62 protein-coding genes (1 of these 62 cut by a window edge) are annotated in these 53,974 nt (G+C 70.7%); 24 read left to right on the plus strand and 38 right to left on the minus strand.

The features are described 5' to 3' along the window. Nucleotides 1–388 precede the first annotated feature (388 nt). Entirely contained in the window at nt 389–1,030 is a 642-nt protein-coding gene (locus tag AB0D53_RS10415; protein ID WP_362443021.1) for a DNA-3-methyladenine glycosylase, read from the minus strand. Between the two features lie 73 nt (nt 1,031–1,103). Here AB0D53_RS10415 and AB0D53_RS10420 point away from each other — a divergent pair, with 73 nt between their 5' ends. The 3 genes from AB0D53_RS10420 to AB0D53_RS10430 all read left to right on the plus strand — a co-directional run bounded on the left by AB0D53_RS10420 (nt 1,104) and on the right by AB0D53_RS10430 (nt 3,144). After that, on the plus strand, nt 1,104–1,886 hold the full coding sequence (locus AB0D53_RS10420; protein ID WP_362443024.1) for a sporulation protein: 783 nt from the start codon (nt 1,104–1,106) through the stop codon (nt 1,884–1,886). A gap of 52 nt (nt 1,887–1,938) precedes the next feature. After that, nucleotides 1,939–2,469 carry a YbhB/YbcL family Raf kinase inhibitor-like protein gene (locus AB0D53_RS10425; RefSeq protein ID WP_362443027.1) on the plus strand — a complete coding sequence of 177 codons (531 nt, stop codon included), beginning with the start codon at nt 1,939–1,941 and terminating at the stop codon, nt 2,467–2,469. 168 nt (nt 2,470–2,637) lie between these two features. After that, entirely contained in the window at nt 2,638–3,144 is a 507-nt protein-coding gene (locus AB0D53_RS10430) for an HNH endonuclease (protein WP_362443030.1), read from the plus strand. 60 nt (nt 3,145–3,204) lie between these two features. Here AB0D53_RS10430 and AB0D53_RS10435 read toward each other — a convergent pair whose 3' ends face one another. From AB0D53_RS10435 to AB0D53_RS10450, 4 genes are all read right to left on the minus strand, one after another. Next, on the minus strand, nt 3,205–3,972 hold the full coding sequence (locus AB0D53_RS10435; protein WP_362443033.1) for a sulfite exporter TauE/SafE family protein: 768 nt from the start codon (nt 3,970–3,972) through the stop codon (nt 3,205–3,207). 61 nt (nt 3,973–4,033) lie between these two features. Next, nucleotides 4,034–4,963: an SPFH domain-containing protein gene (locus AB0D53_RS10440; RefSeq protein WP_072482952.1), complete on the minus strand. Its 930-nt coding sequence runs from the start codon at nt 4,961–4,963 to the stop codon at nt 4,034–4,036. Between the two features lie 146 nt (nt 4,964–5,109). Further along, complete coding sequence (locus AB0D53_RS10445) at nt 5,110–5,538, minus strand: NfeD family protein (RefSeq protein WP_362443037.1); 429 nt, start codon at nt 5,536–5,538, stop codon at nt 5,110–5,112. Between the two features lie 100 nt (nt 5,539–5,638). Next, nucleotides 5,639–6,436, minus strand: a complete 798-nt coding sequence (locus AB0D53_RS10450; protein ID WP_362443040.1) for an ABC transporter ATP-binding protein — start codon at nt 6,434–6,436, stop codon at nt 5,639–5,641. 142 nt (nt 6,437–6,578) lie between these two features. Between AB0D53_RS10450 and AB0D53_RS10455 the strand changes: the two genes are divergently transcribed. Continuing rightward, nucleotides 6,579–7,364 (plus strand): hypothetical protein, encoded by a 786-nt coding sequence (locus tag AB0D53_RS10455; protein ID WP_362443043.1) that lies wholly within the window; start codon nt 6,579–6,581, stop codon nt 7,362–7,364. A gap of 200 nt (nt 7,365–7,564) precedes the next feature. On the opposite strand, the gene AB0D53_RS10460 is transcribed toward AB0D53_RS10455, so the two are convergent. From AB0D53_RS10460 to AB0D53_RS10470, 3 genes are all read right to left on the minus strand, one after another. Beyond that, complete coding sequence (locus tag AB0D53_RS10460; RefSeq protein ID WP_362443046.1) at nt 7,565–7,717, minus strand: chaplin family protein; 153 nt, start codon at nt 7,715–7,717, stop codon at nt 7,565–7,567. 179 nt (nt 7,718–7,896) lie between these two features. Further along, nucleotides 7,897–8,541 carry a response regulator transcription factor gene (locus AB0D53_RS10465; RefSeq protein WP_329816739.1) on the minus strand — a complete coding sequence of 215 codons (645 nt, stop codon included), beginning with the start codon at nt 8,539–8,541 and terminating at the stop codon, nt 7,897–7,899. Next, complete coding sequence (locus AB0D53_RS10470; RefSeq protein ID WP_362443050.1) at nt 8,534–9,679, minus strand: GAF domain-containing sensor histidine kinase; 1,146 nt, start codon at nt 9,677–9,679, stop codon at nt 8,534–8,536. The genes AB0D53_RS10465 and AB0D53_RS10470 overlap by 8 nt, the downstream gene beginning before the upstream one ends. Nucleotides 9,680–10,122: 443 nt before the next feature. On the opposite strand from AB0D53_RS10470, the gene AB0D53_RS10475 reads away from it, so the two are divergent. Continuing rightward, entirely contained in the window at nt 10,123–10,887 is a 765-nt protein-coding gene (locus AB0D53_RS10475) for a transglycosylase SLT domain-containing protein (protein ID WP_362443053.1), read from the plus strand. Nucleotides 10,888–10,983: 96 nt separating this feature from the next. Here the strand turns inward: AB0D53_RS10475 and AB0D53_RS10480 are convergent, their stop codons facing one another. Further along, a complete protein-coding gene (locus tag AB0D53_RS10480; RefSeq protein WP_362443056.1) occupies nt 10,984–13,548 on the minus strand; it encodes an FHA domain-containing protein in 2,565 nt (854 codons plus the stop codon). 400 nt (nt 13,549–13,948) lie between these two features. Between AB0D53_RS10480 and serB the strand changes: the two genes are divergently transcribed. Beyond that, nucleotides 13,949–15,214, plus strand: a complete 1,266-nt coding sequence (gene serB / locus AB0D53_RS10485; RefSeq protein WP_362443059.1) for a phosphoserine phosphatase SerB — start codon at nt 13,949–13,951, stop codon at nt 15,212–15,214. Between the two features lie 108 nt (nt 15,215–15,322). Here the strand turns inward: serB and AB0D53_RS10490 are convergent, their stop codons facing one another. The 4 genes from AB0D53_RS10490 to AB0D53_RS10505 all read right to left on the minus strand — a co-directional run bounded on the left by AB0D53_RS10490 (nt 15,323) and on the right by AB0D53_RS10505 (nt 17,718). Next, entirely contained in the window at nt 15,323–15,841 is a 519-nt protein-coding gene (locus AB0D53_RS10490) for a histidine phosphatase family protein (RefSeq protein ID WP_266421185.1), read from the minus strand. A gap of 68 nt (nt 15,842–15,909) precedes the next feature. Further along, nucleotides 15,910–16,122 carry a hypothetical protein gene (locus AB0D53_RS10495; RefSeq protein WP_362443062.1) on the minus strand — a complete coding sequence of 71 codons (213 nt, stop codon included), beginning with the start codon at nt 16,120–16,122 and terminating at the stop codon, nt 15,910–15,912. Nucleotides 16,123–16,267: 145 nt separating this feature from the next. Beyond that, the gene (locus AB0D53_RS10500) at nt 16,268–16,378 is read right to left on the minus strand and encodes an SGM_5486 family transporter-associated protein (protein WP_256259565.1); all 111 of its coding nucleotides are present in this window, start codon (nt 16,376–16,378) and stop codon (nt 16,268–16,270) included. Nucleotides 16,379–16,404: 26 nt separating this feature from the next. After that, nucleotides 16,405–17,718, minus strand: coding sequence for an MFS transporter (locus AB0D53_RS10505; protein ID WP_362443065.1), 1,314 nt, complete (start codon nt 17,716–17,718; stop codon nt 16,405–16,407). 137 nt (nt 17,719–17,855) lie between these two features. Here AB0D53_RS10505 and AB0D53_RS10510 point away from each other — a divergent pair, with 137 nt between their 5' ends. After that, nucleotides 17,856–18,530: a FadR/GntR family transcriptional regulator gene (locus tag AB0D53_RS10510; RefSeq protein WP_362443068.1), complete on the plus strand. Its 675-nt coding sequence runs from the start codon at nt 17,856–17,858 to the stop codon at nt 18,528–18,530. A gap of 9 nt (nt 18,531–18,539) precedes the next feature. Here AB0D53_RS10510 and AB0D53_RS10515 read toward each other — a convergent pair whose 3' ends face one another. The 6 genes from AB0D53_RS10515 to AB0D53_RS10540 all read right to left on the minus strand — a co-directional run bounded on the left by AB0D53_RS10515 (nt 18,540) and on the right by AB0D53_RS10540 (nt 22,012). Further along, nucleotides 18,540–18,926: a hypothetical protein gene (locus AB0D53_RS10515; protein ID WP_362443071.1), complete on the minus strand. Its 387-nt coding sequence runs from the start codon at nt 18,924–18,926 to the stop codon at nt 18,540–18,542. Nucleotides 18,927–19,092: 166 nt separating this feature from the next. Then, nucleotides 19,093–19,860 (minus strand): enoyl-ACP reductase FabI, encoded by a 768-nt coding sequence (gene fabI, locus AB0D53_RS10520; protein WP_329816748.1) that lies wholly within the window; start codon nt 19,858–19,860, stop codon nt 19,093–19,095. A gap of 5 nt (nt 19,861–19,865) precedes the next feature. Beyond that, nucleotides 19,866–20,585 (minus strand): 3-oxoacyl-[acyl-carrier-protein] reductase, encoded by a 720-nt coding sequence (fabG, locus tag AB0D53_RS10525; protein WP_362443074.1) that lies wholly within the window; start codon nt 20,583–20,585, stop codon nt 19,866–19,868. Between the two features lie 154 nt (nt 20,586–20,739). Next, entirely contained in the window at nt 20,740–21,123 is a 384-nt protein-coding gene (locus AB0D53_RS10530; protein WP_362443918.1) for a PIN domain-containing protein, read from the minus strand. A gap of 5 nt (nt 21,124–21,128) precedes the next feature. Beyond that, nucleotides 21,129–21,413 carry a type II toxin-antitoxin system Phd/YefM family antitoxin gene (locus AB0D53_RS10535; protein ID WP_266362518.1) on the minus strand — a complete coding sequence of 95 codons (285 nt, stop codon included), beginning with the start codon at nt 21,411–21,413 and terminating at the stop codon, nt 21,129–21,131. A 131-nt stretch (nt 21,414–21,544) separates the two neighbouring features. Continuing rightward, nucleotides 21,545–22,012 (minus strand): ATP-binding protein, encoded by a 468-nt coding sequence (locus AB0D53_RS10540; RefSeq protein WP_362443078.1) that lies wholly within the window; start codon nt 22,010–22,012, stop codon nt 21,545–21,547. Nucleotides 22,013–22,210: 198 nt separating this feature from the next. On the opposite strand from AB0D53_RS10540, the gene AB0D53_RS10545 reads away from it, so the two are divergent. The 5 genes from AB0D53_RS10545 (at nt 22,211) to tyrS (ending at nt 27,693) form a co-directional block, all read left to right on the plus strand. Next, entirely contained in the window at nt 22,211–23,080 is an 870-nt protein-coding gene (locus AB0D53_RS10545) for a helix-turn-helix transcriptional regulator (protein ID WP_362443921.1), read from the plus strand. Beyond that, on the plus strand, nt 23,077–23,301 hold the full coding sequence (locus AB0D53_RS10550) for a DUF397 domain-containing protein (RefSeq protein WP_362443081.1): 225 nt from the start codon (nt 23,077–23,079) through the stop codon (nt 23,299–23,301). The genes AB0D53_RS10545 and AB0D53_RS10550 overlap by 4 nt, the downstream gene beginning before the upstream one ends. A 152-nt stretch (nt 23,302–23,453) precedes the next feature. Further along, a complete protein-coding gene (locus AB0D53_RS10555; RefSeq protein ID WP_362443084.1) occupies nt 23,454–24,977 on the plus strand; it encodes a TldD/PmbA family protein in 1,524 nt (507 codons plus the stop codon). After that, nucleotides 24,974–26,368, plus strand: coding sequence for a metallopeptidase TldD-related protein (locus tag AB0D53_RS10560; RefSeq protein WP_362443087.1), 1,395 nt, complete (start codon nt 24,974–24,976; stop codon nt 26,366–26,368). The genes AB0D53_RS10555 and AB0D53_RS10560 overlap by 4 nt, the downstream gene beginning before the upstream one ends. 59 nt (nt 26,369–26,427) lie before the next feature. Continuing rightward, nucleotides 26,428–27,693 carry a tyrosine--tRNA ligase gene (tyrS, locus tag AB0D53_RS10565; protein ID WP_362443090.1) on the plus strand — a complete coding sequence of 422 codons (1,266 nt, stop codon included), beginning with the start codon at nt 26,428–26,430 and terminating at the stop codon, nt 27,691–27,693. A gap of 73 nt (nt 27,694–27,766) precedes the next feature. On the opposite strand, the gene AB0D53_RS10570 is transcribed toward tyrS, so the two are convergent. Then, nucleotides 27,767–28,042 (minus strand): GlsB/YeaQ/YmgE family stress response membrane protein, encoded by a 276-nt coding sequence (locus tag AB0D53_RS10570; protein WP_329816755.1) that lies wholly within the window; start codon nt 28,040–28,042, stop codon nt 27,767–27,769. A gap of 234 nt (nt 28,043–28,276) precedes the next feature. Between AB0D53_RS10570 and AB0D53_RS10575 the strand changes: the two genes are divergently transcribed. The 3 genes from AB0D53_RS10575 (at nt 28,277) to AB0D53_RS10585 (ending at nt 29,414) form a co-directional block, all read left to right on the plus strand. Then, nucleotides 28,277–28,642, plus strand: a complete 366-nt coding sequence (locus AB0D53_RS10575; RefSeq protein ID WP_362443094.1) for a DUF3099 domain-containing protein — start codon at nt 28,277–28,279, stop codon at nt 28,640–28,642. A 237-nt stretch (nt 28,643–28,879) separates the two neighbouring features. Continuing rightward, nucleotides 28,880–29,125 carry a hypothetical protein gene (locus AB0D53_RS10580; protein ID WP_362443097.1) on the plus strand — a complete coding sequence of 82 codons (246 nt, stop codon included), beginning with the start codon at nt 28,880–28,882 and terminating at the stop codon, nt 29,123–29,125. Between the two features lie 160 nt (nt 29,126–29,285). Further along, complete coding sequence (locus AB0D53_RS10585; RefSeq protein ID WP_362443100.1) at nt 29,286–29,414, plus strand: hypothetical protein; 129 nt, start codon at nt 29,286–29,288, stop codon at nt 29,412–29,414. Nucleotides 29,415–29,727: 313 nt separating this feature from the next. Here the strand turns inward: AB0D53_RS10585 and moaA are convergent, their stop codons facing one another. The 3 genes from moaA to AB0D53_RS10600 all read right to left on the minus strand — a co-directional run bounded on the left by moaA (nt 29,728) and on the right by AB0D53_RS10600 (nt 32,909). Next, entirely contained in the window at nt 29,728–30,717 is a 990-nt protein-coding gene (gene moaA / locus AB0D53_RS10590; RefSeq protein WP_362443103.1) for a GTP 3',8-cyclase MoaA, read from the minus strand. 186 nt (nt 30,718–30,903) lie between these two features. Further along, nucleotides 30,904–32,544 (minus strand): cation acetate symporter, encoded by a 1,641-nt coding sequence (locus AB0D53_RS10595; protein WP_329816760.1) that lies wholly within the window; start codon nt 32,542–32,544, stop codon nt 30,904–30,906. Next, entirely contained in the window at nt 32,541–32,909 is a 369-nt protein-coding gene (locus AB0D53_RS10600; RefSeq protein ID WP_362443108.1) for a DUF485 domain-containing protein, read from the minus strand. Before AB0D53_RS10600 ends, AB0D53_RS10595 begins: the two co-directional genes overlap by 4 nt. Before the next feature lie 289 nt (nt 32,910–33,198). On the opposite strand from AB0D53_RS10600, the gene AB0D53_RS10605 reads away from it, so the two are divergent. Continuing rightward, entirely contained in the window at nt 33,199–34,734 is a 1,536-nt protein-coding gene (locus tag AB0D53_RS10605; RefSeq protein WP_362443111.1) for a S8 family serine peptidase, read from the plus strand. Between the two features lie 81 nt (nt 34,735–34,815). Further along, on the plus strand, nt 34,816–36,237 hold the full coding sequence (locus AB0D53_RS10610; RefSeq protein WP_362443114.1) for a CoA transferase: 1,422 nt from the start codon (nt 34,816–34,818) through the stop codon (nt 36,235–36,237). Here AB0D53_RS10610 and AB0D53_RS10615 read toward each other — a convergent pair. The 8 genes from AB0D53_RS10615 to AB0D53_RS10650 all read right to left on the minus strand — a co-directional run bounded on the left by AB0D53_RS10615 (nt 36,227) and on the right by AB0D53_RS10650 (nt 43,903). Continuing rightward, nucleotides 36,227–37,270 carry a zinc-dependent alcohol dehydrogenase family protein gene (locus tag AB0D53_RS10615; RefSeq protein ID WP_362443117.1) on the minus strand — a complete coding sequence of 348 codons (1,044 nt, stop codon included), beginning with the start codon at nt 37,268–37,270 and terminating at the stop codon, nt 36,227–36,229. The genes AB0D53_RS10610 and AB0D53_RS10615 overlap by 11 nt on opposite strands. A 21-nt stretch (nt 37,271–37,291) precedes the next feature. Next, nucleotides 37,292–37,981 (minus strand): lysoplasmalogenase, encoded by a 690-nt coding sequence (locus AB0D53_RS10620; protein WP_362443120.1) that lies wholly within the window; start codon nt 37,979–37,981, stop codon nt 37,292–37,294. Next, nucleotides 37,978–38,850 carry a sterol desaturase family protein gene (locus AB0D53_RS10625; RefSeq protein ID WP_362443123.1) on the minus strand — a complete coding sequence of 291 codons (873 nt, stop codon included), beginning with the start codon at nt 38,848–38,850 and terminating at the stop codon, nt 37,978–37,980. The genes AB0D53_RS10620 and AB0D53_RS10625 overlap by 4 nt, the downstream gene beginning before the upstream one ends. A gap of 115 nt (nt 38,851–38,965) precedes the next feature. After that, complete coding sequence (locus AB0D53_RS10630) at nt 38,966–39,679, minus strand: VIT family protein (RefSeq protein WP_362443126.1); 714 nt, start codon at nt 39,677–39,679, stop codon at nt 38,966–38,968. A gap of 25 nt (nt 39,680–39,704) precedes the next feature. After that, entirely contained in the window at nt 39,705–40,934 is a 1,230-nt protein-coding gene (locus tag AB0D53_RS10635) for an amidohydrolase family protein (protein ID WP_362443129.1), read from the minus strand. After that, nucleotides 40,934–42,211 (minus strand): amidohydrolase family protein, encoded by a 1,278-nt coding sequence (locus AB0D53_RS10640; RefSeq protein WP_362443132.1) that lies wholly within the window; start codon nt 42,209–42,211, stop codon nt 40,934–40,936. Before AB0D53_RS10640 ends, AB0D53_RS10635 begins: the two co-directional genes overlap by 1 nt. Nucleotides 42,212–42,221: 10 nt before the next feature. After that, nucleotides 42,222–43,106: an SDR family NAD(P)-dependent oxidoreductase gene (locus tag AB0D53_RS10645; protein ID WP_362443135.1), complete on the minus strand. Its 885-nt coding sequence runs from the start codon at nt 43,104–43,106 to the stop codon at nt 42,222–42,224. Further along, the gene (locus AB0D53_RS10650) at nt 43,103–43,903 is read right to left on the minus strand and encodes an acetoacetate decarboxylase family protein (RefSeq protein ID WP_362443138.1); all 801 of its coding nucleotides are present in this window, start codon (nt 43,901–43,903) and stop codon (nt 43,103–43,105) included. The genes AB0D53_RS10645 and AB0D53_RS10650 overlap by 4 nt, the downstream gene beginning before the upstream one ends. Before the next feature lie 142 nt (nt 43,904–44,045). Between AB0D53_RS10650 and AB0D53_RS10655 the strand changes: the two genes are divergently transcribed. The 6 genes from AB0D53_RS10655 (at nt 44,046) to AB0D53_RS10680 (ending at nt 49,608) form a co-directional block, all read left to right on the plus strand. After that, the gene (locus AB0D53_RS10655; RefSeq protein ID WP_362443141.1) at nt 44,046–44,720 is read left to right on the plus strand and encodes a TetR family transcriptional regulator; all 675 of its coding nucleotides are present in this window, start codon (nt 44,046–44,048) and stop codon (nt 44,718–44,720) included. A gap of 29 nt (nt 44,721–44,749) precedes the next feature. Continuing rightward, nucleotides 44,750–45,748, plus strand: coding sequence for a DEDDh family exonuclease (locus tag AB0D53_RS10660; protein WP_362443144.1), 999 nt, complete (start codon nt 44,750–44,752; stop codon nt 45,746–45,748). Between the two features lie 63 nt (nt 45,749–45,811). Beyond that, complete coding sequence (locus tag AB0D53_RS10665) at nt 45,812–46,045, plus strand: hypothetical protein (protein WP_072482991.1); 234 nt, start codon at nt 45,812–45,814, stop codon at nt 46,043–46,045. A gap of 72 nt (nt 46,046–46,117) precedes the next feature. Beyond that, nucleotides 46,118–46,951: an SURF1 family protein gene (locus AB0D53_RS10670; RefSeq protein WP_362443148.1), complete on the plus strand. Its 834-nt coding sequence runs from the start codon at nt 46,118–46,120 to the stop codon at nt 46,949–46,951. 96 nt (nt 46,952–47,047) lie between these two features. After that, nucleotides 47,048–48,847, plus strand: coding sequence for a glycoside hydrolase family 15 protein (locus AB0D53_RS10675; RefSeq protein ID WP_362443151.1), 1,800 nt, complete (start codon nt 47,048–47,050; stop codon nt 48,845–48,847). Nucleotides 48,848–48,852: 5 nt separating this feature from the next. After that, nucleotides 48,853–49,608, plus strand: a complete 756-nt coding sequence (locus AB0D53_RS10680) for an SDR family oxidoreductase (protein ID WP_329816776.1) — start codon at nt 48,853–48,855, stop codon at nt 49,606–49,608. A gap of 48 nt (nt 49,609–49,656) precedes the next feature. Here AB0D53_RS10680 and amaP read toward each other — a convergent pair whose 3' ends face one another. The 5 genes from amaP to AB0D53_RS10705 are packed head-to-tail and all read right to left on the minus strand — an operon-like array spanning nt 49,657 to nt 52,010. Further along, a complete protein-coding gene (gene amaP / locus AB0D53_RS10685; RefSeq protein ID WP_362443155.1) occupies nt 49,657–50,244 on the minus strand; it encodes an alkaline shock response membrane anchor protein AmaP in 588 nt (195 codons plus the stop codon). Then, complete coding sequence (locus AB0D53_RS10690; protein WP_362443158.1) at nt 50,241–50,957, minus strand: DUF6286 domain-containing protein; 717 nt, start codon at nt 50,955–50,957, stop codon at nt 50,241–50,243. Before AB0D53_RS10690 ends, amaP begins: the two co-directional genes overlap by 4 nt. Then, nucleotides 50,954–51,307: a hypothetical protein gene (locus tag AB0D53_RS10695; protein ID WP_362443161.1), complete on the minus strand. Its 354-nt coding sequence runs from the start codon at nt 51,305–51,307 to the stop codon at nt 50,954–50,956. The genes AB0D53_RS10690 and AB0D53_RS10695 overlap by 4 nt, the downstream gene beginning before the upstream one ends. Before the next feature lie 5 nt (nt 51,308–51,312). After that, nucleotides 51,313–51,504 (minus strand): hypothetical protein, encoded by a 192-nt coding sequence (locus AB0D53_RS10700; RefSeq protein WP_329816780.1) that lies wholly within the window; start codon nt 51,502–51,504, stop codon nt 51,313–51,315. A gap of 32 nt (nt 51,505–51,536) precedes the next feature. Continuing rightward, on the minus strand, nt 51,537–52,010 hold the full coding sequence (locus tag AB0D53_RS10705) for an Asp23/Gls24 family envelope stress response protein (RefSeq protein WP_362443165.1): 474 nt from the start codon (nt 52,008–52,010) through the stop codon (nt 51,537–51,539). A 92-nt stretch (nt 52,011–52,102) separates the two neighbouring features. Between AB0D53_RS10705 and AB0D53_RS10710 the strand changes: the two genes are divergently transcribed. Next, nucleotides 52,103–52,798: a hypothetical protein gene (locus AB0D53_RS10710; protein ID WP_362443168.1), complete on the plus strand. Its 696-nt coding sequence runs from the start codon at nt 52,103–52,105 to the stop codon at nt 52,796–52,798. 49 nt (nt 52,799–52,847) lie between these two features. On the opposite strand, the gene AB0D53_RS10715 is transcribed toward AB0D53_RS10710, so the two are convergent. Both AB0D53_RS10715 and AB0D53_RS10720 read right to left on the minus strand, forming a co-directional pair. Beyond that, nucleotides 52,848–53,639 carry an enoyl-CoA hydratase/isomerase family protein gene (locus tag AB0D53_RS10715; RefSeq protein ID WP_362443171.1) on the minus strand — a complete coding sequence of 264 codons (792 nt, stop codon included), beginning with the start codon at nt 53,637–53,639 and terminating at the stop codon, nt 52,848–52,850. Between the two features lie 148 nt (nt 53,640–53,787). Further along, on the minus strand, nt 53,788–53,974 hold the 3' portion of the coding sequence (locus AB0D53_RS10720) for a helix-turn-helix domain-containing protein (protein WP_018518904.1). The gene runs 35 nt beyond the window's last position; the window shows 187 of its 222 coding nt (coding positions 36–222); its start codon lies off the right edge, out of view; its stop codon occupies nt 53,788–53,790.

Consider the following 53,974-nt stretch of genomic DNA (forward strand, 5'->3'; position numbering starts at 1 on the left):
GCGTTTCCGACTCTATCAGACTCTTTCGTGTCCGATTCCCGGTCGAAGCGGGTTGTGCTTTCCAGTTCTTCGCTTTCGCGTTTCCCTTTCCGGCGGTTCCAACCTTACCAGACTCTTTTTCGTTCCGTTTCCGGTCCGAATTTGAATTCCGGTGGCCTTTGGATTGGCCTTGCCTTTCGGCGTGTCCACTACGTTAGCCGATTTCCTTGGCGACTCATAATCGAGTCAAGGGGATTGAATTACGGCATGCCGAATTCGCACCCGCCAGGGTGATTCGTAGGTAGTGGTTGGTCGCTCCGGGATGCTCGGATGCGGTCCGATGGACCGTACCGACAGCAGTGCCCGTCTCAAGCGGCTCGGACTACATTAGGCGGCCCTCAACGGCGAGTCAAGTTGCGCGGCGGCGTGGAACATGGGCCCTGTAGGGGCTCACCGTGGGGTCTCCGTCGATCCAGAAGCGCCAGGGGTGCGCGGCTCCGTCGCCGCCCACTCCGGTGCGCGGGCCATTGCGTACCTGGTCGCGTGGTGGCGGGGTGCCGTGCAGCACGGACAACGGGGCGCCGGGGTGGGCGATGGCGTCGGTGCCGTTCAGTGCTCGGTCGACATCGAGGGCGGTGGCCAGGCGGGCCGGGCCTTTGGCCAGTTCCTTGTCGTTGCGGGCCGAGTTTCGACGTTCGCGCGTGAGTTCGGCACCGACCTGGATGCGGCCGGCGCGGAGCAGGACCCCGGAGGCCGTGCCCTCGGGGCCGCACACCAGGTTGAGGCAGTGCCACATCCCGTAGGTGAAGTACACGTACGCGTGGCCGGGCGGTCCGAACATGACGCTGTTGCGCGCGGTGCGGCCTCTGAACGCGTGCGATCCGGGATCGATCTCACCGGCGTACGCCTCCACCTCGGTGAGACGGAGCTCGATGGGCCCGTCCGGTGTGGCGCGTACCAGGGTCCGGCCCAGGAGGTCGGGTGCCACGTCCAGTACGGGGCGGTCGAAGAAGTCGCGTGTCAGCGGCGTACGGTCCAGGCCCTCGATCATGGCGGTCGAGGTTACCGGGAACCGACTACGGTCGTGGCGCGTATGTAGGGGTCAGGACCAAGGAGGAGTAAACATGGGCTTCAAGCGGCTGCTCGCGAGCCTGGGCGCCGGCGGCGCCTCGGTGGAGACCGAGCTCTCCGAGCTCAACGTCGTACCGGGCGGGGTCGTCCAGGGTGAGGTGCGGATCCAGGGCGGGTCCGTGGATCAGCAGATCGAGGGACTCTCCGTGGGGCTGCAGGCCCGGGTCGAGGTCGAGGGCCAGGACACGGAGACCAAGCAGGACATCGAGTTCACCAAGCTGCGGCTCGGTGGCGCGTTCGAGGTGCGGGCCGGTGCCGTGCATGTCGTTCCCTTCGGGCTCGAAATTCCGTGGGAGACGCCGATAACGATGTTCGCCGGTCAGCACCTGCACGGCATGAACATCGGCGTGACCACGGAGCTGGAGATCGCGCGGGCGCTGGACTCGGGCGACCTGGACCCCATCAATGTGCACCCGCTGCCGGCGCAGCAGGCCATCCTGGACGCCTTCGGGCAGCTCGGCTTCGGCTTCCGCAGCGCGGACATGGAGCGCGGTCACATCCGCGGTACGCGTCAGCGGCTGCCGTTCTACCAGGAGATCGAGTTCTTCCCGCCTCAGCAGTACCGCGGTCTCAACCAGGTGGAGCTGTCGTTCGTCGCGGACGACCGTGAGATGGACGTCGTCCTGGAGATGGACAAGAAGGCCGGGCTCTTCAGCGAGGGCAGCGACTCGTACCGCGCCTTCAAGGTCGGGCTGAACGACTTCCAGGGGACCGACTGGGCGGCGTACCTCAATCAGTGGCTGGCCCAGGTCGGCGGTCAGCGCAACTGGCTCTAGGGTCGGTGGCAGACCTGCCCAGTGCAGTACAGCGATCAGGAGAGGTGCTGACGTGACCGAGCCGAAGAGGGCGCCGCTGCCGCACGACTTCCATCCGGAAGTGCCGTCGTTCGCGGTGGAGAGCGACGATCTCGCTCCCGGCGCCGTGCTGGCGGACGCTCAGGTGTTCGCTGCCGGGAACACCTCGCCGCAGCTGCGGTGGACAGGCTTTCCGGCGCAGACCAAGAGTTTCGCGGTGACCTGCTTCGACCCCGATGCCCCCACCGGCAGCGGATTCTGGCACTGGGTGGTCTTCGACATCCCGGCGTCGGTCACGGAGCTGCCGGCCGGTGCGGGCAGCGGGAGGTTCGAAGGGCTGCCCGCCGGTGCCGTACAGGTCCGTAACGACTACGGGTCCAAGGAGTTCGGCGGTGCCGCACCGCCGGCCGGGGAGAACCACCGCTATGTGTTCACCGTGTACGCGGTGGACACCGAGAAGCTGGGGGCCGACAGTGACGCGTCGCCGGCGGTCGTGGGGTTCAATCTGCGGTTCCACACACTGGGCCGTGCTCAGCTGATCGGCGAGTACACGGGCCCCGCCTGAGCCTGTCCGGGGATCCGGCCGAGCCGAGAGTTCCCCCGTTGTTTGCCCTGCCCTGGTCCTGGAGAGACCAGGGCAGGGCATTTTTTATTGCGTTGTCCATCACGGCCCGCCCGGCCAGAGTTGATCCGGGCCTGCCAGGGGGCGGGCGGCACACGGGAGGTGGGCGAGATGCGGGACACGCTGGTACTGAACGCAAGCTTCGAGCCGCTGTCGACGGTGACGCTGAATCGTGCGGTGGTGCTGATCCTGCAGGACAAGGCCGTCGTCGAGCAGTCGCATCCCGATCTCCGCATGCGTGGCGCCGCCGTGGACATTCCGGTGCCCCGGGTGATCAGACTCTGCCGGTACGTACGGGTGCCGTTCCGAAGACATGCCCCCTGGTCCCGCAGGGGTGTGCTGATACGGGACCAGCACCGGTGCGCGTACTGCGGGCGGCGGGCGAGCACCGTCGACCATGTCGTGCCGCGCGCCCAGGGGGGTCAGGACACCTGGCTCAACACGGTGGCGTCCTGTGCCGAGGACAATCACCGCAAGGCGGCCCGGACGCCGGAGCAGGCGGGGATGCCGCTGCTGCGTCAGCCGTTCGTGCCGTCTCCCGCGCAGGCGATGCTGCTGGCCCTGGGGGCCGGTGAGCGTTCGGAGCTGCCGGAGTGGCTGGAGGGTGCCGCAGCGTAGTCGGCCTACGCATTTCGTCGTGCGGGAAGCCCGTCCCCGGGGGAGACGGGCTTCCGTGTGTCAGCGGAGCACCAGCTGGACGATGGCGGCCGTGCCGACCGCGACGATGAGGACCCGCAGGACCACGGGGCTGAGGCGGCGGCCGATCCTGGCGCCTATCTGGCCGCCCAGTGCGGAGCCGACCGCGATGAGCACGACGGCCGTCCAGTCGAAGTCCGCGACGAAGAGGAAGAAGAGCGCGGCGACGCTGTTGACGACGGCGGCCAGCACGTTCTTGACGGCGTTGAGGCGCTGCATGGTGTCGTCGAGCAGCATGCCCATCAGGGAGAGGTAGATGATTCCCTGGGCGGCGGTGAAGTAGCCGCCGTAGACGCTGGCGAGCATCAGTCCGACGAACAGCAGCGGACCGCCGTCGGAGCGGGTGGGGGTGCCGCTGTGTTCGCGCCGGCGCTGGACCGCTTTGCTGATGCGTGGTTGCAGGATGACCAGGACGAGGGCCAGGGCCACCAGGATCGGCACGATGGTCTCGAAGGCCGTGGAGGGCAGGGCCAGCAGGAGGGTGGCGCCGGTGAGGCCGCCGATGAGGGCGCCGACGGAGAGCTTGAGGACGCGGCGGCCCTGTCCTTCGAGTTCCTTGCGGTAGCCGATGGCGCCGCTGACCGAGCCGGGGATCAGGCCGAGGCCGTTGGAGACGGTGGCCGTGACCGGGGGCAGGCCGGTGGCGAGGAGCACGGGAAAGGTGATCAGCGTCCCCGAGCCGACGATCGTGTTGATCGTGCCGGCGCTGATGCCCGCTGCGAAGACGGCGAGCATCTCCCAGATGTCCATGGCGAATCCCCCGTGCGTGATCGGTGCTTGGTGCACCGATCATGCACGGGGCGTGTACGCGTCATTCGACCGGGGGCTGCTCCCGGCGTTCCTTGCCCGTGTCGAAGCCCGGGGCGCCGTTGCCGAGGTTGCCGAAGGCACCACTGAGGCCCTTGAGGGCGTCGCCGATCTCGCTGGGCACGATCCAGAGCTTGTTGGCGTCGCCCTCGGCGATCTTCGGAAGCATCTGGAGGTACTGGTACGAGAGGAGCTTCTGGTCCGGGTCTCCGGCGTGGATGGACTCGAAGACCGTACGGATCGCCTGGGCCTCGCCCTCGGCGCGCAGGGCCGATGCCTTCGCCTCACCCTCGGCGCGCAGGATCGCGGACTGCTTCTCGCCCTCCGCGGTGAGGATCGCGGACTGGCGCGTTCCTTCGGCCTGGAGGATCGCGGCGCGCTTGTCACGGTCGGCGCGCATCTGCTTCTCCATCGAGTCCTGGATGGAGGTGGGCGGCTCGATCGCCTTGAGCTCGACGCGGTTGACGCGGATGCCCCACTTGCCGGTGGCCTCGTCGAGAACGCCGCGCAGGGCCGCGTTGATCTCCTCGCGGGAGGTCAGGGTCCGCTCCAGGTCCATGCCACCGATGATGTTGCGGAGGGTGGTGACGGTGAGCTGCTCGATCGCCTGGATGTAGCTGGCGACTTCGTAGGTCGCGGCCCTGGCGTCGGTCACCTGGTAGTAGATGACGGTGTCGATGTTGACGACCAGGTTGTCCTGGGTGATCACCGGCTGGGGCGGGAACGGCACGACCTGTTCACGGAGGTCGATGCGGTTGCGGATGGAGTCGATGAATGGAACGACGATGTTCAGGCCCGCGTTGAGCGTGCGGGTGTAGCGGCCGAAGCGCTCCACGATGGCGGCGCTGGCCTGCGGGATGACCTGGATCGTCTTGATCAGGGCGATGAAGACGAGCACCACCAGAATGATCAGGACGATGATGATCGGTTGCATCGTGTTCCTCGTTGCCCTTCGGTTGCCGACGGATCGCGATGATCGAGGTCGAGTTCGCGGAAGGAGCCGGATACTGCACCGGCCCCGATCTCATGATGATCGACATCGAGTCTGACAGAACGCGCGCTGCCTTGTGGGTGGTTCGGTCACATGACGACTGCCGTAGCTCCGTCGATGTCGACGACATCGACCTGTTGGCCCGGGTCGAAGCTCTGGCCCTCGTCCAGTGCGCGGGCGGACCAGACCTCCCCGGCCAGCTTGATCCGGCCACCGCTGCCGTCCACCCGTTCCAGGACGACGGCCTGACGGCCCTTCAGCGCATCGATGCCGGTGGCGAGTTGGGGACGGTCGGTGCGGTGTCTGGCGGCGATCGGGCGGACCACGGCGATGAGCGCCACGGAGACCACGACGAATACCAGCACCTGGGCCACGATGCCGCCGCCGAGTGCCGCGACCACTGCCGCGGCGACCGCTCCGACGGCGAACATGCCGAACTCGGGCATCGCGGTCATGACGAGGGGGATGCCCAGTCCCACCGCGCCGATCAGCCACCACACCCACGCGTCGATGTCCACGTGGTCATGGTAGAACCGCGAACACCTTCGCGGACAGGGTGCAAGTGCGCCACTGCGCCCGTTGGGCCCTCCGGGCCCGGAGGCCGTCGCCGGCCGTGCGCTAGGAGAGCGGCAGTCCGTGGGCCGTGTAGCGGTCGCCGGCGTGCTCGACGACGAGCGGCAGCCCGAAGCAGAGGGAGAGGTTGCGGGAGGTGAGTTCGGTCTCCATGGGACCGGCGGCGAGCACCTTGCCCTGGCGGATCATCAGGACGTGGGTGAAACCGGGGGCGATCTCCTCGACGTGGTGGGTGACCATGATCATGGAGGGGGCGTAGGGGTCGCGGGCCAGCCGGCCGAGGCGGCGGACCAGGTCCTCGCGGCCGCCGAGGTCGAGTCCCGCGGCCGGCTCGTCGAGGAGCAGCAGTTCGGGGTCGGTCATCATGGCGCGGGCGATCAGGGTGCGCTTGCGCTCGCCCTCGGACAGGGTGCCGAACTTGCGGTCGAGGTACTCGGTCATGCCGAGCCGGTCGAGGAAGGCGCGGGCGCGCTCCTCGTCGACGGCCTCGTAGTTCTCGTGCCAGGTGGCGGTCATGCCGTACGCGGCGGTGAGCACCGTCTGCAGCACGGTCTGGCGCCTGGGAAGCTTCTCGGCCATGGCGACGCCCGCGATGCCGATACGGGGGCGGAGCTCGAAGACATCGGTGCCGACGCCGCCGAGCTGCTCACCGAGGACCTTGGCTGTGCCGGTGCTCGGGAAGAGGTAGCTGGACGCGATGTTGAGGAGGGTGGTCTTGCCGGCGCCGTTCGGTCCGAGGATGACCCAGCGCTCCCCCTCCTTGACCGACCAGGAGACGTCGTCCACCAGAGCGCGTCCGTCGCGGACCACGGATACGTCCACCAGCTCCAGTACATCGCTCATGGCGCGTTGTCTCCCCATGCAGTGTCGAGATCGTCGGTGCCTGTGGGCACAGCTCCCAGGAAAATCTACGCCACCGTACGAGTGCTCCCGGCGCTGGGCCCGCGTGACGACGGGCCCCCGGCCGGTTCCCTAGGCTGTTCCCATGCTTTCGGAACCACGCTCAGGGCTGTTGGCCGCTTGGGGAAACGCGCTTCTGGCGGGACTGGTGTCGCCGGACGAGGCGGCGCTCGCCATTGTCGGGGAGGACGCGGTGCACCGCGTCGAGGGATTGCCGGGCGAGGCGGGGCCGGTCGGGCTCACGCTGGCGCTCGGGCGGTTGCGGGGTCTGGGGGTGACTGGTTTCCGGGTGGCGCTGCCGGCTCCCGGGCATCCGCTGGGGCTGAGCGGTCCGCCGGAGTTCAACGCGCGGGCGATGGAGGCCGAGGAGGCGGTGGTGGCCTCCGGCGCGCCGTACGGGCTGGTTCCCGAGGTGCGTGAGGCGGGGCCGGAGGGGGATCTGCACGTCGAGGTGGTGTGGCGTTGTCTGCCGGTACGGGAGGCGCCGCCGGCCGATGTGCCGTCGCTGAGCGAGGCCGAGCGGGAGCTCGCCGAGGGGTTGCGGGACGCGACGGCGCTGCTGTCGCGGTTGGACGTGGCCGGCTCGGGGCCGGTGGCCGAGGCGGCGGTGGACGCGTACCGGGCACGGGCGGAGCGGGGGCGCGAGGTGCTGGCTCCGGGGTATCCGCCGCGGGCGGTGCGGGTCCTGGAGCTGGCGCAACGGGTGGGACTGCTGATCTCGGTCGCGTACGAGAACGGGCACGGCGGCGCGGTCAGCGCTTCGGAGATCGCGGCCCGGGGCGAGGCGCTGCGCCCGGTGGAGCGGGTGGCCCGGCGGGCGCAGGTCGCCGCGTACAACGCGTATGTGGAGGAGCGCGAGCGGGAGCGGTAGGGCCTGCCCTGCGGATCGGGGGCGGACAGGACCTGATCCGCCGGCCGGGCGGGCCCGGAGGGCGCCGCACAGGCGGGCCCCGAGGTCGCCGGACAGGCGGGGCTCGCCTCGTCCGGCGACGTATGACCGTGGGTCCGGTCAGCGGTCGTGGGGTCGGCCGGCCGGCCCGAAGCTGCCGAAGGCCAGGTTGAGCAGGACGGTCACGTCGGCCGTGTGCCGTCCGCGTTCACCGGGACGTTCACCGGGACCTGGATGTCATTGCCGCCGGCCACGCCCGGGGAGTGGGCCGCGGGACGGTGGGCGCCCGCGCCGTGTCCGGTGGCGGAGGCGGCGCCCGTGCCGCCGGCGATCACGGTGACGGCAGTGGCCTTCTTCGGGTTCCTCGCTTCAGGGTCCTCCTGGCGTGACCGCGGCCGGTCGCCACAGCACCCCGGAGAACGCCCCGGGGCCGAACGGGGTTGCGCCGTTCGGGTGACATGCACCTGGCGGCTCGCACCTCCTTCCGGAGGAAGGAGGTCCGCTTCCTTGCGGGTCAGCTCGCCGCCCCGTGCCGGACGGCCCAGAGTGCCGCCTGGGTCCGGTCCGAGAGATCCAGCTTCATCAGGATGTTCGAGACGTGTGTCTTGACGGTCTTCTCGGAGAGGACCAGTGCCCGCGCGATCTCGCGGTTGGAACGGCCGTCGGCGATCAGGCCCAGCACCTCCCGCTCCCGTTCGGTGAGGGTGCTCCCCCGGCCCGTGCCGCCGCCCTGGTCCTCCTGGGCCAGCAGGGCTCCCGCCACCTCCGGCTGGAGCAGGACGTGGCCCGCGTACACCGAACGGATGGCACCGGCCAGGGCGTCCGGGTCGACGTCCTTGTACACGTAGCCGGAGGCCCCGGCGCGCAGGGCGGGAACCACGGTGCGCTGCTCGGTGAAGCTGGTGACGATGAGGACCTTGGCGGGGTTCTCCAGCTCGCGGAGCCTGCGCAGGGCCTCGATGCCGTCGGTGCCGGGCATCTTGATGTCCATCAGGACGACGTCGGGGCGGAGCTCCTCGGTCCTGGCCACCCCCTCGGCACCGTCGGCCGCCTCGCCGACCACCTCTATGTCGTCCTGGACCTCCAGGAACGTACGCAGACCGCGGCGGACCACCTGGTGGTCGTCGACCAGCAGCACCCTGATGATCCTGTCAGCCACCGGGTACCTCCATCTCGATCGTGGTGCCCTTGCCGGGCGCCGATTCAACGGTGAGCCTGCCGCCGACGCCGTTCGCCCGGTCCCGCATCGAGACCAGGCCCAGATGCCGGCCGGCCTGCCGGGTCGCCGCGGGTTCGAAGCCGCTGCCGTCGTCGGTGATCCGCAGCAGTGTGCCGCCGCCGTGCCGGGCCAGCGTGACGCCGACGTGCTCCGCCCCGGAGTGGCGCAGTGCGTTGTGCAGGGCCTCCTGGGAGACCCGGAGCAGTGCCTCCTCCTGAGCGGCGGGCAGGGCCCGGATGCCGAGGCTCTCGAAGGTGACCCGGGCCGTGTGGGCCCGGTCCAGGACCTGGATCTGGGTGCGGAGGGTGGCGATGAGCCCGTCCTCGTCGAGCGCCGCGGGGCGCAGCTCGACGACGGCGGCGCGCAGTTCGTCCACGGCCTCCGCGGCGAGCGCGGCGACCTGCTGGAGCTCGCCCTTGGCGCGGGCCGGGTCGCGGTCCACCAGGGCGGTGGCGGCCTGGGCCGTCAGCCGCAGCGAGAAGAGCTTCTGGCTGACCGCGTCGTGCAGCTCGTGGGCGAGCCGGGAGCGCTCCTCGGCGATGGTGAGTTCCCGGCTCCGTTCGTAGAGGCGGGCGTTGGTGAGGGCGATCGCCGCGTGCTGGGCCAGGATGGCCAGCAGTTCCTCGTCCTCGGCGGTGAATCCGCAGCTGCCCTCGGGTTTGGGGCAGCGCTTGTTGGCGAGGAAGAGCGCGCCGATGATCTCCTCGCCGTCCCTGATCGGCAGGCCCAGGAAGTCGGACATGTCGGGGTGGGCGGCGGGCCAGCCCTCGAAGCGGGGGTCCTTGCGGACATCGGCGAGGCGCTCGGGCCTGGCCTCGTGGAGCATCGCGGCGAGGATGCCGTGCTGTCTGGGCAGCGGGCCGATGGCCTTCCACTGTTCGTCGCTGACTCCGTCGACGACGAACTGGGCGAAGCCTCCGTGATCGTCGGGGACGCCCAGGGCGGCGTACTCGGCGTCCAGCAGTTCGCGGGCCGAGGCGACGATCGTCTTCAGGACGTCGCGTACTTCGAGATGCCGGCTCATGGCGAGCAGCGCGGCGCTCACGGCTGCGAGACCCGACGGTGGGCGATGGCTCATGACCTCACCGTACCGGCGGGGTTCGAACGCCGTATCGGCCTGTGGACGGCTGCGGATTAGGGCGCAGGGACTAGGCCCGACTGCCGTGCGCGGACAGGGGCGGAGACCGGGCCATGGCCCCCACTTGGACGGAATCTAACACTCCGAATTGCTGAAGCAACGGTTGGTCAGATCGTTACCCGCCCGATGTGAGGCCGCGCATAGGACCCACGTCACTTACGAAGCCCACTAGTGGACACATAAGCACCACATCAATGGTTATGAGCGCGGTCCGACCCGTTCGGGCGGGGCCCGGATCCACTACCCGGGTTCGTACGTCACACCTTTGCCACCGGATTTTGCTGACGCTAAGAATTGCACTCGTCCCCGACGGAGATGCGAGAACGACGCTTCCCGTCTTCGTCCTCCGTGAGGACTCCCGCGATTCGAAGAGGTATGCCTGCATGTCCATGTCCAGCATCCCCGGCCGTCGTCGTCGTCTGAACAAGACCCAGAAGCTCTCCGTCGCGGGCATCTCCGCCATGGCTGTCGCCGCACTCTCGTTCTCGCTCGTCCCCGCCAACGCCGACCCCAAGCCCGAGGCCGCGACCCCCGCGTCCGCCGAGCCCGTGGTCTTCACGTCGGTCGCCGGAACTCCGCAGGCCAAGGCCCTTCAGGCCAGCATCATCGAGCAGCACTCCACCGCCGAGAAGCTGGTGAAGGCCGCAGACCTCGCCAGGGCCGAGAAGGCCGCCGCCGCGAAGGCCAAGACCGACGAGGCCGCCAGGATCAAGGCCGAGGCCGAGGCGAAGGCCAAGGCCGCCGCCCGGGCGAAGGCCGAGGCCGCCGCAGCGAAGCGCACCGAGACGCAGGCAGCCAGCCGCTCCGAGGCCCGTACGCCGGTCTACGCCAACAACCTGGACGGCTGGATCAACCAGGCCCTGGACATCATGCGGGCGCACGGCATCCCCGGCTCGTACGACGGTCTGCACCGCAACATCATGCGCGAGTCGACCGGCAACCCGAACGCGGTCAACGGCTGGGACATCAACGCCCAGAACGGCACCCCGTCCTGTGGCCTGCTCCAGGTCATCCAGCCGACGTTCAACGCCTACCACGTCCCCGGCACCTCGTGGAACATCTACGACCCGGTCGCCAACATCACGGCGGCCGCCAACTACGCGGCCGACAAGTACGGCTCGATGGACAACGTCAACAGCGCGTACTGACCGGCGCCGCGGTTCGCCGGACGGTATCCGCACACGCCGAAGGGCGGCACCCCGCGCGGGGTGCCGCCCTTCGGCGTGTGGTGCCGGTGTCCGCGCCTACTTGCGCATGACCTCCGGCTCGTGGCGGCGCAGCAGCCGCGATACCACGATGCCGCAGATGATGCCGAGCAGCAGCAGTACCGTGATGTTGATCCCCCACTGACCGGCCGAGTGCTCCCACAGCGGGTCCAGATCGGTCGGGTTCTTCGGGTCCCAGGGCGCCATGAGGTGCGAGAGGTCCAGCGTCGTGCCCGCGCCGGCGATGGCCCAGCGGGACGGCATCAGCCAGGCGAACTGCTCCAGGCCGGGCGATCCGTACACCTGGAAGAGGATGCCGGTGAAGACGACCTGGACGATCGCGAACATGACCAGCAGCGGCATGGTCTTCTCGGCGGTCTTCACCAGCGAGGAGATCACCAGGCCGAACATCATCGAGGTGAAGCCGAGCGCGATGATCGTCAGACAGATCTCGACGGCCGGCGGCATGATCAGGCCCTCGGCCGGCAGCTCGCGGGTGGCGAAGCCGATGCCGCAGATGATGACGCCCTGGATGGCGGTGATCACGCCGAGGACGATCACCTTGGACATCAGATAGGCGGAGCGGGACAGACCGGTGGCCCGTTCCCGTTCGTAGATGACGCGTTCCTTGATCAGTTCTCGTACGGAGTTGGCCGCGCCGGAGAAGCACATGCCGACCGCGAGGATCAGCATGATCGTTCCCGCGGCGCTGTTGAACCGGGACGGCGGGTCCGGCGGGGCCAGGCCGAACTTGGCCGGGATGACCACGCTGACGATGCCGAGCACGGCGGGCAGGATCACCATCAGGCCCATGAAGCCCTTGTCGGACGCGATCACCGAGACGTAGCGGCGCATCAGCGTCCACAGCTGGGCCGACCAGCTCTGCGGCTTCGGCGGGCGCATCTGCTGCGGGGGCGGCATGTGTACGGACTGCGCGGCGACGGCGTCGATGTCCGCGGCGTACATCTGGTAGTGCTGCGAACCGCGCCAGCGGCCCGCCCAGTCGTAGTCGCGGTAGTTCTCGAACGCGGAGAAGACGTCGGCCCAGGTGGTGTAGCCGAAGAAGTTGAGCGCCTCCTCCGGCGGGCCGAAGTAGGCGACGGAACCGCCCGGCGCCATGACGAGCAGCTTGTCGCAGATCGCCAGCTCGGCGACCGAGTGCGTGACGACCAGGACGGTGCGGCCGTCGTCGGCCAGTCCGCGCAGCAGCTGCATGACATCGCGGTCCATGCCCGGGTCGAGGCCGGAGGTCGGCTCGTCCAGGAAGATCAGCGACGGCTTGGTGAGCAGCTCCAGGGCGACGGAGACGCGCTTGCGCTGACCGCCGGAGAGCGAGGTGACCTTCTTGTCCTTGTGGATGTCGAGCTTGAGCTCGGCGAGGACTTCGAGGATCCGGGCCTGGCGCTCGGCCTCGGTGGTGTCCGCGGGGAAGCGGAGCTTGGCCGCGTACTTGAGCGCCTTGGTGACGGTGAGTTCCTTGTGCAGGATGTCGTCCTGCGGGACCAGACCGATGCGCTGGCGCAGCTCGGCGAACTGCTTGTACAGGTTCCGGTTGTCGTAGAGGACATCGCCCTGGTTGGCGGGGCGGTAGCCGGTGAGCGCCTTGAGCAGGGTGGACTTGCCGGACCCCGACGGGCCGATGACCGCGACGAGCGACTTCTCCGGGACGCCGAAGGAGACGTCCTTGAGGATCTGCTTCCCGCCGTCGACCGTCACCGTGAGGTGACGGGCCGAGAAGGAGACCTCACCGGTGTCGACGAACTCTTCCAGCCGGTCGCCGACCAGGCGGAACGTCGAGTGACCGACGCCGACGATGTCGTTCGGGCCGATGAGCGCGGAACCGGACTTCGAGAGCGGCTGACCGTTGACGTAGGTGCCGTTGTGGGATCCGAGGTCACGGATCTCGAAACGGCCGTCGGGGGTCGCGTGGAACTCGGCGTGGTGGCGCGAGACCTGGAGGTCGGAGACGACCAGTTCGTTCTCCAGCGCACGACCGATGCGCATGACACGGTCGAGGGTGAACTGGTGGAACGTGGTCGGGCTGCGGTCGCCGTAGACCGGCGGGGCCCCCGCGGCCCCGCCGGGACCGCCCGCGCCGGGAGTCCTCGCCATGCCCTGCTGCTGCGGGACCTGTGGCTGTACGGGCTGCTGCTGCGGCGGGCCCTGGGGCGCCTGCTGCGGCCAGCCCTGCTGCGGCTGCTGCTGAGCGGGACCCTGCCCGCCGGGCCAGCCCTGCTGGGGCTGTGGGGCGGGGGCCTGCTGGGCACCCGCGCCCTGCCCGCTGTACACACCGGCACCCGCCGCGGCGGTGAGACTCAGCCGCGGGCCGTCGGTGGCATTGCCCAGGTGCACGACGGAGCCGGGGCCGATCTCCAGCCGCTGGATCCGGCTGCCCTGCATATAGGTTCCGTTGGTGCTGCCGTGGTCCTCGATGGACCAACTCCGGCCATCCCAGCTGATCGTGGCATGACGCCACGACACCCTGGCGTCATCGATCGTCAGGTCGCCCTGCGGATCGCGCCCGAGGGTGTACGGCCTGGACGGATCGAGCGTCCAGGTCCTTCCATTCAATTCCAGTACGAGTTCCGGCACTCCGCGCCCCACTAGTTGTCCCCCGAATCGCCCCCGTCGCAGGGGGCCTAGGGATGCTGAACATCGTGAGGAACTATTCCAGGACCAGTCCCGGATACGAAAGTCGGGCGGGGTGAAGAGCCCGCCGAGACCTGCATCGTTACGGTGCCGACACGAATAAAGGGAGCAGTGCGCGGTAAGCACCCCGAGTCCGCGCCAATCATCAGCAAAAGGAATATCCGGGATGTTCCAGGCCCACCCGGATTTCCGTCCGCGGCCCGCCGGATTTCCGTCCGCGGCCACCCGGCGGATACGGACGCACGCGGTCCGTCACCGGCCGTGCGCTCCGGGCGGGGCACCGGGCCGACGCGCTGTCCGGTCCTCGGGACGGGCCTCCGGTGCCGCGCGGCGGACCGATACGGTGGGAGGCACCATGAGCGCATCTCAGCCACCTCGGTCCTCCTCGTCTCCTGAGTCCTCTGAGCCCCCCGAGTCCCGTCGGGGCACCGACACCCCCACCCTTCTCGTGAAGATCTTCGGGAAGGACCGCCCCGGCATCACCGCCGGGCTCTTCGACACCCTCGCCGCCTACTCGGTCGATGTCGTCGACATCGAGCAGGTCGTCACCCGTGGCCGCATCGTCCTGTGCGCGCTGGTCACCACGCCCACCGCGGGCGGCACCACCGAGGGTGATCTGCGGGCGACCGTGCACAGCTGGGCCGAGTCGCTGAAGCTCCAGGCCGAGATCATCTCCGGCACGGGTGACAACCGGCCGCGTGGCGACGGGCGTTCCCATGTGACGGTGCTCGGGCACCCGCTGACCGCGGAGTCGACCGCCGCCATAGCGGCCACGATCACCTCGACGGGCGGCAATATCGACCGCATCTTCCGGCTCGCGAAGTACCCGGTCACGGCAGTCGAATTCGCGGTGTCCGGCACCGGGACCGAGGAGCTGCGGACCGCGCTGGCCACGGAGGCCGCCGGAATCGGCGTCGATGTGGCGGTGGTGTCGGCCGGGCTGAGCCGGCGGGCCCAGCGGCTGGTCGTCATGGACGTCGACTCGACGCTCATCCAGGACGAGGTCATCGAGCTGTTCGCCGCTCACGCGGGCTGCGAGGACAAGGTCGCCGAGGTGACCGAGCAGGCGATGCGCGGCGAGCTCGACTTCGAGCAGTCGCTGCACGCCCGGGTGGCGCTGCTGGCCGGGCTCGATGTGTCGGTGGTGGACAAGGTCCGGGCCGAGGTGCGGCTGACGCCGGGCGCGCGCACCCTGATCCGTACGCTGAAGCGGCTCGGCTACCAAGTGGGTGTGGTCTCGGGAGGGTTCACCCAGGTCACCGACGATCTGAAGGAACGGCTCGGGCTCGACTTCGCCTCTGCCAACACCCTGGAAGTGGTCGACGGAAAGCTCACGGGCCGGGTCGTCGGCGACATCGTCGACCGGGCCGGCAAGGCGCGGCTGCTGCGCAGTTTCGCCGCGCAGGCCGGGGTGCCGCTGGCACAGACCGTCGCGATCGGTGACGGGGCGAACGACCTGGACATGCTGAACACCGCCGGGCTCGGGGTGGCCTTCAACGCCAAGCCGGTCGTCCGCGAGGCCGCGCACACCGCGGTGAACGTGCCGTTCCTGGACACCGTGCTGTATCTGCTCGGCATCACCCGCGAGGAGGTCGAGGCCGCCGACGGTCTCGTCGACTGACGCGTTCGCGCGCGAGCGCCGGCGCAGGCGGGCGCCGGTGCGTTCGCGCGTACGCAGCAGGGCCCCGGCGCGGGAAACGCCGGGGCCCTGCTCCGTACGACGGCGGGGTCAGTCGTTGGGCGTCCAGTACTCGACCAGCCTGCCCACTCCGTGCTCCACGCCCTTCCAGGAGCCGGTGAACTCGACGACGGCGAACGCCGCGGTGGGGAAGCCGCCCCGGGTCATCCGGGTCAGGGCGTCGCCCTCGGCCGACTCCGAGAGGGCGTCGGCGACCGCGTGCATGCCGGGGTTGTGGCCGATGACCAGGAGGTCGTGCACATCGTCGGGGGTCTCGTTGATCAGGGCGATGAGCTCCCCGAGGGACGCCTCGTAGAGCCGCTCCTCGTACACGGTCCTGGGGCGGTGCGGCATCTCGTGGACGGCCAGCTTCCACGTCTCGCGCGTCCTGGCGGCGGTGGAGCAGAGGGCCAGATCGAGGTCGATCCCGGAGTCGACGAGTTTGCGGCCTGCGACCGGGGCATCCTTGCGGCCCCGCTCCGCGAGTGGCCGCTCGTGGTCGGAGTCCTGCGACCATTCCGCCTTTGCATGCCTGAGAAGGACGATCCTGCGAGGTGTATCGACGCTCATACACCTCAGCTTCGCATGAAATGTGCCACCCGGCGCAGGGTGTTGACGGGCTTGTGCGGGGCGCTTGGTCACTGTCGGCCGGTCACCAGGGCCGCGATTCGCGCGAGCAACCGGGTGACCGCCGGGTCGGTGGTCACGGCGTGCGCCTCACCGGTTCCCACGATCAGCAGCAGCAACGCGGCGAACGCGAGCGCGGGCAGCGCGACGGCCCACCACGGCAGCCGCACCTCGACACCGCCCGTGGCCGGGTGGGTGGTCGGGGTGTGCGTTCGGGCCGGCATGTCCGCCTCCGTGGGTCATCGGTACTGATACCGAGAATCTACGGATCCGGGCCCGGGGTTCCCATCCGGCGGCCCACCCACTTCACCCTGAACCTGGCACCCTAGGGGACGCGGGGGTTAACCCCACCATCGGCGGCCGAGCGGCTCAGGGGGACGCGATCGAGGCGATCACCGCGACGATCACGGTGATCAGCAGCATCGCCCCGAGTACGAGGAGGAGCTTCTTCTGACCGTTCTGGGGATTCGGGTCGAGCACAGGAGACATGGGGTCAGTCTCGCATCTCAGCATTCGTCCTCGATCGTCCGGGGCCGCCCGGCCAGGATCCCGACCGCCATCTGCGGCACCATGAGGCCCGCCATCAGTGCGATGGGCAGCTCCCAGCCGCCGCTGTGCTGGTAGAGCACACCGATCAGCAGCGGTCCCGGGATCGAGATCAGATAGCCCACGGACTGGGCGAACGCGGACAGCCTGACCACCCCCGCGCCGGTGCGCGAGCGCATGCCGATCATGGTCAGGGCGAGCGGGAAGGAGCAGTTCGAGATGCCCAGGAGCACCGCCCAGGCCCAGGCTCCGCCGGCCGGGGCGAGGTAGAGGCCCGCGTAGCCGATGAGGCCGCAGCTGCCGAGGAAGACGACGATCGGGCCCTGGTTCTTCATCCGGGCCGCGGCCCTCGGGATGACGAAGGCGAGCGGCACGCCCATCGCCATGGTCACGGCGAGCAGCACACCTGCCGCACCTGCCGAGACCCCGGCGTCGCGGAAGATCTGCGGCATCCATCCCATGGTGATGTACGCGGCGGTGGCCTGGAGGCCGAAGAAGCAGGCGAGGGCCCAGGCGGTACGACTACGGGTGATCTTGAGGACCGGGGTGCCGGCGTGCTGGGGGGCGGGCTGCCCCGGGGCGCCGGTCCGGTCCCGTACCACCGGGATCCAGGGCAGGATCGCCACGGCGGAGAGCGCGGCCCAGACGCCGAGCCCCAGACGCCAGCTGCCGCCCATCGCGCTGGTCATCGGCACGGTCACCGCGGCGGCGAGCGAGGTGCCGAGGGCCAGGGCCATCGAGTAGAGCCCGGTCATGGAGCCGACCCGGTCCGGGAACCAGCGCTTGACGATCACCGGCATCAGGACGTTGCTGACGGCGATGCCCATGAGGGCGAGGGCGCTCGCGGCGAGGAAGCCGGCCGTCCCGCCGACGAGCGGCCGGATCACCAGACCGGCGGTGATGGCGGTCATACCGGCGCAGACGACCGCGCCCGGGCCGAAGCGGCGGGCCAGGCGCGGCGCCATGATGCCGAAGACCGCGAAGCAGAGCGGCGGTACGGAGGTGAGGACACCGGCCACGCTGCCGCTCATGTGCAGCCCGTCCCGTACCTCTTCGAGGAGGGCGCCGAGGCTGGTGATGGCGGGGCGGAGGTTGAGCGCGGTGAGGACCAGCCCGACGACGACCAGCCGGAGCACCCAGGGAGAGGGCCCGCCGGCGGCCTGCGCCGTCTGCGGGTCCTGCCGGGTCGGCGAGGACGTGGGTTCCGTGGGCGCGTCCATCGTGGTGGCGGGGCTCGGGTTCCGGGTCTGGGGCCGGGTCTCGTCTTCGGGCATGAGGCACATCATAGAATCATGGGATGATTGATTGTCCAATCAGCCCGGAGTCTCTCTGAGACCATTCGCTCCGGGCACGGCAACCACAGCGACTCCCGTCCCTCCTCATCACCCCAGCAACCCCACCAAGGAGCACCATGGCGCTGACGTCTCCGCGGCGTTCGGCACTCGCCGACCAGGTGATTGCCCAGCTCAGAAATCAGATCACCTCGGGCGAGTGGCCCGTGGGCTCACGCATTCCCACCGAGCCCGAACTGGTGGAGCAGCTGGGGGTGGCCCGCAACACCGTCCGGGAGGCCGTGCGCGCCCTCGCGCACAACGGGCTGCTGGACATCCGGCAGGGTTCGGGCACCTATGTCGTCGCCACCAGCGAGCTGGCCGGGGTGATGCACCGCCGTTTCGCCTCCGCCGATCCGCGCCATGTCGCCGAGCTGCGCTCCACCCTGGAGTCGTCGGCCGCGCGGCTGGCCGCCGCACGGCGCACCGAGCGGGATCTGAAGCAGATGGACGCGCTCATGGCGCGCCGGGAGGAGACCTGGGCCGCGGGTGAGGCCGAGGCGTTCGTCGCGGCGGACGCGACGCTGCATCTGGCCGTGGTCGCGGCCTCGCACAACGATGTGCTGACCGGGCTCTACGCCGACCTGGGCGATCTGCTGCGCGACTACCTCAGGGGCGATGTCGGCCCCGAGCTGGGGCCGGAAAGCCTCATGGACCACGGCCGGCTGGTGGAGGCGATCCGAGCGGGGGACGCGGAGACGGCGGCGGCCGAGGCCGCGAGCCACTCGCTGAGCTGTCTGGTGGATCGGGCCTGAGGCGGCCCGTCAGCCCTGGACCGCGTCCTGCACCCGCCGGTGCGTGACCCAGGCGGAGCCGACTTCCTTCCAGCAGCGGTCGTCGAGCCGCACGGTCCGCCCGGGCCCCACGTCGACCGGGGCGGCGTCGGCGTCTATGTCCCACCAGCGGCGGCATTCGGTGTGCAGTTGTACGCGGTCGGTGGAGGGGTACGGATTGTGGCAGTAGGCGACGACCCGGGAGCCCCGGACCGACGTACGGCATTCGGCTCCGGCGGGATCCGGGGTGGGGGCGTCGGGGGCGGATGCCCCGGCCCTCACCCGGCCCGCCGCGGATATCCCCACCGGGGCGGCGAGCGCGGCGACGGCCACGGCGGCCGCCAGCAGTATTCCGGTCCGGCGACGTGTGGAGCGCATGGCGACCTCCTCCCGTAGCCCGACCCGAAGTCCGGTTCACCACATTCTGCGGTGGATCGACCATCTTTTCGACTCGAGCGAGCCGGAGCCGGGTGCGAACGCGAAACAGCCGCGTTCCGCCTGCTCGGAGGCGGAACGCGGCTGTCTCGTGGTACGTCGTGAGGGGTCAGGCACCCATCATGTGCACGCCACCATCGACGTGGATGATCTCGCCCGTGGTCTTCGGGAAGAAGTCCGAGAGCAGCGCGACGATGCCGCGGCCGGCCGGCTCCGGGTCCGCCATGTCCCAGGCCAGCGGGGAGCGGGTGTCCCACACCTTGGCGAGGTCGGTGAAGCCCGGGATGGACTTCGCGGCCATCGAGCCGAGCGGTCCGGCCGAGACCAGGTTGCAGCGGATGTCGTCCTTGCCCAGGTCACGGGCGAGGTAGCGGGAGGTGGCCTCCAGCGCGGCCTTGGCCGGGCCCATCCAGTCGTACTGCGGCCAGGCGAACTGCGCGTCGAAGGTGAGGCCGACGATCGAGCCGCCGTCGTTCATCAGCGGCTTGCAGGCCATGGCCAGCGACTTCAGCGAGAACGCCGAGACGTGCATCGCCGTGGCGACGGACTCGAACGGGGTGTTGAGGAAGTTGCCGCCGAGCGCGTCCTGCGGCGCGAAGCCGATGGAGTGGACGACGCCGTCGAGCGAACCGAGCTCGTCCCGGACCAGGCCTTCGAGCCGGTCCAGGTGCTCGGTGTTGGTCACGTCCAGCTCGATGACCTTGGCCGGCTTCGGCAGCTTCTTGGCGATGCGCTCGGTCAGCGTGGGCCGGGGGAACGCGGTCAGGATGACTTCGGCGCCCTGCTCCTGGGCCACCTTCGCGGCATGGAAAGCGATGGACGACTCCATCAGCACACCTGTGATGAGGATGCGCTTGCCGTCGAGAATTCCGCTCATGGTGATCAGTGACCCATGCCCAATCCGCCGTCAACGGGGATGACGGCTCCAGTGATGTACGACGCGCCGTCGGAGGCGAGGAAGCGCACCGCGGCGGCGATCTCCTCGGGCTGCGCGTAGCGGCCGAGCGGCACCTGGGACACGATGCCCTTGCGCTGCTCCTCGGTGAGCACCTGCGTCATGTCGGTGTCGACGAAACCGGGTGCGACGACGTTGAAAGTGATGTTCCGGGAACCGAGCTCACGGGCCAGCGACCGGGCGAAGCCGACCAGACCCGCCTTGGACGCGGCGTAGTTCGCCTGCCCGGCCGAGCCGAGGAGCCCGACGACGGAGGAGATGAGTACGACACGGCCCTTCTTGGCACGCAGCATGCCGCGGTTGGCGCGCTTGACGACCCGGAAGGTGCCGGTGAGGTTGGTGTCGACGACGGACGTGAAGTCCTCCTCGGACATCCGCATCAGCAACTGGTCCTTGGTGATACCGGCGTTGGCGACCAGCACCTCCACGGGACCGTGCTTCTCCTCGATCTCCTTGTAGGCCTGCTCCACCTGCTCGGCGTCGGTGATGTCGCAACGGACCGCGAGAACACCGGCCTCGGTGAGCACCACGGGCGGCTCTCCGGAGCGATAGGTGATCGCGACCTTGTCGCCGTTGTCGGCGAAGGCGCGGGCGATGGCGAGGCCGATGCCCCGGTTTCCTCCGGTGACGAGAACCGAGCGGCTCAACGGATCACCCTTTCCCTAGCGGTCTGGTACGTCGAAAACCTATCGGTACCAGGCGCTCCGCGAGCAATCGCCCCCTGACAGCGCCTCCCCCCGGGCACTGTGGGGTTCCTACAGTGCCCGCTCCGAGCGAACGCTCCCTGCGCCGACGAGTGCGTCAGCGAAAGCCCGGCGCCTCGACAGAAAGGCCGACGCTCTCGGCGACTTCCAGCATCCGTTTGTCGTAACTGATGAGCACGTCGAGCGACGCTCCCAGCACCTGCGCGCTGGCCACGTGAATCGCGTCGAGAGTCCTCACTCTGCCCGACAGGGCAGCAGCCGCGTCCCGCACTTCGTCGGTCAGCAGGATCTCGGTGAATTCCCTGGTCAGATCCCCCATGAGATGGGGGAAGCTACCGACCTGGTCCAAGGTCCGAACCGTCTCTACGAAGCCGAGACTGCTGGTTGCCAGAGGTGCCACGGCTCGCCCCGCGAGATGAGCTCGCAGCGCGCGAGCATGATCGCGACCACTCAGCAGGGTGACGATCGCCGAGCTGTCCATGTAGATCAACGCGGATCGTCCTCACGGTCGGCGAGCAGAATATCCAGGGGAGAGACATCTTCCGGCGGCTCACAGACCGGCAGCCGGTCGAGATCGGCCGTCGTGGCCGGCTTCAGCCTGATCTGCCCCTGCGCGACGAGCGGGGCATAGCGCTCCGAGGCCCCGGTACCGGGAAGCAGTATGGCGATGACGTTGCCGTGTCTTGTCACCTGAATCGCCTCTCCCTTCTCCACGCGAGCAAAGACGGCACTCGGGTTGTACGAGAACTCGCGGACGGAGATCGTGCTCATCGGGGCTCCCTTCGGCGACCACCGCAGAATGTACCTATATTTTTGAATCGTACCTACAACGGGGAACATCGGCACAGGTCCGGGCAACCCCGCCAGGCGACGCCCCTTGCCCCCCACCGCCCCGACGAGGCTCACCCGGCCGGACAGGGGACCCGGCACCGGATCTGCTTGCCGATCGACGACCGGACCACGTGCCAGCCCGGCGCGAGCAGATCCAGCAGGGCGAGGCCACGGCCGGCCTCGGCCTCCGCGTCGTCCAGCGCGATGCCGCGGCGCCGCGGAACGGTGCGGGGGTCCGGGTCATGGACATTGACCGCGACCCCGAAGGCGGCGGCGTACACCTCCACCACCACGGGCACGTGATCCCCGCAGGCCCGGACGGCGTTCCCGACGAGCTCCGAGACGACGAGCTGCGCGGCGTCGGCCACGTCGCCCTGCACGCCCAGTTCGGCCAGGGCCTTGGCGGTGAGTTCACGCACGGAACGGAGGTTCGGGCCGGAGGCGTTGATGTGCGCCGCGAAGCCGCGGCTCCGGTAGCGCACGTAGTGCCCGACGGCGGGCGGCGGGGACTGCGGGTCGTGGTCTTCCTCGTCGGCCATGCCGAACATGACGCCTCCAGCCTGCGGCTCGGGGCCGCGCTCAACTTCTCGCCCTGGGCTTCAACTCATGCCCTGTGGGGACAACTTGACTGCACAGATCACAAACTACGCAAGCAGATCGCAAGTTTGTCACCTGAATTGATTGCTCAGCGGCCTGCTGCGTCGACTTGCATGCGGGCGCGCTGCCAGACTCCTGGAATGCCAAACGCGCGACCAGTTCCCACAGTCCGCCGACGTCGGCTCGGTGAGGCCCTCCGCCGATATCGGAACGCAGCCGGCCTCACCCTCGACTCGGCAGCCGAAGCGTTGGGGTGGCTGGGTCCCAAGCTGTCCCGCATCGAGACCGCCAACGGCCATGTCCGGCCGACCGAAGTGGCCGAACTGCTCAAGGTGTACGGAGTTGATGACCAAGAGGTGGTCGCAGCCCTGGAGGGGCTCGCCAAGGACGCCCGCAAGCAGGGCTGGTGGCAGACCTACAGCGGCATCGTCTCGCCCACGTACGCGGACTACATCTCACTCGAATCCGATGCCGCGAGCGTGCGCGAGTTCGCACCGCTGCTCATCCCCGGCCTCCTTCAGACCGCCGCCTACGCACGGGAGACCATCGCTGCCAACGCGATCACGCGCACGCCGGAGGAGGTCGCCGCGCTCGCAGAGGTCCGCCAGGCCCGTCAGGCCGTACTCACCCGCCCCTCCGGACCGCTGAAGCTCTGGGCGATCATCCATGAAGCCGTACTGCACCAGAGGTTCGCCACACGACCGACAACCATGCGCGAGCAGTTGCGCAGACTGCTGGACGTTTCGGAGATGCCACACGTGACACTCCAGGTGATGCCACTCAACGGCACACCCCACCCGGGGAGCGTCGGTGGCTTCAGCCTCGTCGGCTTTCCCGGGCCCATGCCGGACGTGGTTCTGCTGGAGAATCTCATCGGGTCGTCCTACGTTGAGGGCATCGGTGAAGTGGGGACTTTCGCCGACGCGTTCGAGCGAATCGTTGCGGCAGCACTGCCGACGGACGACTCACTGAGGCTGATTTCCCAGATGGAAGAGAGACACCGTAAGTGAACGAGGATCGCAAAGCGGAACTGCACACATATGACATCTCCGCAGTGGCCTGGCACAAAGCCACCGCTAGCGGCGGGGAGGGCAACTGCGTAGAAGTCGCCCAGCTCCCCGGAGGGGCAACGGCCGTACGCGACTCGAAGGACCTCTCACGCACCCCCCTGCGGTTCGGCGCCCCGGGGTGGGCCGCGTTCAGGGCGGGCGTGATCGACGGCTCCCTCTGACCGGCCGGGGCGGCTTGCCCGGGCGAGCGTCTCGTGGCCCGCGCCGAACCGGGTGACGGGCCCGGCGCGCCCGAGCGGGAAACCTGTGGCCGGCTGCCCTCGTCCCACGACATGGTTCACTGCGGACACATGCCGAAAAGACGGAGTACTACATGCCTCATGAGGTAGATCAGTCGTTCCTGGCCCTGCCGCTACGGGCCCTCGCCGACGCGGCGCTCGCCCGCGCGCGGGCGCTGGGCGCCGTCCATGCCGACTTCCGGCTGGAGCGGGTGCGCAGCGCGTCCTGGCGGCTGCGGGACGCCCGGCCCGCCGGGTCCTCGGACACCACCGATCTCGGCTACGCGGTGCGGGTGGTGCACGGCGGGGCGTGGGGCTTCGCGTCCGGGGTGGACCTGACGATGGACGCCGCGGCGAAGGTGGCCTCGCAGGCCGTCGCCATGGCGAAGCTCTCGGCCAAGGTGATCGCGGCGGCCGGCTCGGACGAGCGGGTCGAGCTGGCGGACGAGCCGGTGCACGGCGAGCGGACCTGGGTCTCGGCGTACGACATCGACCCCTTCGACGTACCGGCCGCGGAGAAGGCGGGGCTGCTCGCCGAGTGGAGCGGCCGGCTCCTGCGCGCCGAGGGCGTCGCGCATGTGGACGCCTCGCTGACGACCGTCCACGAGAACAAGTTCTACGCGGACACGGCCGGCACCGTGACCACCCAGCAACGGGTGCGGCTGCACCCGCAGTTGACCGCAGTCGCCGTGGACGGGTCCACCGGTGAGTTCGACTCGATGCGGACGATCGCCCCGCCGGCGGGCCGCGGCTGGGAGTACCTGACCGGGACCGGCTGGGACTGGGACGACGAGCTGGAGCGGATTCCCGGGCTGCTGGCCGAGAAGATGCGGGCGCCGAGCGTCGAGGCGGGAACGTACGACCTGGTCGTCGACCCGTCCAACCTCTGGCTGACCATCCACGAGTCGATCGGCCACGCCACCGAGCTGGACCGGGCGCTGGGCTACGAGGCGGCGTACGCCGGGACTTCGTTCGCCACCTTCGACCAGCTGGGGAAGCTGGCGTACGGCTCCCCCGTGATGAATGTGACCGGTGACCGCACCGCCGAGCACGGGCTCGCGACCATCGGGTACGACGACGAGGGCGTCGAGGCACAGTCCTGGGACCTGGTCAGGGACGGGACGCTGGTCGGGTATCAGCTGGACCGGCGGATCGCGAAGCTGACGGGGCTGGGCCGTTCCAACGGCTGCGCGTACGCGGACTCGCCGGGCCATGTCCCCGTGCAGCGGATGGCCAACGTGTCGCTGCGGCCGGATCCGGGCGGGCTGTCCACGGAGGACCTGATCGGCGGGGTGGATCGCGGGATCTACGTGGTCGGCGACCGGTCCTGGTCGATCGACATGCAGCGCTACAACTTCCAGTTCACCGGTCAGCGGTTCTTCCGGATCGAGAACGGCCGGCTGGCCGGGCAGCTGCGCGACGTCGCGTACCAGGCCACGACGACGGACTTCTGGGGCTCGATGGAGAAGGTCGGCGGCCCGCAGACCTATGTCCTGGGCGGCGCCTTCAACTGCGGCAAGGCCCAGCCGGGCCAGGTCGCGGCCGTCTCGCACGGCTGCCCCTCCGCCCTCTTCCGGAGCGTGAACATCCTCAATACGACGCAGGAGGCCGGACGATGAGCCGCGTCAGCAAGCCGCACGAGATCGTCGAGCGGGCGCTCGAACTGTCCACCGCCGACGGCTGTGTGGTCATCGCCGACGAGCAGTCGTCCGCGAATCTGCGCTGGGCCGGAAACGCGCTCACGACGAACGGGGTGACCAGGGGGCGGACCCTGACCGTCATCGCGACCGTCGACGGTGCGCAGGGCACCGCGTCCGGCGTGGTGTCGCGGTCCGCGGTGACCGCCGACGACCTGGAACCGCTGGTGCGGGCCGCCGAGGCCGCGGCGCGGGGGGCCGGTCCGGCGGAGGACGCGCAGCCGCTCGTGGCCGGGGTGCCCGTCTCGCCCGACTTCACGGACGCGCCGGCCGAGACGGACTCGGCCGTCTTCGCGGAGTTCGCCCCGGCGCTCGGCGACGCCTTCGCCCGCGCCCGCTCCGGCGGCCGTGAGCTGTACGGCTTCGCCAACCACGAGCTGACCACGACCTACCTCGGTACGTCGACGGGGCTGCGGCTGCGCCACGACCAGCCGACCGGAACGCTGGAGCTCAACGCCAAGTCCCCGGACCGCACCCGTTCGTCCTGGGCGGGCCGCGCGACGCGCGACTTCAAGGACGTCGACCCGGCCGAGCTGGACGCGGAACTGGCGCAGCGGCTGCGCTGGGCACAGCGCCGTATCGGGCTGCCCGCCGGGCGCTACGAGACGCTGCTGCCGCCGACCGCCGTCGCCGATCTGCTGATCTACCAGCTGTGGTCGTCGACGGCGCGGGACGCCGCGGAGGGCCGGACGGTGTTCTCCGAGCCGGGCGGCGGGACCCGGATCGGTGAGCGGCTCTCCCGGCTGCCGCTGACGCTCCGCAGCGACCCGAACGCACCGGGCCTGGAGTCGGCGCCGTTCGTGATCGCCCACGCCTCCGGGGACGGCGCCTCCGTCTTCGACAACGGTCTGCCGCTGGCGCCGACCGACTGGCTGCGGGACGGCCGGCTGGAGCACCTGACGACCACCCGGCACACGGCGGGGCTGACCGGGCTGCCGGTCGCGCCGGCCATCGACAACCTGGTGCTGGAGGGCGGCGGTGAGCGGTCGCTGGAGGAGATGGTGGCCGCGACGACCGGGCGCGGGCTGCTGCTGACCTGCATGTGGTACATCCGCGAGGTCGATCCGGCCACGCTGCTGCTGACCGGGCTGACCCGCGACGGGGTGTATCTCGTCGAGGACGGCGAGGTCATCGGTGAGGTGAACAATTTCCGGTTCAACGAGTCGCCGGTGGACCTGCTGTCGCGGGCCTCGGAGGCGGGCCGTACGGAGAGGACGCTGCCGCGCGAGTGGGGCGACTGGTTCACCCGGGCCGCGATGCCCGCGCTGCGGATCCCGGACTTCAACATGAGCTCGGTGAGTCCGGGCGTCTGACCCGCCTAGACTGAGCAGGAAACCCATTACCCGTACGCACCACGAGGAGCACCGGAACCGTGACGGACATCGTCGACGAGCTGAAGTGGCGTGGGCTGTTCGCCCAGTCCACTGACGAGGACGCACTGCGCAAGGCTCTCGCGGACGGTCCCGTCACCTTCTATTGCGGCTACGACCCCACCGCGGCGAGTCTGCACGTCGGCCATCTGGTGCAGGTGCTCACCATGCGCCGGCTCCAGCGGGCCGGTCTGCGGCCGCTCGCCCTGGTGGGCGGGGCCACCGGTCAGATCGGTGACCCGCGGCCGACCGCGGAGCGCACGCTGAACGATCCGGAGACGGTCGCCAACTGGGTGTCGCGGCTGCGGTCCCAGATCGAGCCGTTCCTGTCCTTCGAGGGCGAGAACGCGGCGGTCATGGTGAACAACCTGGACTGGACCTCGGGCATGTCCGCGATCGAGTTCCTCCGGGACATCGGCAAGCACTTCCGCGTCAACAAGATGCTGACCAAGGACTCCATCGCCCGGCGGCTGGAGTCCGACGAGGGCATCAGCTACACCGAGTTCAGCTACCAGCTGCTCCAGAGCATGGACTACCTGGAGCTGTACCGGCGCTACGGCTGCACCCTCCAGCAGGGCGGCAGCGACCAGTGGGGCAACCTCACCGCCGGTCTCGACCTGATCCACCGCCTGGAGCCGGGCGCCGAGGTGCACGCGCTGGCGACGCCGCTGATGACGAAGGCGGACGGAACCAAGTTCGGCAAGTCCGAGAGCGGGGCCGTCTGGCTCGACCCGACGATGACGACGCCGTACGCGTTCTACCAGTTCTGGCTGAACGTGGACGACCGGGACATCTCGCGGTACATGCGCATCCTCAGCTTCCTCAGCCCCGCGGAGCTGGAGGAGCTGGAGAAGGTCACCGAGGAGCGTCCGCAGGCGCGGACGGCGCAGCGCGCGCTGGCCGAGGAGCTGACGATGCTGGTGCACGGCGCCGAGCAGTGCGCCGCGGTCATCGCGGCGTCGAAGGCGCTCTTCGGCCAGGGCGAGCTCGGCGAGCTGGACGAGGCGACGCTGAGCGCCGCGCTGTCCGAGGTGCCGCACGCGCAGGTCACCGAGCTGGGCCCGCTGGTGGATCTCCTGGTGGAGGTCGGCCTGGCGCCGAGCAAGTCGGGCGCCCGCCGCACGGTGAAGGAGGGCGGCGCGTACGTGAACAACGTCAAGGTCACGGACGGCGAGAGCGCGCCGGCCCGTGAGGAGCTGCTGCACGGGCGCTGGCTGGTGCTGCGCCGGGGCAAGAAGAACCTCGCCGCCGTCGAGGTCACCGGCTGATCCCGGACCACGTACGTACCTCGGCCGGACACGCGCCATGCGTGTCCGGCCGCGGTGCGTCGTGCCGGGGTGTTCAGGTCCTCTTTCTGTTGCTGTGGAACGAGGCCCACAGCATGTCGCCGACGCCCACGACCACCACCGCACCGATCAGCTGGAGCAGATGGCGGATCCAGTCGATGCCCTTGGTGTCGTTGACACCGATCCAGGTGGCGACGGCGTTGCCGAGGACGCTGCCGATCATGCCGAAAATGATCGTCAGCCAGAGTGGGATGTTCTGTTTGCCGGGCAGGATCGCCTTCGCGATCAGACCGAGCACCAGACCCACGATGATTGCCCACAACCAACCCATGTCGCCTCCTCGTGCGACGCGATGTCGCGCATGTGCCGCCCAGTCTCGGCCCGCGGGCCGTGCACCGCATTCCGGAGGGGTCCGTACGTGCGGCCCGGACACCGATATGCACGAACGGGGCGTGCCCCGGTCTCGAAGCCGCCGGGTGCCGGGCGTACCGTGGTTTGCGGTCCGGCGCGGGGATGGGGTGTCCCCCGGCCCTCCAGTCGCCGGGGGAAAGGTGATGGAGACGTGATGCGGAAGCGGAGCGGCGACGAGGTCTTCCGGATCACGGGGGCCCGGCAGGGACTCGCGGACGATGTGCGCGGCAGGCAGCGGCGCTATGTGATCTCGATGTCCGTGCGGACCGTGTCGGTGGTCCTGGCCGCGGTGCTGTGGAACGTCGAGCGGTATGTCGCGATCGTGGCACTCGCGCTCGGGGTGCTGCTGCCGTACGTGGCGGTGGTCATCGCCAACGCGGGCCGGGAGAACACCCCTTCGCTCCCTTCCACCTTCGTACCGGCTCCGATGCGGCCGGTGCTCGACGCCGCGCCCCTGGCCGGTACGGCGGAACCCGGTCCGGAGGGTGACGGGGTCCGCCGCGACGGAAAATCGGTCTGAGTACGGCCGGGTGCGCATGGCATCCGACCCTCAAGAAAACCTCAGATCAATCATGAAGTTACGGTCACCGCACCCCGGTCTGCGTGACATACTTCGAAAGCGCTCCGCATCCCCCGTCGGAGCGACAGACCGACGCCGGGCAGCTCCCCCCGTGGCTGCCCGGCGTCGCTTTTTCTGCGGCCGGAGTGCGGTCGGGCAATGGTCTGATCCACAGGGGAAGGATCTAGGGTTGAGTCCGTGAACTCCCCTGAATCCGCTACCGAGAGCGCCGCCGCACCCATCTGTTCCGCCAAGGGCTGCCGGGCCGAGGCCGTTTGGGTGCTCGCCTGGAACAACCCGAAGCTGCACACCCCGGAGCGCCGCAAGACCTGGCTGGCCTGCGAGGAACACCGTGAGCACCTCTCCTCGTTCCTCGATGTCCGGGGTTTCCTCAAGGATGTCGTGACGCTCGCGGAGTGGGAGTCCGAAGCCGACCGGGGCTAGGGTTCCGAAGCTCAGGAAAACCTCAGATCAATCATGAAGTCACGGTGCACCGCACCCGATTGCTCATGACAGACTTCGCGGAGCTTCGAGCCGCTCCTTGCGGCAGGTCCGCTGACGAACAAGGCCGTCAGCGGGGCTGCTGGAGGAACGAGGAGGAGTTGTGAGTGATCAAAGCGATGTGAAGCCTCGCAGGCCGAGGTGGACCGAAGCCGAGAGGTGGCAGGTCTGTCTGGCGGTGGCAGGGCTGTTCGTGGCGATCATCGCCGCAGTGGGACAGTTCGTGCAGTAGCGGTCCCGCACCCGAGACGGTCGTGACCGGAGCCGCGTACGCGGAAGCCCGGTCGGCAGCTGGGCGACCGGGCTCGTGAACCGCGTCGAAGGGTCTGGCCCGGGGTGCCTCCCGGGTCGGGCCCTTCCGTGTCGCTCAGGATCGGGTGCAAGCAGACACCCTGTGATGCGACACGAGGAATATACCGCTCCCGTGTCGCCGCGGAACCTGTTCCGCGGCACTCACGGATCGCCGCTTCCGCCTGAACATGCAGGCCGGACGGGCGGTGGCCGGAGGGACGGCGGCCGGAGGGACGGCGGCCGGACAGCGCGGCTCAGCCGCCGATCGCCGACATCGGCCGGTCGGGCTGGAGGAAGGACGGGTCGTCCAGGCCCGATCCGGCCTTCTTGCCCCACATCGCGAGCGTCCAGATCCGGGCGATCTCCTCGTCCGGCGCGTCCGAACGCAGGGCTCCGCGCAGATCGGTCTCCTCGCGGGCGAAGAGGCAGGTGCGCACCTGGCCGTCGGCGGTGAGCCTGGTCCGGTCGCAGGCCCGGCAGAAGGGGCGGGTGACGGAGGCGATGACGCCGACCCGATGGGGGCCGCCGTCGACGATCCAGCGCTCGGCCGGGGCGGAGCCGCGCTCCCCGGCGCCCTCCTCGGTGAGGGTGAAGCGGGTGCGCAGCGACCGGAGTATGTCGCCTGCCGTGATCATGCCGTCGCGCTTCCAGCCGTGCTGGGCGTCGAGCGGCATCTGCTCGATGAAGCGGAGCTCGTATCCGTGCTCGACGGCCCAGGCGAGCAGTTCGGGGGCCTCGTCGTCGTTGAACCCCGGCATCAGGACGGTGTTGACCTTGACCGGAGTGAGCCCGGCGTCGCGGGCGGCTTCGAGGCCGGCCAGCACGTCGTGGTGGCGGTCGCGGCGGGTGAGGGTCTTGAAGACCTCGGGTCGCAGGGTGTCCAGCGAGACATTGACCCGGTCGAGACCGGCGGCCACGAGTGCGGCGGCGGTGCGCTTGAGACCGATGCCGTTGGTGGTGAGCGACATCCGGGGGCGGGGGTCCAGGGCCGCGCAGCGCTCGACCAGGGAGACGAGCCCGGGGCGCAGCAGCGGCTCGCCACCGGTGAAGCGGACCTCGGTGATGCCGAGCCGGGTCACGGCGATACGGATCAGCCGGACGATCTCGTCGTCACTGAGCAGGTCGGGCTTGCCCAGCCATTGCAGGCCCTCTTCCGGCATGCAGTAGGTGCACCGCAGATTGCACCGGTCGGTCAGCGAGACGCGCAGGTCGGTGGCGACCCGGTCGTATGTGTCGATGAGCATGTGGGCCCCCTCCCCGATCGCTTCCCGGTGCCGGGCCCGGGCATCCGGCCGGCCCTTCCGGCTGACTCTTCCGAGACTACGCGAGAGCGGTGACATCGGCGGGGCCCGTTTGGCACGAGGAGCGGCGTGGCCGTGTCGTAGGACCCTACGACACGGCCACGGAGCGGGAACCCGGGAGCTGCCCGGTCAGTGTGCCCCGATGCCGGTGAGGGACTTGACCTCCAGCTCGGCGTACTTGCCCTTGTCCGGCGTCTCCTTCGAGAGGAGGGAGCCGATCCAGCCGAGCAGGAAGCCCAGCGGGATGGAGATCAGGCCGGGGTTCTCCAGCGGGAACCAGGCGAAGTCGACGCCCTTGAACATCGACGTCTTCGGGTTGCCGGAGACGACCGGCGAGAACAGCACCAGGATCACCGAGCTCGCCAGACCGCCGTAGATCGACCACAGCGCGCCCTGGGTGGTGAACCGCTTCCAGAACAGGCTGTAGAGGATGGTCGGCAGGTTGGCGGAGGCCGCGACGGCGAATGCGAGCGCCACCAGTCCGGCGACGTTCATGTCGCGGGCGAAGGCGCCCAGGAGGATCGCGACCGCGCCGATGAGGACGGTGGACCAGCGGGCGGCCCGCATCTCCTCCGCCTCGGTGGCCTTCCCCTTGCGGATGACGTTGGCGTAGATGTCGTGCGCGAAGGAGGACGAGGAGGCGAGGGTGAGCCCCGCAACGACGGCGAGGATGGTGGCGAAGGCGACCGCCGAGATCACCGCGAGCAGTACCGCGCCGCCGGTGGAGCCGACCCCGCCGAGGTATTCGGCGAGCTGCGGGGCCGCCGCGTTGCCTGCCGGGTTCTTCGCCTTGATCTCGTCGGGGCCGATGAGGGCGGCGGCACCGAAGCCGAGGGCGATCGTCATCAGGTAGAAGGCGCCGATGATGCCGATGGCCCAGTTGACGGACTTACGGGCGGCCTTGGCGGTCGGCACCGTGTAGAAGCGGATCAGGATGTGCGGCAGGCCGGCGGTGCCGAGGACCAGGGCGATGCCGAGGGAGAGGAAGTCCAGCTTCGAGGTGCCGGTGGCACCGTACTTGAGGCCGGGCTCCAGGAACGCCGCTCCGTGGCCGCTCTTCTCGGCGGCCGTGCCCAGCAGGTCGGAGATGTTGAAGTCGAACTTCAGCAGTACCAGGAAGGTCATCAGCAGGGCACCGGCGATGAGCAGTACGGCCTTGACCATCTGCACCCAGGTGGTGCCCTTCATGCCGCCGATGGTGACGTACACGATCATGAGTACGCCGACCAGCGCGACGATGAGGATCTTGCCCGCGTCGCTGGTGATGCCGAGGAGCAGCGAGACCAGGACGCCCGCGCCCGCCATCTGGGCCAGCAGGTAGAAGATCGAGACGACGATGGTGGAGACGCCGGAGGCGGTACGGACGGGGCGCTGGCGCATCCGGTAGGCGAGGACGTCGCCCATGGTGTAGCGGCCGGAGTTGCGCAGTGGTTCGGCGACCAGCAGCAGGGCGACCAGCCAGGCGACGAGGAAGCCGATCGAGTACAGGAAGCCGTCGTAGCCGAAGAGGGCGATGGCCCCGGCGATGCCGAGGAACGACGCGGCGGACATGTAGTCGCCGGACACCGCGAGCCCGTTCTGGAAGGCGGTGAACTGACGGCCGCCCGCGTAGAAGTCGGAGGCGCTGCGGGTCTGCCGTCCGGCCCAGACGGTGATGCCCAGGGTCGCGGCGACGAACACGGCGAAGAGCGTGATGATCAGCGGCCGGTGCTCGGTGGTCGAGGAGGCGGCCAGCTGAAGGACGGGGTGCGAGTGGTACGCGGCGCTCATGCGTCGGCCTCCATACGGGACTTGATGGCCTCGGCCTTCGGGTCGAGCTTCGCGGCGGCGTGCCGGGAGTAGAACCAGGCGATGAGGAAGGTGGTGACGAACTGGGCGAGGCCGAACACGAAGGCCACGTTGATGTTGCTGTACACCTTGGTGCCCATGAAGCCGCCCGCGTAGTTGGACAGCAGCACGTAGAGCAGGTACCAGAGGACGAAGGCGATGGTCAGCGGGAAGGCGAACGAACGGTACGAGCGGCGCAGTTCGCCGAACTCCGCGCTCTCCTGCACCGCGGTGAACGCCTCGGTCGTGGGCTGGGCAGGGCGGGTGTCCGTACTGGCCTCGGGCGGCGGCGGTGCATCGGTAGCCACGGAATCTCCTCGCGACGCGGGTGCGGTGGTGTCGGTGACGGTGGATCGCACGGGGAAGGCTCGGTACCGGGGTGTCGGTGCACCTCCCCCGACAACGGCACGGAGAGCGCGGCGGAGCGGTTCACCGCCGCCGCGTACTTCTCCCGTGCGCCGTTTCGTGCCCGTCCGGCCCAATTCGGAGCTGCGAACTCATTGATCAGCGGGGATGATCAGCGATAACTTCACTGGTCATGTACGCGACCGGGCACGCCCGTGTCCGGTCGACCGGTACGGATGATGTGGAGACCCCATGGCTCATCTGGGATCCAGACGGACGCGCGCACTCACGTTGCCCGTCGGATTGGCCCTCACGGCCTCGCTCGGCTTCCTGCCGACGGGTGCCGCCTCTGCCGCACCCGTGGACGCGCAGCCCACGGCAGCGGTGTCGACGGACGGACCGAAGCTCTCCTACGTGGTCAACACGCGGGGCGGTCATGGGACCGTCAAGCAGGTGAAGAAGGCGATAGCCGAGGCCGGCGGCACGGTGGTGGTCGCCTACGAGCAGATCGGCGTCATCGTCGTCCACTCGCAGAACCCGGACTTCGCGAAGACGGTCCGCCGGGTCAAGGGTGTCGATTCGGCAGGGGCCACCCGCACCAACCCCATCGTTCCCCAGGCCACCACGGACACCGGGGCCGAGCAGCCGCTCACCGCCGCGCAGGCGAAGGCCGCGGCGGCGGAGGCGACGGGCGACCAGGACCCGATGGAGCCCCTGCAGTGGGATCTGCCCGCCATCAAGGCGGACCAGGCGCACAAGAAGACGCTGGGCAGCCGCAAGGTCACGGTCGCGGTCATCGACACGGGTGTCGACGACACCCACCCCGACCTGGCGCCGAACTTCGACCGCGCGGCGTCGGCGAGCTGTGTCTCCGGAGCCCCGGACACCACGGACGGCGCCTGGCGTTCGGCGCCCACCGAGAGCAACCACGGCACGCATGTCGCGGGCACCATCGCCGCCGCGAAGAACGGCGTCGGGGTCACCGGGGTCGCGCCGGGCGTCAAGGTCGCCGGCATCAAGGTGGCGAACCCGGACGGCTTCTTCTACACCGAGTCGATCGTCTGCGGCTTCGTCTGGGCCGCCGAGCACGGTGTCGATGTCACCAACAACAGCTATTACACCGACCCGTGGATGTTCAACTGCAAGAACGACCCGGACCAGGGCGCCCTGGCCGAGGCCGTCGCGCGCGCCACGCGTTACGCGGAGAGCAAGGGCACGGTCAACATCGCCTCGGCCGGCAACAGCAGCTTCGATCTGGCCTCCGACGCGATCGAGGACACCACCAGCCCGAACGACACCTCGGCCGTCACCCGGACGATCGACCCGAGCAAGTGCCTCGACATCCCGGCGCAGCTGCCGGGCGTCGTGACGGTCTCCGCGACCGGCGCCAAGGGCCTGAAGGCCTCGTACTCGAACTACGGGAACGGCGTCATCGACGTCGCGGCCCCGGGCGGCGACTCCACGGTCTACCAGACGCCCGCCCCGCCGGCCACCAGCGGACTGATCCTGTCCACGCTGCCGGACGGCAAGTACGGCTACAAGGCCGGTACGTCGATGGCCTCCCCCCATGTCGCGGGTGTCGCGGCCCTGATCAAGTCGACGCACCCGCACGCCTCGGCGGCCGCGGTGAAGGCGCTGCTGCTCGCCGAGGCCGACGCCACGGCGTGCGGTGCCCCGTACGACATCGACAACGACGGCAAGATCGACGCCGTCTGCGAGGGCGGCAAGAACCGCAACGGCTTCTACGGTGCCGGTGTGGTGAACGCGTTGAACGCGGTCCGCTGGTAGCGGGACGCGGCTCGCGGCGGGAGGGACTTCGAGGGGGCGGAGCCCCTCCCGCCTGATGGCACTCAGTGCCATAGTGTGTGGATGACTCATGCAGCGAAGTCCGGTACGGAGCAGGCCTGGGCGGCGCTCGGCGGTGATCCCGCGCTTCTCGCGCACATCACGACGGACGGCCCCGGCGCACTGCTCCCCGCCCGGCTGCCGGTCATGGAGCTGGCCCGTTCCGCCGTCGCGGTCTGCTCGCTGGCCGCCGCCGAGCTGACCGCGCGCCGCACCGCGGGACCGGTGCCCCGGGTCCGGGTCGACGAGGGCGCGGTGGCCACGGCCTTCACCAGCGAGCGTCATCTGCGGATCGACGGGCGCGCGCCGGTCAACTTCGCCCCGCTGTCCCGGTTCTGGCGCACCGCGGACGGCTGGGTCCGGACGCACGCCAACTACCCGCACCACCGGGCCCGGTTGCTCGCCACGCTGGGCCTGTCCCCGAAGACCCCGGACGACATCGCCGTGGACACCGTCGCCGCCTCGTTCACCGGGCGCCGGAGCGACGAGATCGAGCGGACGGTGTACGAGGCGGGCGGCCTGGCCGTGGCCGCCCGTACGCCCGGCCGGTGGGCGGCGGAACCGCAGGGCGCCGCGGTCACGGGCACGCCGCTGGTGGTCCGGGAGCGCATCGACGGCGCACCGGTGCGCCGGACGGCGCCGCTCGCCGCTGAACCGCTGCTGCCCGCCGCCGGGTTGCGGGTGCTCGATCTCACCCGGGTGATCGCGGGGCCGGTCGCCACCCGCACGCTCGCGCTGCTCGGCGCGGACGTGGTGAGGATCGACGCCCCGCAGCTCCCGGAGAGCCCGGACGCGCACAGCGACACCGGTTTCGGGAAGCGGTCGGTGGACCTGGATCTCTCCGGCCGTGCGGGGGCGGCCGCGTTCGACCGGCTGCTGGCCGACGCGGACGTGGTCGTCATCGGCTACCGGCCCGGGGCGTTCGAGCGGTTCGGGCTGACCCCCGAGTCCCTGGCCGCGCGCAGGCCCGGGCTGGTGATCGCGCGGCTCTCGGCCTGGGGGCACGGTCCGTGGGCCGGGCGGCGCGGCTTCGACAGCCTGGTCCAGGTGGCCACCGGCATCGCGTCGGCCGAGGCCGGCGCCGGACCCGGGGGCCCGCCCGGTGCGCTGCCCGCCCAGGCGCTCGACCACGGCACCGGCTATCTGCTGGCCGCCGCCGTGCTGCGGGCGCTGACCGAGCAGCACGACGAGGGCGGCTCCCGGACCGCGACACTCTCGCTGGCCCGTACCGCCTCCTGGCTGCTCGACGAGCTGCCCGCCCGGCAGGAACCCGGCCCCGGCACCGGGGCCTCGTACGAGCCGGAGAAGTGGCTCACGGAGACGGACGGCCCGCTGGGCCGGCTGCGGCACGCGGTGCCACCGGTCGCCTTCGAGGGTTCGCCCGCCGGCTGGTCGCGCCCGCCCGGCCCGCTGGGGGCGGACGCGGCCGCCTGGCTCACGGCTTGATGAGCACCTTCAGCGCGGTGCGCGCGTCCATCGCCTTGTACCCCGCCGGGACGTCGTCGAGGCCGACGGTCAGGTCGAAGACGGGCGAGGGGTCGATCGTGCCGGACAGGACGTCGGGCAGCAGTTCCGGGATGTAGGTGCGCACGGGGGCGACTCCGCCGCGCAGCGCGATGTTCCGGTCGAACATCACGCCGAGGTCCAGGCCGGTGCCGCTGCCGTGCGGCACGCCGACGTAGCCGATGGAGCCGCCGTCGCGGGTGATCCCGACGGCGGTGCGCATCGACTGCTCGGTGCCGACGGCCTCGATCACGGCGTGCGCGCCCTCGCCGCCGAGCAGGTCCCGTACGGCTTCGACGGCCGCCTCGCCGCGTTCGGCGACGACGTCCGTGGCACCGAAGGTGCGGGCGATGTCCGTGCGCGCCCGGTGGCGGCCGAGGGCGATGATCCGCTCGGCGCCGAGCCGCTTGGCGGCCATGACGCCGCACAGTCCGACCGCCCCGTCACCGACGACCGCGACCGTGGAACCGGGCCTCACGCCCGCGCCGACGGCGGCGTGGTGTCCGGTGCCGAGCACGTCGGACAGGGCCAGGAGCGCGGTGAGCAGGTGGTCGTCGGCGGCCGCGGCGGCGGGCAGCTTGATCAGCGTGCCGTCGGCGAACGGGACGCGCACGGCCTCGCCCTGCCCGCCGTCGGAGCCGGCCGAGCCCCAGAAGCCGCCCTGCGGGCAGGAGGTCGTCAGCCCCTCGGCGCAGTGGGCACAGGTGCCGTCGGACCAGACGAACGGGGCGACGACGAGGTCGCCGACGGCGAAGCCGGCCACCGCGGAGCCCGCCTCCTCGACGATCCCGAGGAACTCGTGCCCGATGCGCTGACCGGGCTCGCGGGCGGATTCCCCGCGGTACGCCCACAGGTCGCTGCCGCAGATGCAGGCCCGCAGGACCCGGACCACCACATCGGTGGGCTGCTGGACGGACGGGTCGGGCACCTCCTGCACGCGTATGTCGTGGGGGGCGTGGATGACGGTGGCGCGCATGCGTGGGGGTCCTTGCAGATCTCAGGTGCCGATAACCCGTTCACGGTACGCCCCCGGGGCCGCACCAGCCCATTTCGGTCCCGGTGCGAGGATTCCGACGGTCAGCAGGAACTGCGCCGCGATGTAGGTGAGCATCACCCAGAAGCCGGGCGCGGGCAGCTGCGGCCAGTCCGCGATGCCGGTGGCGATCAGCGCGTCGGAGAGCAGGAAGAGCGCCCCGCCGGTGGCCGCGTACCGGCCGAGGGCGCCGGCCCGGTACGCCATCGCCGTGAGCAGCAGGCTGTATCCGGTCATCGGGATCCGCAGCTCGGCGGGGAGTCCGGGCCAGAGCAGGGCGATGAAGGCGGTCAGGACGACGACGTAGACGAGCCCGGCGGGCACCGAGCCGCGGGCCCGCCCGAAGTACCAGAGGTAGCAGACGTGCCCGACGGCGAAGGAGCCCATCCCGACGAGGAAGGCGGCATCGGCGTCGGCCAGCAGGAACGTGTCGCCGCCCCAGCCGAACAGCAGCGCCGCGACGAGCAGCCGGGGCCCGCGCCGGGCGGCGGCGTACCCGGCCAGCAGCGGCATCAGCAGGGGCTTGGCGACGAGGTGGGCGGCCTGGACATCGGCGAGCAGGCCGGCGAGGTCGACGGCCGAGGCCACGAGGAAGGCGATGAGCAGCGGGCGTACGAGACGCTCCCGCCGGCCGGGGGCGGTGCCGGCGCTCATCCGGTGTGCTCCGGGGCAGCCGTGCGGACGGCCCGGCGGGCCGGCTGCCAGCCTGGCCCGCGGAAGATCCGCCCGGCCCGCTCGCTCCAGCTGTCCGCCGAGCGCACGTCACGGGCGATGGCGGCGTACTCGTGGGTGGCGACACGCAGCGGGTTGAAGGTGTCGATGTTCTTGGTGAGCCCGAACACGGGCCGCTCGGTCTCGGCGGTGAAGGACCCGAAGAGCCGGTCCCACAGGATCAGGATGCCGCCGAAGTTGCGGTCCAGGTAGCCGCCCTGCGAGGCGTGGTGCACCCGGTGGTGGGAGGGCGTGTTCAGTACGTACTCGAAGGGCCTGGGGAGCTTGTCGACGCGCTCCGTGTGCACCCAGAACTGGTAGACGAGGTTCGCCGACGAGCAGAAGGCGAGCGCGGCCGGATGGACCCCGCACGCGATCATCGGCAGGTAGAACGGCCAGACGGTCAGCGAGGTCCAGGGCTGGCGCAGCGCCGTGGAGAGGTTGAACTTCCGGCTGGAGTGGTGGACCACGTGGCAGGCCCAGAGGATCCGGATGACGTGGTGACCGCGGTGGGACCAGTAGTAGAAGAAGTCCTGGGCGAGCAGCATCAGCAGGACGGTCCACCAGAGCACGGGGACGCGGAGCGGAGTCAGTTCGTGGACCGCGGTGTAGATCGCGACGATGGGCACTTTCCACAGCAGGTCGAAGACCAGGCTGCCCAGCCCCATGGTGATGCTGGTGACGGCGTCCTTCGCCTCGTATCCGGCGGCGTCCTCGTCGGGGTGGAAGTGGTGGAGGGCCATTTCCAGAACAGTGAGCAGGACGAAGGCCGGTATGGACCAGAGCACTACATCGGGCAGGTTCGTCGGCATGCCAGCACCGTAGAGCCGCAGGTCGGCCGGGCACCAGACGTTGTTACCAACAAGTATGCGAGACGCGGTGTCAGCAGTCTTTGGTGACTTCCGCCAAACGCGGCCGCGTACGGCCCTACACCCCCACCGCCCCCAGCAACTCCCCCGCCCCATAGGTGACCGCCATCGCCAGCGCTCCCCCGCCCATGTTCCGCAGCACCGCCGGCCCCACCCTCGCCTCGCCCAGGCGGGCGCTCCACCAGCCGGTGAGGGCCAGAGCCGCGAGTACCGACAGGACGGTCACCAGGAGCCGCACCGACGAGGGCGGCAGCACGATCGCCAGCAGCGGCAGCAGCGCGCCCACCGTGAAGGCCAGGAAGCTCGCGCCCGCCGCGTGCCACGGGTTCGTCAGCTCGTCCGGGTCGATGCCCAGCTCGACCTCCGCATGGGCGCGCAGCGCATCGCGTTCGGTGAGCTGGAGGGCGGCCTCCCGGGCGACGTCCCGGCTCAGCCCCTTGCCCTCCAGCAGGCCGGTCAGCTCTTCGAGTTCCGCCTCCGGGGCCTCCTTCAGCTCCCGTTTCTCCGTCGCGAGGGCGGCCCGCTCCGAATCGCGCTGGGTGGAGACCGAGACGTACTCGCCCGCGGCCATCGACATGGAGCCGGCCAGCAGCCCGGCCAGGCCCGCCGTGAGCAGGGCACCGCGGTCGCCGGTGGCGCCGGCCACGCCGACGACCAGGCCCGCGGTGGAGACCACACCGTCATTGGCGCCGAGGACCGCGGCGCGCAGCCAGTTCAGCCGTGCGCCGAGGCCGTTGCCGTGCGGTTCGTCGTGCGTCCGGATTTCCGTCACCCGGGGATGGTCTCACCCCGCACGGTCACCAGACGCGGACCGACCCGCCCGGTGCGAAGGCCGGGCTGGTCGCGCCGGCCGGGACCTCCTTGAGCGGCTCGGCGATCTCCTCGACCGTCGGGCCGACCTCCGCCGCGATGCGGTCGAGCGCCGGCAGGTCGAAGCCGTAGACGCGGGCCGCGTTGCCGCCGGTCATCGCCGCGACCTCCTCGGGCGGCAGACCCGCGTACGCGATCCGCAGGCCCTCCCGCGAGTACGGGGCGGTGCCCTCGTCGTGCGGATAGTCGCTGCCCCACATGATCTTGTCGAGGCCGATCCGGTCGCGCAGCGGCACCTCGTGGGGCCTCATGAAGCTGGCGCCCACGTAGCAGTTGTCGCGCCAGACCTCGCTCGGGCTCGCTCCCATCGAGGCGGCGAGGCCCGCACCGAACCTGGATTCGGCGGTGGTCGCCCGGGTCGCCGCCGCGACCAGGCGGCCGTGGTAGTAGTCGAGCATCTCGACGACACCCGGGATCCAGCCGGAGCCCTGTTCGGTGAGGACCAGTCTCAGTCCGGGGTGGCGGCGGAAGGCCCCGCCGAACACCAGGTGCCACAGCGCCCGGTGGGAGAACCAGGTCGTCTCCACCATGAAGACGGCACGGGCCGCCGGTTCGTCGCCGAGCGGCGGTGAGGCCGAGCCGCCGTGGTGGTTCACGGGTACGTCCAGCTCCTCGCAGACCGCCCACAGCGGGTCGTACGCCTGCGAGTACAGCTCGGGAACACCGGAGCCGGGCGGTGCGCCGGGCAGCAGGACGCCGCCGGTGAGGCCCGCGGCCCTGGTGCGGCGGACCTCGCGGACCGCTTCCGCCGGGTCGTTGAGGAGGATCTGTGCGACACCCGCGCGCCGGCCCGGCGCCTGCGCGCAGAAGTCGGCGAGCCAGCGGTTGTGGGCGCGCAGACCGGCCCAGCGCTGTTCGTACTCCGTCCGCGACGGCGCGGGCGCCATCAGGGAGGCGGAGGGGAAGAACGGCGGAATGGTGTTGGGGAAGACGACCTCCGCGACGATGCCGTCCGCCTCCAGCTCGGCGAGGCGGCGCTCCGAGTTCCAGTTGCGGTCGGCGGTTTCGGCGACCAGGTCCTCGTACGGGTTGACGTAGGCCGCCGCCCAGGCGTCGAAGTCCTCGTGGTGCTTCGACTCCAGGTAGGGCCTGTAGTCCAGGAGGTCCGCTCCGGCATGGCAGTCGGCGGAGATGACGGTGTAGCGCTCGCCGGGCATCAGCCGGCCCCCAGGACCGGGAAGTCGTGGCCGGTCAGCCAGTGCCGGCCCACGTCGCGCGACCTGGCCCAGGACGCCTCCACCGCCGCCTGGTCGGCGCTCTGGCCGAGGTCCCCGGGTGTGGGGCCGATGCGCTCGGCGACCGGGGCGAGCTTGGCCGTGTCGAAGCCGAAGACCTCGGCGGCGGCGAGGCCCAGCATGCGGCGGGTCTCGGCGACGGGGATGTCGTGGAAGGTGTCGCGCAGCCACCGGGCGGTGTTCGGCCAGGTGCCCTCGGGGTGCGGGAAGTCGCTGCCCCACAGGATGTTGTCGACGCCGATCTCGTACCGCTGGGCGAGTTCGCGGCGTTTGGTGTTGGTGGCGCAGATGAAGACCTGGCGGTCGAGGTACTCGTGCGGGGGCCGCTTCAGTTCGGCGAACGGGGAGAGCTTCTTGCCGCCGTGGGCGCCGAGGTAGAGGCGGTCCATGAACCAGAGAAGGTTCGGCAGCCACCAGCAGCCGGACTCGGCGACGCCGAACCTCAGCCCGGGATGGCGTTCGAAGGCGCCCGACCAGAGCAGGAACCAGAGCGGGCGGGAGGGCCACCAGGTGACCTCGGAGACGTAGATCCCGAGGTGGTCGCCGTACTCGTGGCGCGGGGCCGCCCCGGAGTGCGTGACCACCGGCATCGCCGTCTCGGCGGCGGCCGCCCACACGGGGTCGTAACGGCGGTCGTGGTACGGGGCCTTGTCCACCCACATGGAGGGGATCATGAGCGCACCGAGCCCGGACTCCTTGGCCCGGTGGATCTCCGCGACGACCCGGTCGACCTCGCCGGTGACGGGCAGCAGGGCGACCCCGCAGTGGCGTTCGGGGTTCTGCGAGACGAAGTCGGCGAGCCAGCGGTTGTGTGCCTGCGCGCCCGCCATGCCCAGTTCGGGGTCCTGATCGCCGGAGAGCCCGAGGCCCACGCCGAACGGGGCGGCGGTCCGGCTGTCGACGGCGTCCGCGTCCGGGAAGACGACCTCGGCCGCCACCCCGTCGCCGTCCAGTTCCTTCAGGCGCCGGGCGGCGTCCCAACCGCCCTTCAGCCCTTCCTCGTTGTCGTGGAACCACTTGTCGGCGAAGGCCTCGTTGCGTACGCCGAGGCGGGTCATCTCCTCGCGGCGGCGGTCGCGTCCGGCGAGGAAGCCGTCGAAGTCCCGGTGGAAGCGGGAATCGAGGTAGGGCCGGTACTCCTCCGTGGGCAGCCCGGCGTGGCAGTCGGAGGAGATGATCAGGTAAGGGTCGTCGGTCATCGCTCGCTCCTCAGTCGAGTATGAAACTCTCCAGGTACGACGGGTCCGCCCGCTCCAGCATCGACTGCGACCTGGCGCGGATCTGCCGGTCGCTGTGCTCGCTGTCGGGCAGCATCCAGAAGCGGCCGGCGCGTATCCCGTCCACGACGGTCCCCGCGACGTCCTCCACCGGGGTGAACTCCACCGCGTGGCCCGCCGCCCGCATGGCGGACTCCCACTGGTCGAGGCTGCGGTACGGGGTCCTGCGCGGGCGCTCCTTGGCGTACCGTTCCGGCCGGTTGCGGTGCGACTCCCACAGCCCGGTACGGAGCATGTGCGGGCCGGGGAAGAGCACCGAGGCGCCGACCGGCGCGCCCTCCGCCTTCAGATGCGCGTACAGCGACTCGGTCATCGTGACGACCGCGGACTTGGTGACCGCGTACACGGAGGCGGTCGGCAGCGGGGCGATCCCGCCGTCCCCGGACGAGGTGTTGACGACGTGGCCGGGGCCGCCGCCCGCGATCATGCGGGGCACGAACGCCTGGATGCCGTGGAAGACGCCCCAGACGTTGACCGCGAACGCCCACTTCCAGTCGTTCGGTTCGTGCTCCCACATCCGGCCCTCGGCCCCCGAGCCGACACCGGCGTTGTTGCACAGCACATGCACGGCGCCGAAGGCGTCGTACGCGGCTTCGGCCAGGGCCTGCACGGAGTCGCGTTCACCGACGTCGACGACCCTGGCCAGTACCCGAGCACCGTCCTGGCGCAGTTCGCCCGCCGCCTCGTCGAGCGCGTCCTCCTCCACATCGGCGAGGACCACCTTCAGCCCCTCGGCGGCGAACCTGCGTGCCATCGCCAGGCCGATGCCGCTCGCGGCGCCGGTGACGACGGCGACCTGCCCCTCCTCCAGCCTCATCGGGCGCTCCCTTCCGGCGGGCCGTCGTGGATCTGCTGCGGGTCGTCGTAGCGCTGGTGGATGTAGGGCAGCAGGGCCTTCGCGCTCACCCGCTCCACGGCCCTGCCCCGCTGGTCGCTGGTCTTCTCGCCGATGGTGAGTTCGACCAGCCGCCGTACGGGGAGGTCGGCGACCGGGTCGTACACCGACTCGCGCAGCACCACGTCGCCCGAGAGGCGTTCCAGGCGGCGGACCTTCTCGTGGCGGGTGCAGTGGATCAGCACGGGGTCGGAGTCGAAGCCCTCGCCGTCCACGGCGGGCAGGAACTTGAAGTAGAAGTCGAGTTTGCCGGCCGGTTCGGGCAGCGGGAGCGGCTCGCCGACCGCGCCGCACACCTCGACGAACTCGATGCCGTGCCGGGCGAGCGCGGCCCGGACGACGAGGCCGTCGCGTTCGACGGTCACCTCGCCGAGCTTCTTCGGCTCGCCGAACACCTCGCGTCCGCCGGTCAGCGCCCGTTCATGGGTCATCGGCATGACGAGCGGATACCAGCCCTGGTGGCCGTCGTGGACCGCCGCGACGGCGACCGAGCCCGCGCCGAGCGGGTAGCCGGGGAGTTCTACCGTACTGATACTGGCCCGGACGAGCGGGCGCTCAGCGGGCTCGAGGGGTGGCGGCAGGACGGCCGCCACCGCGTCGGGGTCGCTCTCCCAGAGGGCCACCACGCCGGTGGACCAGATGTCGGGGAGCCGGGAGCGGGCCGCGCGGGCCGCCGCGATCTCGGCCTCGGTGCGCGCGCCGTACCGTACGCGTGCCATGTCGTACCACCCTTCTCGGTCGTCCGTGAATCGGTTCTCCGTGTCTCGGTTCTCCGCGCCGGGTTCTGTAACACAGTTACACCGACGTCGATGAAGGGTAAATAGGCATGCACGTAACGGAGTTCGAGAATCAAGGAGCACTGTGGCGCGATCGCCGCTGACCCGCGAAGGGGTCCTGGACACGGCCGCCGCCCTGGTGAAGCGGCACGGTCCGCAGGCCCTCACCATGCGTGCCCTGGCCGCGGAACTGGGCACCGCGGTGACATCGATCTACTGGCACGTCGGCAACCGCGAATCGCTGCTGGACGCCCTCGTCGAGCGCACCGTGCGGGAGATGGGCACCCTCCGGCCGGCCGGGCGGACACCGGCGGCCCGCATCGTCTCGGTCGCCCGGGGCCTGCGCCGCCAACTGCGCGCCAGGCCGCACCTGATCGCGATGGTCCACGAACGAGGGCTCACCGAGCGGATGTTCCTGCCCGCGCAGCAGGCCCTCGTCCACGAGGTGCACGCCGCGGGGCTGCGCGGGGCACGGGCGGCGGCAGCGGTGCGGGCGGTGCAGTTCCAGACCGTCGGCTTCCTGCTCGTCGAGCGCAACCGGGAACGGTCCCCCGTCCAGTCGCCCGGCGAGGGCGACCTGTGGACCGTGTCCGCCGCGGACGACGATCCGGCGCTGGCCCGCGCGCTGGCCCGGCCCGCCGACCCGGACCGGCTGTTCGAGGATTCCGTACGGGCCCTGGTCGAAGGACTGCTGGCAGGCCCCCCGCGACGGGGGGTGCGCGGCGGAACCGGTACGCAGGAGCGGGAGACGGCCGAATAGGAGACTGTCAGTCGCGGCCCGTATTCTCTGTGACCATGCTCGACGACCGCCAGACCGCAGCACCGTGGCCGACCGCCTACCCGCAGGGGTACGCGGTCGTCGACGTGGAGACCACCGGACTCGCACGGGACGACCGGATAGTGTCCGCCGCCGTCTACCGCCTGGACGCCCAGGGCAACGTCGAGGACCACTGGTACACCCTGGTCAACCCCGAGCGCGATCCCGGTCCGGTCTGGATCCACGGGCTGACCACTGACGTCCTCGAAGGCGCCCCGCTCTTCCCGGAGGTCGCCGCCCAGCTCTCCGAGCGGCTCGCGGACCGCGTCCTCGTCGCGCACAACGCGGCCTTCGACTGGTCGATGCTGGCCCGGGAGTACGCACGGGCCTCGGTCGTCGCCCCCGTGGAGCAGCGGCTGTGCACCATCGCGCTCTCCAAGGAGCTGCGGCTGCCGCTGCCCAACCACAAGCTGGAGTCGCTGGCCGCGCACTTCGGTGTCGTGCAGCAGCGCGCCCACCACGCCCTGGACGACGCCCGGGTGCTGGCCGAGGCTTTCCGGCCGAGCCTGCACGCGGCGGCGCGGGGCGGGGTGCGGCTGCCGCTGCTGGAGTGCCGGCCGCTGACCGAGTGGTCGGACTCCCCGGTCACACCGCGGATCGGCTACCAGCCCTCGTACGGCCAGAACAGCTGGCGCCCCTCGCGCAAGCGCCCGGCGTGCCCGTATCCGAACCCCGGGCGGTACGAGAAGGACAAACCCCTCATGCAGGGCATGCGAGTGGCGTTCTCCGGGGACACCTCCATCGACCGGGAGCTGTTGGAGGACCGGGCCGTGGAGGCCGGGCTGCACGTGGCGACCAGCGTGTCCCGGCTGACCAGTCTGCTGGTCACCAACGACCCGGACTCCGCGACGTCGAAGACCGTCAAGGCCAAGTCGTTCGGCACACCGGTCCTGGACGAGAGCGCCTTCACCCATCTGCTGCGCGATGTGGCGCCCGCTTCGGCCCGTATTCCCACGCCGTCATCGGAGTGAACCGGCGGCGACTCGCCCCTCCGCCGCTCGCCCGCCGTCACCTCGCGTCCCACCCTGTGGCGCATGGCACGTTGCGAGGTTTGCGGAAACGACTACGGGATGTCCTTCGAGGTGCACGCGCAGGGCGCGGTGCACGTCTTCGACTGCTTCTCGTGCGCCATTCACCGCATGGCGCCCATCTGTGAGCACTGCCGGGTCCAGATCATCGGCCAGGGCGTCGAGGTCGACGGGCACTGGTTCTGCGGCGGTCACTGCGCCCGGGCCGAGGGGAAGGTGGGCATCATCGACAAAGTCTGAGCAACGGCCGCCGCACCCCCTTCCCCCACCCCTGCGCGATGCACCCCACGGCACCGGTTGTACCGTCGTGGGGTGTACCGCTTCCTGTTGACCCGGCAGTGGCTGATCCTCGCCCTCCTCGCCCTCGTCCTGATTCCCACGATGGTCGAGCTGGGCTTCTGGCAGCTGCACCGGCATGAGCACAAGGTCGCGCAGAACTCCCTGATCTCCCGCAATCTCAAGGCGAAGCCGGTTCCGGTCGCCTCGCTCACCGCTCCGGGGCACACGGTCCCGCGCTCCGACTACTGGCGGACGGTGACGGCCACGGGCACGTACGACACCGCGCACCAGGTGGTCGTACGCCGCAGGACCTCCACCGACGGCCGGATCGGTGTCCATGTGCTGATCCCGCTCGACCTCAAGGGTGGCGGCACGGTCCTGGTCAACCGCGGCTGGGTGCCCTCCGCCGACAGCCAGCGCGCCTTTCCCGAGGTGCCGGCCGTGCCCCGCGGCGAAGTGACCGTCACCGGACGGCTCAAGGCCGACGAGACGACGAGCGCCAGCGGCATCAAGGACATCTCGGACCTGCCGGACCGCCAGGTGATGCTGATCAGCAGCGCCCAGGAGGCCGAGCGGCTCTCCCGGCCGGTGCTCGGCGGCTACATCGAGCAGACCGCGCCGGAGCCCGTCGGCGACTCCCCTGAACTGATCGAGGCCCCGGACGACAGCTCGATCGGTCCGCACATGGCGTACGCCGTGCAGTGGTGGCTCTTCGCCGCCGGTGTCCCGGTCGGGTACGTGGTGCTGGCGCGCAGGGAGAAGCGCGACCGGGTGGAGGCCGCGGCCAAGGAGGCCGCCGGGGAGCAGCGGCCCGCCGAGCCGGAGAAGCCCGAGCAGCCGGAGAAGCCGGAACCCGCCACGGCCTGAGCCGTGTCCGCCGGATGCGGGCAGGTCGTCCCGGCCGGGTGACCCCCGCCGTCCGGGTTTGCTTAACGGGGCCCAGGTTCGGGAACACGCCAGAACGTGACCCCACGCATCGAGGACTACGCCCTCATCGGCGATCTCCAGACGGCCGCCCTGGTCGGCAGAAACGGTTCTGTCGACTGGCTCTGCCTGCCCCGCTTCGACTCGGGTGCCTGCTTCGCCGCCCTGCTCGGCGACGAGGACAACGGCCACTGGCGCATCGCCCCGAAGGGAGCGGAGACCTGCACCCGGCGCGGCTACGTGGGTGAGTCCCTCGTCCTGGAGACGTACTGGGAGACCCGCACCGGCACGGTCAAGGTCATCGACTTCATGCCGCAGCGCGACCGGGAACCCGACGTCATGCGGATCATCGAGGGCGCCAGCGGCACCGTCGAGATGAGCTCCGTGATCCGGCTGCGCTTCGACTTCGGCTCGGTCGTGCCGTGGGTGCGCCGCTCGCAGGGGCACCGGGTGGCGGTCGCGGGGCCGGACTCGGCCTGGCTGCGCAGCGAGCCGCCGGTCAAGACCTGGGGCCAGCAGTTCTCCACCTGCTCGTCGTTCACCGTCTCGGCGGGCCAGAAGGTGGCGTTCGTACTGACCTGGCACCCCTCCCACTCGCCCCGCCCCGATCTGGTCGACCCGCACGAGGCGCTGGAGAACACCCTGACCGACTGGGCCGAATGGTCCTCGCGGTGCAGGTACCGGGGCCCCTACCGGGAAGCGGTGATCCGCTCGCTGATCACGCTGAAGGCGCTGACCTTCGCCCCGACCGGCGGCATCGTGGCGGCGCCCACCACCTCGCTGCCGGAGGAGATCGGGGGCGTACGGAACTGGGACTACCGCTTCTGCTGGCTGCGGGACTCCACGCTGGCCCTCGGCGCCCTCATCTCGGCCGGCTACCTGGAGGAGGCCGCCGCCTGGCGGGACTGGCTGCTGCGGGCGGTCGCCGGGGACCCGGCCGACCTCCAGATCATGTACGGCCTCGCGGGCGAGCGCAGACTGCCCGAGGCGGAGCTGCCGTGGCTGCGCGGATACGAGAACTCCGCCCCGGTCCGGATCGGCAACGCCGCGGTCCGCCAGCGGCAGCTCGATGTGTACGGGGAGGTCATCGACTCGTTGCGGCTGGCGCGCGAGGCGGGTCTGGACGACAAGCCGCACGCCTGGAGTCTGCAGCTCAGCCTGCTCGGCTTCCTGGAGTCCACCTGGCGCGAGCCGGACGAGGGGCTGTGGGAGATCCGTGGCCAGCGCCGCCACTTCGTGCACTCCAAGGTGATGGCCTGGGTAGCCGCCGACCGTGCCGTACGCACCCTGGAGAACAACCCCTCGCTGGCCGGCGACCCCGACCGGTGGCGGGCGATGCGGGACGCGGTGCACCGGGAGGTGTGCGAGAAGGGGTACGACCCGGTGCGGAACACCTTCACGCAGTCCTACGGCTCGCGGAACCTGGACGCCGCGACGCTGCTGATCGCCCGCACCGGCTTCCTGCCCCCGGACGACCCCCGGCTGATCGGGACGATCGACGCGGTCCGGGACGAGCTGGGCCGCGACTGCCTGATCCGCCGCTACAGCACGGACGGCTCCTCGATCGACGGGCTGCCCGGCAGCGAGGGGGCCTTCGTGGCCTGCTCGTTCTGGCTGGCCGACGCCCTGGTCCTGGCCGGGCGCGCCGGCGAGGCCAGGGAACTCTTCGAACGGCTCCTGGCGCTCCGTAACGACGTGGGGCTGCTGGCCGAGGAGTACGACACCACCGGCCGCCGCCAGCTGGGCAACTTCCCGCAGGCGTTCAGCCACATCGGCCTCGTGGGGACCGCCATGGCACTGGCCGGGGAGGACACGATGGATCCCGACGCGGCAGGATAGGGGCCATGGATCTTGGACTGAAGGACCGGGTGTACATCGTCACCGGAGCGACCCGGGGGCTGGGCAACGCCACGGCGCGGGTGCTCGCCGACGACGGCGCGAGGGTGATCATCACGGGCCGGGACGAGAAGCGCGCCGAGGCGGCCGCCGCCGAACTGGGGGCGGCCGCGGCCGGTCTCGCCGCCGACAACGCCGACCCCTCGTCCGCACAGCGGCTGGTGGACACGGCGCACGAGCGGTTCGGGCGGCTCGACGGCATTCTCATCAGTGTCGGCGGACCGGCCCCCGGCTTCCTGGCCGACAACACCGACGAACAGTGGCAGTCGGCCTTCGAGTCGGTGTTCCTGGGCGCGGTACGTCTCGCCAGGGCCGCGGCGAACGTGCTCGGCGAGGGCGGGGTGATCGGCTTCGTGCTCTCCGGCTCCGTGTACGAGCCGATCCCGGGTCTGACCATCTCCAACGGGCTCCGTCCCGGCCTGGCCGGTTTCGCCAAGTCGCTGGCCGACGAACTCGGTCCGCGCGGGATCCGGGTGGTGGGCGTGCTGCCGGCCCGGATCGACACGGACCGGGTGCGTGAGCTGGACGCCCTCTCGGGCGACGCGGAGGCCGCGCGGGCGGCGAACGAGGCACGGATCCCGCTGCGGCGCTACGGCACCCCGGAGGAGTTCGGCCGGACCGCGGCGTTCCTGCTCTCGCCCGCGGCCTCGTATCTGACGGGCGTCATGGTGCCGGTCGACGGCGGCTCCCGGCAGGGCTTCTGAAGCGGAGCCCGCGCCAGGCCGCCGGCCGGTCCGTCCGGCGACCGGCTGTCAGCTCACCCGCTCCGCGCGGTGCTTGACGGCCCTCAGCCGTACCTCGGCCGGCAGCTCGGCCAGCCCCGCCGAATCCCGCGCATGGGCCAGTGCCTCGTCGGTGAGACGGCCGAGCGCCTGGTCCGGCGCCGCGTGCGGCTCCATCAGCAGGCGGATCCTGGCGTGCGGCGAGCTGCGTCGGCCGGTCAGTGCGACCTGGGCGCGGGCCACTCCGTCCAGCGTCCCCGCCTCGCCGGCGAGCACCCCCTCCAGGGCCCGGCCCCGCAGCAGTGCCCCCTCGCCGTCGCCGCTGTCCACCAGCACCTCGGCGAGGCGGGCGCGGCGCAGCTGGGCCAGCAGCCACCACAGCGCGAGGACGACCACGACGGCGAGGACGGCGATGACCGTCGGCCACCACCAGCCCTGGTCGTGCCAGCGGTCCCGGTCGGCCACGCCGATGAGCACATCGTGCCTGCCGTGCCAGGGCCACCACGACGGCACGGACAGGCCGAGACCGGCCGCGAGCACCGCGCCGCCGCCGCAGATCAGTACCAGCCCGGCCAGGCCGAGCAGTACCCGGTTGACGGTCCTGAGCAACGGGCTCACCTCTTCTTCGCGGGCCGGCGGACATGTACGGACAGGCTCGGCGGCCTGGCCAGCCCCAGTTCCCTGATGCCGGTCCCGAGCACGGTGTCCAGATCGGCGCGTACGTCGTCGAGCTCCCGGAAGTGCGAGACGGCGCGCACCACCGCCCTGCTCCGGCCCATCCGGACCCGCACCGACTGCACTCCGGACACCTCGACGGCCCGGTCGCGCAGGACCAGCGCGGCCGCGGACCGGTCGAGGGCGGCCCGTACGCCGGGGCGGTCGCGGCGCATCGGCAGCAGGGCACGGTGGCCGGGGGTGACGGCGAGCACGAGCAGCCACACGCCGATCGCCACGGCGAGCGCGGCGGCGGCGAGCAGCCAGGCGTTCTCCAGCGGGCGCCGGGCGAGCTCGTCGGCCAGCCACCGGCGCCATCGCATCGCGGGGCGGTCGGCCCGCACCGCCGCCACGTCGTAGAGCAGCAGTCCGCTGCCGCCGAGGACCACGAGGGCGAGGAGCGTCGCGGGGACACGGCGCGCGGACCAGAAGCGGCCCGCCCGGCCGCCGCCCTCCTGGTGCGCGGGCACCGGGTCGTAGGCGGCGGACGAGGCGGACTGGTCGAGTTCGAGCACATCGCCCTTCGCCGCGGGCGCGTCCCTCCCCCCGGCCGCTTCGACGGGGCCGGTGGCGGGCAGTCCTCGTGTTCGGTGCTCCGGTTCGTGGGGTTCGGTCATCGGATCCTCCCCTGTGCCGCGACACTCGCTCCCGTCGGATGCAGTCGCTCGACCTGTACGGCCACCTCGGGGACTTCCATCCCCGCCAACGCCCTTACCCGCTCGGCGACATGCCGACGCACCCCGCCGCACTGGCGGCCGATGTCGCAGGGGTATCCGAGCTCCAGGCTCACCCGAACCCGGGCGGCGTCCCGGTGCACCGTGACCGTGGCGCGCGGCGCGGCTCCCTCCCGCGGCGGCTCGTCGACCGCCTCCTTCGCCGCCTGTGCGGCGATCTTCGCGACCACCCGGTCGGCGATCCGGGTCTCCCCGCGCTCACCTGCGGCGATCCGGCCGCTCGCCCCCGACAACGCCGTCACCGCCGTCGGTCGCCGCGCTCGCGACTCCGGAAGAAGTCGCCGGGTTCCAGGTCACCCTCCAGGAGACGACCGGCGACGAAGCCGACCGCTCCCAGGGCGGCCACCAGCAGGAAGGCCCCGAATCCGCCGAAGTACCCGGCGAATGCGAGCGCCATGCCGGCCACCATGCCGACCACAGCCATACTCATCGTGCGCTCCTCAACTGCCTCGCGGCGGAGGTCTACTGGAGACGTGGCTCGGACTGGTCGTCGTCATCGGCCTCGTCGGGCAGCTTCACATCGCTCACCGCGATATTGACCTCGACGACCTCCAGGCCGGTCATCCGCTCGACCGCCGCGACCACGTTCTCCCGTACGTCACGGGCGACATCGGCGATCGCGACGCCGTAGTCGACGACGATCTCCAGGTCGAGGGCGGTCTGGGACTCACCGACCTCCGCCTTCACCCCACGGGTGACGGACTTGCCACCACCGGGCACCCGGTCGCGCACCGCTCCGAGGGTGCGCGAGAAGCCGCCGCCCATCGCATGGACGCCGACCACGTCGCGCGCCGCCATTCCCGCGATCTTCTCGACCACTCCGTCGGCGATGGTCGTACGGCCACGGGTGGCAGGGGCTCCCCCACCGCGCTTGATGAGCGTGCTCGATTCCTTGTCGGAGCTCTCGGGCCGGTTCCGCTGCGTGGTGTCGGTCATCGCCATTCTTCCCTTCAGGGCAGGTTGGACCTCTTTGCCCACATTAGGTGCGCTTGCCCTGTCTCGCGCCGTGGATGCGGCAGGCTGGGGAAATGACGACGGCTGACGGCCCGCGCGGGGCGGACGGATGGACAGCGGCGGTACGGCAACGGCTCGGCCTCGGCCGGCTGCTTCCACTCGGCGGTCCGGCGGACGGGGCCTGGATCTCGGAGCGGGCCGCGGCCGCGGTGCTGCGGGGCGCGGTGGCGGGGTCCGGCCCCGTGCTCGGGGGGCTCAGGATCTCGGTGGCCGATCCGGACGGGGCACCGGAAGCGCAGGTGGAGCCGCCGCCGAGCGCGCTGCCGCCGGGGCCGCTGCGGATCGAGGCGACGATGTCGGCCGTGGCCGGCCGGTCACTGCCCGTCGCGGCCGACACGCTGCGCTCGGTGCTGCTGACCGCGGCCGGGGAGCGGCTCGGCCTGGTGGTCGACGCGGTGGACATCCGGGTGACGGAGCTGCTGGACGCGCCGCCGGAACGACCGGCTCCGGCCCCGATGGAGGTGCGCGCGGCAACGGTGGAGGGGGCGGCGGGGAGCGCGGCGGCGGGTGTTTCGGGGGTGGTGGCGCTGACCCGGGTGCTGGGTCGTGCGGTGCACACGGGCCCGGACCATGTGCGGGTCGAACTGGCGACGGACACGGGCCACCGGGCGCTCGACGTGGCCCGTGCGGTGCGCGGCGCCGTGGCGGACGCGGTGGAGGGGCACCCCTCGGTCGCGGTGCTGGTCACCGCGGTGGTGGAGCGTGGGTGAGCGTGGGGCGGGCCCGGGCCGGGCCCGCCCGCTGTCGAGGGACGGGCGCTCAGTCGGTGATGCCCGCCAGATCGCGCAGCCGGCGGCCCTGCGCGGCGCGTTCGGCGACGCGCTGCTCCTCGTAACCGCGGGAGACGGCACCGCTCAACAGCGCCTTGGTCTCCACGACGGCGTCGCGCGGGGCGGCCAGCAGCGCACCGGCCAGATCGCGCGCCGCGGCGTCCAGCTCACCGGCGGGCACGACGAGATTGGCCAGACCGGTGCGCTCGGCCTCCTCGGCGTGCACGAAGCGGCCCGTGGCACAGATTTCGAGCGCGCGGGCGTACCCCACCAGGTTCACCAGGGGGTGCGTGCCGGTGAGGTCGGGCACCAGGCCGAGGCTGGTCTCACGCATGGCGAACTGCACGTCCTCGGCGACGATCCGCAGGTCGCAGGCGAGGGCGAGCTGGAAGCCGGCACCGATCGCATGCCCCTGGACGGCCGCGATCGACACGATGTCGTTGCGGCGCCACCAGGTGAACGCCTCCTGGTACTCGGCGATGGTCGCGTCGAGTTCGGCCTCCGAGCCGCGCGCCATGTCGAGGAAGGACGGCTCGCCGTCGAACCCCTCGGGGGTGAACGCCTGCCGGTCGAGGCCCGCGGAGAAGGACTTGCCCTCGCCACGGAGCACGACGACCCGCACGCTTCCGGGCAGTGCCCGTCCGGCCTCCGTCAACGCCCGCCAGAGAGCGGGGGACTGGGCGTTGCGCTTGGCCGGATTGGTGAGGGTCACCGTGGCGACCGCGTCGTCGACGGTGAGTCGTACGCCGTCCTTGTCGAGCACAGAGTCGAGCGAGGTCATGGGGCGCCTCCGGATCGGTTCAGTCAGCAAGCAGAGCTAAGTGACTGAACAGTAACCACCCGGTCGACATCGCTGCCGACCGGGTGGCCACGCCGAAACCGGTGAGCCCCGGGACGGGCCGGACGGCCTGCCCCGACCGCCTGGGGCGTCAGGCCGTGGCGGCCTTCTTGCCCCGTGTCGCTCCGCCGCGTCCCCGCAGCGTGACTCCGGACTCGCTGAGCATCCGGTGGACGAATCCATAGGAGCGGCCGGTCTCTTCGGCCAACGCCCGGATGCTCGCACCGGAGTCGTACTTCTTCTTCAGGTCTGCCGCGAGCTTGTCGCGCGCGGCGCCG

The sequence above is a fragment of the Streptomyces sp. NPDC048295 genome (assembly GCF_040652135.1).
In the GTDB taxonomy this organism is placed as follows: domain Bacteria; phylum Actinomycetota; class Actinomycetes; order Streptomycetales; family Streptomycetaceae; genus Streptomyces.

What these genes read in the sequence shown, in the direction of transcription:
- AB0D53_RS10415 (WP_362443021.1), bottom strand. Translation starts at nt 1,030, where the DNA reads ATGATCGAGGGCCTGGACCGTACGCCGCTGACACGCGACTTCTTCGAC.
- AB0D53_RS10420 (WP_362443024.1), top strand. Translation starts at nt 1,104, where the DNA reads ATGGGCTTCAAGCGGCTGCTCGCGAGCCTGGGCGCCGGCGGCGCCTCG.
- AB0D53_RS10430 (WP_362443030.1), top strand. Translation starts at nt 2,638, where the DNA reads ATGCGGGACACGCTGGTACTGAACGCAAGCTTCGAGCCGCTGTCGACG.
- AB0D53_RS10435 (WP_362443033.1), bottom strand. Translation starts at nt 3,972, where the DNA reads ATGGACATCTGGGAGATGCTCGCCGTCTTCGCAGCGGGCATCAGCGCC.
- AB0D53_RS10440 (WP_072482952.1), bottom strand. Translation starts at nt 4,963, where the DNA reads ATGCAACCGATCATCATCGTCCTGATCATTCTGGTGGTGCTCGTCTTC.
- AB0D53_RS10450 (WP_362443040.1), bottom strand. Translation starts at nt 6,436, where the DNA reads ATGAGCGATGTACTGGAGCTGGTGGACGTATCCGTGGTCCGCGACGGA.
- AB0D53_RS10455 (WP_362443043.1), top strand. Translation starts at nt 6,579, where the DNA reads ATGCTTTCGGAACCACGCTCAGGGCTGTTGGCCGCTTGGGGAAACGCG.
- AB0D53_RS10470 (WP_362443050.1), bottom strand. Translation starts at nt 9,679, where the DNA reads ATGAGCCATCGCCCACCGTCGGGTCTCGCAGCCGTGAGCGCCGCGCTG.
- AB0D53_RS10475 (WP_362443053.1), top strand. Translation starts at nt 10,123, where the DNA reads ATGTCCATGTCCAGCATCCCCGGCCGTCGTCGTCGTCTGAACAAGACC.
- serB (WP_362443059.1), top strand. Translation starts at nt 13,949, where the DNA reads ATGAGCGCATCTCAGCCACCTCGGTCCTCCTCGTCTCCTGAGTCCTCT.
- AB0D53_RS10490 (WP_266421185.1), bottom strand. Translation starts at nt 15,841, where the DNA reads ATGAGCGTCGATACACCTCGCAGGATCGTCCTTCTCAGGCATGCAAAG.
- AB0D53_RS10495 (WP_362443062.1), bottom strand. Translation starts at nt 16,122, where the DNA reads ATGCCGGCCCGAACGCACACCCCGACCACCCACCCGGCCACGGGCGGT.
- AB0D53_RS10505 (WP_362443065.1), bottom strand. Translation starts at nt 17,718, where the DNA reads ATGCCCGAAGACGAGACCCGGCCCCAGACCCGGAACCCGAGCCCCGCC.
- AB0D53_RS10510 (WP_362443068.1), top strand. Translation starts at nt 17,856, where the DNA reads ATGGCGCTGACGTCTCCGCGGCGTTCGGCACTCGCCGACCAGGTGATT.
- AB0D53_RS10515 (WP_362443071.1), bottom strand. Translation starts at nt 18,926, where the DNA reads ATGCGCTCCACACGTCGCCGGACCGGAATACTGCTGGCGGCCGCCGTG.
- fabI (WP_329816748.1), bottom strand. Translation starts at nt 19,860, where the DNA reads ATGAGCGGAATTCTCGACGGCAAGCGCATCCTCATCACAGGTGTGCTG.
- AB0D53_RS10530 (WP_362443918.1), bottom strand. Translation starts at nt 21,123, where the DNA reads ATGGACAGCTCGGCGATCGTCACCCTGCTGAGTGGTCGCGATCATGCT.
- AB0D53_RS10535 (WP_266362518.1), bottom strand. Translation starts at nt 21,413, where the DNA reads ATGAGCACGATCTCCGTCCGCGAGTTCTCGTACAACCCGAGTGCCGTC.
- AB0D53_RS10540 (WP_362443078.1), bottom strand. Translation starts at nt 22,012, where the DNA reads ATGGCCGACGAGGAAGACCACGACCCGCAGTCCCCGCCGCCCGCCGTC.
- AB0D53_RS10545 (WP_362443921.1), top strand. Translation starts at nt 22,211, where the DNA reads ATGCCAAACGCGCGACCAGTTCCCACAGTCCGCCGACGTCGGCTCGGT.
- AB0D53_RS10555 (WP_362443084.1), top strand. Translation starts at nt 23,454, where the DNA reads ATGCCTCATGAGGTAGATCAGTCGTTCCTGGCCCTGCCGCTACGGGCC.
- AB0D53_RS10560 (WP_362443087.1), top strand. Translation starts at nt 24,974, where the DNA reads ATGAGCCGCGTCAGCAAGCCGCACGAGATCGTCGAGCGGGCGCTCGAA.
- AB0D53_RS10570 (WP_329816755.1), bottom strand. Translation starts at nt 28,042, where the DNA reads ATGGGTTGGTTGTGGGCAATCATCGTGGGTCTGGTGCTCGGTCTGATC.
- AB0D53_RS10575 (WP_362443094.1), top strand. Translation starts at nt 28,277, where the DNA reads ATGCGGAAGCGGAGCGGCGACGAGGTCTTCCGGATCACGGGGGCCCGG.
- moaA (WP_362443103.1), bottom strand. Translation starts at nt 30,717, where the DNA reads ATGCTCATCGACACATACGACCGGGTCGCCACCGACCTGCGCGTCTCG.
- AB0D53_RS10595 (WP_329816760.1), bottom strand. Translation starts at nt 32,544, where the DNA reads ATGAGCGCCGCGTACCACTCGCACCCCGTCCTTCAGCTGGCCGCCTCC.
- AB0D53_RS10605 (WP_362443111.1), top strand. Translation starts at nt 33,199, where the DNA reads ATGGCTCATCTGGGATCCAGACGGACGCGCGCACTCACGTTGCCCGTC.
- AB0D53_RS10610 (WP_362443114.1), top strand. Translation starts at nt 34,816, where the DNA reads ATGACTCATGCAGCGAAGTCCGGTACGGAGCAGGCCTGGGCGGCGCTC.
- AB0D53_RS10615 (WP_362443117.1), bottom strand. Translation starts at nt 37,270, where the DNA reads ATGCGCGCCACCGTCATCCACGCCCCCCACGACATACGCGTGCAGGAG.
- AB0D53_RS10620 (WP_362443120.1), bottom strand. Translation starts at nt 37,981, where the DNA reads ATGAGCGCCGGCACCGCCCCCGGCCGGCGGGAGCGTCTCGTACGCCCG.
- AB0D53_RS10625 (WP_362443123.1), bottom strand. Translation starts at nt 38,850, where the DNA reads ATGCCGACGAACCTGCCCGATGTAGTGCTCTGGTCCATACCGGCCTTC.
- AB0D53_RS10635 (WP_362443129.1), bottom strand. Translation starts at nt 40,934, where the DNA reads ATGCCCGGCGAGCGCTACACCGTCATCTCCGCCGACTGCCATGCCGGA.
- AB0D53_RS10640 (WP_362443132.1), bottom strand. Translation starts at nt 42,211, where the DNA reads ATGACCGACGACCCTTACCTGATCATCTCCTCCGACTGCCACGCCGGG.
- AB0D53_RS10645 (WP_362443135.1), bottom strand. Translation starts at nt 43,106, where the DNA reads ATGAGGCTGGAGGAGGGGCAGGTCGCCGTCGTCACCGGCGCCGCGAGC.
- AB0D53_RS10650 (WP_362443138.1), bottom strand. Translation starts at nt 43,903, where the DNA reads ATGGCACGCGTACGGTACGGCGCGCGCACCGAGGCCGAGATCGCGGCG.
- AB0D53_RS10665 (WP_072482991.1), top strand. Translation starts at nt 45,812, where the DNA reads ATGGCACGTTGCGAGGTTTGCGGAAACGACTACGGGATGTCCTTCGAG.
- AB0D53_RS10680 (WP_329816776.1), top strand. Translation starts at nt 48,853, where the DNA reads ATGGATCTTGGACTGAAGGACCGGGTGTACATCGTCACCGGAGCGACC.
- AB0D53_RS10690 (WP_362443158.1), bottom strand. Translation starts at nt 50,957, where the DNA reads ATGACCGAACCCCACGAACCGGAGCACCGAACACGAGGACTGCCCGCC.
- AB0D53_RS10700 (WP_329816780.1), bottom strand. Translation starts at nt 51,504, where the DNA reads ATGAGTATGGCTGTGGTCGGCATGGTGGCCGGCATGGCGCTCGCATTC.
- AB0D53_RS10705 (WP_362443165.1), bottom strand. Translation starts at nt 52,010, where the DNA reads ATGACCGACACCACGCAGCGGAACCGGCCCGAGAGCTCCGACAAGGAA.
- AB0D53_RS10710 (WP_362443168.1), top strand. Translation starts at nt 52,103, where the DNA reads ATGACGACGGCTGACGGCCCGCGCGGGGCGGACGGATGGACAGCGGCG.
- AB0D53_RS10715 (WP_362443171.1), bottom strand. Translation starts at nt 53,639, where the DNA reads ATGACCTCGCTCGACTCTGTGCTCGACAAGGACGGCGTACGACTCACC.